Here is a 57,671-nt window from a genome sequence, read left to right on the forward strand (position 1 = left end):
TACCGCGCGATTGTTTACGACGGAAACTCTGTTGCCCCTGTTTTTCCGGTTTATGACAGCGCAATTATTGTAACTTCGTTTGCAAAAAATTTAAGTCTTCCGGGTGAAAGAATCGGCTACATTTGTGTAAATCCTGCCTGCCCTGACAAAGATGAAGTTGTCGCCGCTTGTATTTTTACAACAAGAATTTTGGGCTATGTAAACGCTCCGGCTTTTTTTCAGCGTGTGGTTGCAAAAACTTGGAATGTAAAGGTTGACTATTCTCTTTACAAAAAACGCCGCGATATGCTTATGGATGTGCTGGACGAAGCTGGAGTTGAGCATATTGTTCCAGAAGGCGCGTTTTATATGTGGTGCAAGGCTCCAGAATCTTTTGGTGCGGATGATATGGCTTTCTGTGATTACTTAAAGAAATACAATATTCTTTCTGCTCCGGGAAGCGGCTTTGGCGGAAAGGGCTGGATTCGGCTTGCATACTGTGTGAGCGAAAAATCAATTGAAAATTCAAGAAAGCCTTTTGTAAAGGCAATGAAAGATTTGGAGGAAGAAAAATGAAAATTTTAATGGTTACGGCGGAAACAGTTCCTTTTGCAAAGACAGGCGGACTTGCGGACATGGTGAGCGCACTTGCCATTCAGCTTACAAAAATGGGGTATGATGTAAAAATTGTTATGCCGCGCTACTATAAAATCGACAGAAGCAAGCTTGTAAAGCTTGAAGGTCCTATGGCGATTGCCGCTGGAACAGTTGAAACTTGGTCGGCAGTTTACACAACAACAATGCCGGGCTGCGAAAAACTTCCTGTTTATTTTATTGACCACGAGCAGTGCTTTGGAAGAGACGGAGTTTATGGTGTTCCTTCTGAAACTGATTTCCACGACAACCCTTATAGATTTGCTGTTCTTTGCCACGGAGCGTTTCAGCTTTGCCGCAAGCTTGGCTGGTTTCCTGATATAATTCATTGCCACGACTGGTCAACTTGTCTTGCTCCGGTTCTTTTAAAGCATGTTTGCCGTTACTGCGGATTTGAAAAAACTGCGAGCGTTCTTACAATTCACAATCAGGGCTACCAAGGCCAGTATTCAAAAAATTCGTTTCCAGCTCTTGGAATTGACTGGGGGCTTTATTATGGCGCGGGCTTTGAGCATGACGGCGGAATAAATTTCTTGCAGGCTGGAGTTTCTTCTTCAGACATGATAACGACAGTTTCCCCGACTTATGCGCATGAAATTCAGACTGCGGAAGGCGGATTCGGAATGGACGGACTTTTGCGCGCAAGGGCTGATGTTATAAAAGGAATCTTGAACGGCGCAGATTTGCGTCAGTGGAATCCAGAAATCGACAAAAAAATTCCTGCGACTTATTCAGCAAGAAACATGGCAGGAAAAGCAAAGTGCAAGGAAGAGCTTCAGAAAAGAATGGGACTGGAAGTAAATCCTGACATTCCTGTAATTGGAATTGTTACACGCCTTGTAGATCAAAAGGGCATTGCTGAAATTTTTGCTCCGACTTACGGCTCGATTTACCAAATTTGCACGGACATGAAAGTTCAGTTTGCAATTCTTGGCAGCGGTGAAAGCTGGTGCGAAAATGAAATTTGCGCTTTGCAGTCAAAACTTCCGAACCTTAGAGCCTATATTGGATATGACGATGCTTTGAGCCACCTTATTGAAGCCGGAAGCGATTTCTTCCTTATGCCATCAAAGTATGAGCCGTGCGGCTTGAATCAGATTTATTCAATGCTTTATGGAACTTTGCCAATTGTAAGAAAAACTGGCGGACTTGCGGACACTGTTGACAACTACAATCAGCAAACTGGCGAAGGCACAGGATTTGTATTTGAACAGCTTACTCCGCGTGCTATTTATGATACTGTTGGCTGGGCTGTCTGGGCGTACTACAACAAAAAAGACCACATCAAAAAAATGCAGCAAGCCGGAATGAAAAAAACATTTGGCTGGGACGAGGCTGCGGAAAAATATGTTCAGGTTTATAAAGAGGCTTTGGGACGAGGCTGCGGAATAAGACAGTAAATTCTTTGAGCCAGCCAATTGAATTTTTCTCTTGAACTGGCTCTAATTGCTAAACGCCGCGCAATATGATAATCTAAAGCTCACTTTTTTAACTTGAGGAATCAAATGGCAGAAGAAGAATTTGACAGCAACAAGACTTTTTTGGCGTCAGTGGAACGCTCAAAGCAGATAGAAGCAGATATTCAAGTGAATCCGCAGAAATACAGGGTTCTTACTGGCGACCGTCCGACTGGAAATCTTCACATCGGGCATTATTTTGGCTCTTTGCAGAACAGAGTGCGCCTTGCAAAACTTGGCGTGCCTACAATGATTCTTATTGCGGACTATCAGGTTCTTACTGACCATGATGCGTTTGATAAAATCAGCCAGAACACAAAGCAGCTTGTAATCGATTATCTTGCCGCCGGAATTGAGCCTGGTGAAAATGTTATAATTTATCCGCATAGCTACATTCCGGAATGCAACCAGCTTATGCTGCCGTTTATGACTTTGGTGAGCAATGCAGAGCTTTCAAGAAATCCGACTGTAAAAGAAGAAATTGCGAGCGCGGGACTTACAAATGTGAATGCTGGAATGTACACATATCCGATTCATCAGGCGTGCGACATCCTTTTCTGCAAGGGAAATGTTGTTCCTGTTGGAAAAGACCAGCTTCCGCATATTGAGCTTACACGGAATATTGCAAAGGCTTTCAACCGCAAATTCTGCAAGAACCGCGAACCTGTTTTTCCTTTGCCGCAAGCATTGCTTTCAAAAACTCCGAGCATCCTTGGTCTGGACGGAAGCCAGAAAATGAGCAAAAGCCGTGGAAACGCAATTTTCCTCTGCAGCACAGAAGACGAAACTGCTTCGCTTATAAAGAAAGCAAAAACTGATTCTGAGCGCGTTATAACTTATGATCCTGAAAATCGCCCGGAAGTCGCAAATCTTCTTATGCTGATTTCTCTTTGCACAAAAGAAGAACCGGCGGCAATTGCTGAACGGATTGGAGAAAAGGGAAGCGGCGAGCTTAAAAAAGTGCTTGCAGAAGCCTTGAATGAAGAGCTTCGTCCTTTGAGACAAAAACGGGCAGAACTTGAAAAAAATCCTGACTACATAAGGAAGGTTCTTCTTGACGGCGTGGAAAAAGCGCGCGCGATTGCAATAAAAACTTTGGATGAAGTTCGCGAAGCCATGAACATGAAAATTTAACTTTGGTTGCAAAAAAATCCTGCTGCAAAAACGGCAGGATTTATTTTGTAGATTAAAAAAATCTTGTACAAGTTAACTATAAAAATACTAAAAATTTGACGTATTATATTGCATTTTGTATCATATAGAATAGAGGCAAAATAATGAATCTGGAAGTAAAAGAACTTTCCATGTCTGATGGAAATGTAAATTTTGTTTATCATTGGATTCCAGCGGAAACTGAAGCTGTTGTGGTTTTAAGCCACGGAATGGCTGAGCACGCTGCCCGTTATTCTTACTTTGCGGAATTTCTTGCAAAAAATAAAATCGCGCTGATTGCTGAAGATCACAGAGGACACGGAAAAACCGGTCTAAAAGCTCAGTCTGACGGAACTGGAACGCTTGGTTTCCTTTCTGATAAAGACGGGTTCAACCGGGTAACAGAGGATATTCACGAAGAAATTTTGTATGCAAAAAAACTTTTCCCCGGAAAAAAGGTTTTTCTTTTGGGACATAGCTTTGGTTCGTTTATTGCCCAAAATGTAATTGAAAAATATGGAACTGAAATTGACAAGGCTGTTCTTTGCGGAACTGCTGGCCCTAGGCCTTTGACTGTTGCCTTTGCAAATTTTATTGGCGGAATTATAAAGTTTTTTGAAGGTGCAAAAAAGCAAAGCCGCTTTATGAATTTCTTAACGTTCGGACTTTCAAATTCAAAAATAAAAAATCGCCGCACGGAATTTGACTGGCTTTCAAGGGACAAAGATGAAGTTGACCTTTATATAAAAGATGAACTTTGCGGATTTGATGCTACAAATGGATTTTTGTGCGACATATATTCAGGGTTGCGCCAAATTCACAAAAAATGCAATATTTTTAAAATCCCAAAAGAACTGCCGGTTTTTCTTGTTGCTGGAACTGCAGATCCTGTTGGTTCTTACGGAAAGACTGTAAAAAAACTTTTTGACTGCTATAAAAAATCCGGCATGAAAAATGTTTCAATTCGGCTTTACGAAGATGCGCGCCATGAGCTTTTTAACGAAATAAACCGTGAAGAAGTTATGGACGACATTCTGCGGTTTTTGCAAAGTTAGTTTTTCTGCTCGGCTTCCTGCTGAATGTGAAGTCTTCTGGTTCTTTTTGCGCGTTTTGTTTTTACTTGAATTCCTGCGTCCTGCAAAAGTTTTCGCACTGCAAAATCGAGTTCCGTTCTCTGCGGATTTATCGGAAGCACAAAATTCCTGCAGATTGCCCAGGTTCTTTTGTAAAGTTCCGACGCTGAATATTCGCTTTGAACTTCAAGCTTCCAGTCAGTAAGCTGCTCAACAAAATCCTTTAAGAGAAAATAAAGCCGCTCGCCAAGCCTTGAGTCGTGGTTTTGCTTTACGAACTCATCTAATTTTTTTAAATTCTCAAGATATGACTTTGCGAATTTCTTATTTTCAAGAATTAAATTTGAAGCTGCCGGCTGAAGATATTCGTACAAATCTGTTTCCAAAGCGGCATTTACAATTTCAAATGAATGCCCGCCGTTTATTATTTTTAAGAATTCTTCCGTGAGCCTTGAAGGAGAAACTGGCGACAAAAGTGGGGCAGATGTTCTGATTTTCTTTTTTAACTTGTGCGGAAGCTTGCAGCCTGTTGTTGCTCCGTATTTTACAGCTCTTAGCATTCTTACAGGATCTTCTATAAAAATTCTATCAATTGGAATTACAGGTCTTACGATTCTTTTTTTTATGTCTTCAACTCCGCCTACATAGTCAATAATCTGCTGCTTTATAGGATCGTAGTAAAGCGCGTTCAATGTGAAATCCCGGCGCAGCACATCTTCGTCCATAGAGCCGAATGCGTTTCCGATTGAGCCGTCTATAATTGAACGGAATGTGCTGACTTCAAAAATTTTTGTTCCAAAGAAAATATGCACAAGCCTGAACCGCTTTCCGATAATGCGTGAATTCCTGAAAATTTTTTTTATGCGGCTTGGAGTAGCGTCTGTTACAATATCAAAATCCTTTGGCGTTCTGCCTCCAATAAGATCTCTTACAGCTCCTCCGACAATATAAGAGTCAAAACCGTTTTTCTTTAAGCAATCGATGATAAAAATAGCGTCCGGATCTATTGATTCCCGTTTTATGCAATGCTCTTCTTTTGTATAAACAACGGCTTTTTTTACTGGATTTCCTTTTTCATCTGTAGAATATCTAACTAACACAGTGCGACTATTTTAATGTTCAAATGTTTTGAAGTCAATTACCTGAAAATTATTCATTTAAAGCGGAAATATTTTTATTTGTTTACCGTTATTTTGTCTATTATTATGCTGACTTCTTCAATTAAAATTCCTGTGTATTTTTCGATGTTTTCGATTATGTATTGCTGAAGGCTGTGAATTTCACCTGTGAGCTGGCGGCCGAACGGAACATCGATTGTGATTATGAGCCTGTATCCGCGGCTGTCTGTTTTTATTGAAAGTTTTTTTATCCTGATTTCCTGCGAGAATTCGTTTATGCAGTGCATTGCCATCTGGCTGAGCGCGGCTTCTGAAATTTCAATTCTGCCTTTTTTGCTGAACTCTGGAGTTACAATTGATTTTTCCATCACCGAAGTTTCTTTCTTTAAAAATTTGAGTTTGCTTTTGTTTGCAATGTCTCTAAGTGAATTATGGAAAATTTGCGAATAGCTTTTTTTTACTTCAATAGCCGGAACTGGAATTACGTGCTTGCCTTCGATTTGCCTTGAGCGGATTGCCTTTTCAATTTCTTCGCGGTTTGCAATGTCTTCAATTTTGATTATTTTTGACGGCAGTGGAATCTGAAGCCTTGTGGCGATTTTTCCTGCCATTTTTTCACTTGTTCCGATTATGAGAAGTTTTTTGATTTTATTTTTTTGCAGAGCCTTTGCAACATCATCTCGGTGCTGCTTGTCATCAAAAAGCGCAATTCTTACAGCTCCCATGTATGTTTTTTCGTGCTTGGCAGTTTTTCCCGCAAGAATTTTATCGTCCTTTATGAGAAGTCCGTCGTCAATAATTGCTTCGATTCCGTATTTTTGCGCAAGAAGTTTTGCACGGAAACTTTTTCCTGTTCCGCTTTCACCGACAAGCGCGAAAACTGTAAGACCTGTATGCATCATTTTTGAAATAAAATTCATATATTAAATTATAAATTCAGCAGTGGGAATTTTCAAGAAATTTTCTATAAATTTTTTAAATAAAGGCGGAATCTCTGCCTGAATTTCATTTGGAAGCAAAAGAGGATTGCCTTTTGGAAATTCAAGTTTCCTGGCATGAAGAAAAAATCCGCAGCTAGAAAATTCTCCGTCTGGAATTTTTGCTCCGCCATAAAGTTTGTCTCCCAAAAGCGGAAAGCCACGGCTTGCGCAGTGAATTCTAATCTGATGTTTTTTTCCAGTTTCTATTTGGATTTTTGCAAGTGAAATTTCTTTTCCGCAGAATGTTCCTTGCGCAATTTTTTTTACTTTTGTACAGGCTGGTTTTTCTTCAATCGTGTCGCAAATTGCAAGCTCATTTTCCGGGAGAATGTTTTCAACAATTGCAAGATAAGTTTTTTTTATGCTGTGATTTTTTATGTTTTCAGAAAACCATTTTGCGCCTTGCAGACTTTGGGAAAATGCGACAAGTCCTGTTGTGAATTTGTCAATTCTATGAAGCGGTCCCGGCCTGAATGAAAGGGAAGCGGTTTGCGTGTTTTGCGCGACAAAATCAGCGAGGCAGAAACTTGAGTTTTTTGAAGGCTGAACTTCAATTCCGCTTTGCTTGTTTATTATCCATAAGTGCTCATTTTTGAATGCAGTCTGAACTGAAAAAAAATCATGAGCTTTTGTCGTTTCATTTTTTTCAGTTTTATTTTCATTTTCTTTTAGTAAAAAATCTGCTATGAAAATTTTATCTTTGCTTTTGATTCTGTCTTCTGGAGATGATTTTTTGTTGTTCAGCTTTATCAACGTTTTTCTTATGAGCTTGAAAATATTTTCTGGCTGAATTCCTTTTGACTCAAATATGCGTTTTGCAGCCTTGTCCAGCCGTCTTCCGTCATCGTCCTCCTTTGCTTCAAATTCTATAAATTCCATGCTCCGATTATAGAATAATTTATGCTTATATGCTATAATTCTGCACATGAATTTAAAGGAACAGCTCCATTTGTTTTTTTCTCAGCCTGCTTTTTTGGCGTGCTTATTCAGCTGGCTGTCTGCTCAACTTGTAAAAACTCTTATAAAGCTTTTCTCTGGAAAAGTTCATAGTTTAAAAGAATTGTTCGAACTGCTTTTGTGGCGTACAGGAAGTATGCCGTCTAGCCATTCCGCGCTTGTAGCTACGCTTTGCACTACAATTGGCTTTCGCTCCGGCGTTAATAGCGATGTTTTTATTCTTTCGCTTGGTTTTTATTTGGTTACAATCCGCGATGCTGTTGGAGTACGCCGCGCAAATGGACTTCAGGCTGCAATGCTCAATAAAATAGGCCGTCTTCTTGCTGCAAAAAATATAATTGAAGAAGTCAAGCCAATAAAGGAAGTTCAGGGACATACTCCGGCGGAAGTTATTATTGGTTCGTTGCTTGGCTTTTTTATTGGACTTGCATTCAGTGTTTAAAATGAAGCCTAGCAAAGTAAAAATTTCATTTTCGATTGCGGCGGTTTGTTCCGCTTTTATTTTTCTCTTTGTCTTTAGGAGCATTCCTGTTTTTAGAATTTGGGACAGCTATAAAGTTGTTTATGCAGACAAATCTATTCCAGAGGAAAAAGTTCTTTCATATCTTGAAAACGCAGGCTGCCAGAATATCATAAGTCTTGGCAGGCAGCAGATTCCATTAGTTTCAGACTTTACGCCTGTTCTTCCAGATTCTTGCAATGAATATTTGACAAGCCGGCTTGGATATTTTTTTGACTATTCAAAATCTTTTTTGCTTTATTATGTTCCGAATGGCTCGGGTCAGCAAATTTTAAAAGCCTTGGAAAATCTTTCGCAGGAAACAGGGCTTCAAGCTGGAATAGACGGAATTCAGCAGTATCCGTTTGCAGTTCCTGTTGTTTGCATTATTGTTTTTCTTGCGTTTGCTTATTTGTCTAAAAATAAATTTCCGTTTTTTTTCTCTGCTTGCTTTAGTTTGATTTTGTCCTTTTCAAAGCCGTTTTATCCTGTTGCGGCGGCGGTTGTTCTGTATATGCTTTCATGCTATTTGGCTCAGCGGATTTGGGGAAGAAAAAAAGCTTTTTCGGTGCTTAAAAAAAATCCGTATTTTATAATTCCGCTTGCAGTTTCATTTTTGATTGCCTTGCTTTCTGGATGGCAGGAAGGCTTTCTTATGATTTTGTGCGGACTGGCTTCTTGCTCATCTCTTTTTCTTTTTGGAACTTTTGAATCTTTTATGGATTCAAGAAATTCTTTTAAAACTATAAAGATTTTTTCTGCGCCTCAGCTTCCGCTTATGTATCCTGCAACGGCTTTTCATACGCTTCTTTGCCTTGCGCCTTTGCTTGTTTTGCTTTTTTGTTTTATTTTCTCTTCCAATTTCAGTTTTACTTCTGGAAAAAATGTTTCGCTTCCTGTTCCTGTGGAATCTTCTTCGGAAAGTTCAATTCCGTCGTTAAAAGATTTTTACAGCTGGGCTTGGAATGTGGAGTCGTTTCCGTACAAAAACTTAAACAAAAATTCCGGCTTTGAAAATGTGCAAGAGGGAAGCGTTGTTTCTGTTCCTCGTTTTGAAGAAAAAAACGGCAGGATTTTTCAGGCGGATTCAATTGTGATGAAATTCAATTCGGATTTTAAAAACCGCATTGATAAAAAAATTGAATCTCTTGGCTACAATGCAATTGAAAAACTGATGTTGAAGCAAGGAGAAAATACGAGCGTTGCATACAGCTCAAAGGAAAATATTTCCAGACGGCCTGATGGATTCAGCGCGAGTTTGATTTTATCATGCCTTTTTGTGCCGGTTTTTCTTTTGCTTTTGTACGTAATAAAATCGAACCGGCGCAGAAGTTTGTAAGCTGATTTTTTGAAAAAAAGTTTGCTGGCTGTTTTTCGGTCAGCTTTGGGAAAAAAGATAAATGAAGACTGTTAATAATTTTGTTTTGCCTGGACATCCGATGTTTCAGGATTCTGTGAGAGCTTTTTTGCCGAGGAAAGTTGTAATTCCATTTAGGCAGTCGTGCGAGGCGGAGTATTCCTGCGGATTTCAGCCTGGCGATATTGTGAGGGAAGGTCAGATAATCGCTTCTCCAAAAAATTTTGCGGATGGTGCGAACATTCATTCTTCCGTTCCAGGAAAAATACTTTCGATTTTTAAATGTACGCTTCCTAATGGAACTTTGGGAAATGCGGCGGAAATCTCTACAGACGGTGCGTTTTCGTATCTTGGAAAAAAGCTTCCTTCTGTTGACTGGAATTTTTTGAACACAGAAACTTTGCTTGAAGAATTTAAGGTGAAGGGAATTGTAAACACATTCAGAAAAAAAACGGAATCACTTTGCGCCCAGATAACTCGTGGAAATCTTGTAAAAGAGCGTTTTGTAATCGTCAGAATGTTTGATGAAGATCCAAGCCGATTTACAGACAGTTTCATTGCAAAGAAATTTACTTCGGAAGTTGTTCAGGGTGCGTTGATTTGCTGCAAAGCTTTTAGCGCAAAAGGAATTGTTTTTGCTTTGCCTAAGAAATCTGACATTGAAATTTCCACAGAGTTTTTTGGCAATGTTCCTTTTTTGTTTGTAAATGCTGATACAGAAAAGTATCCTTGCGGCTTTATGCAGAATTTGATTAGAACAATTCGCAATGCTTCCAAAAATTCAGAATTTTCAAAAGTAAACAGCAAGTGCCTTTTTTTAGATCCTGAAACTGCACTTTCAGTTTTTGAAGCAGTTGTAAAAGGAATTCCTGTTATTGAGCGTTACGTCCATGTGCATGGAAGCTGCTTGAAATCCGTTGGAATGTTCAAGGCAAGAATCGGAGCCTCTATAAAAAGTCTTGTTGAGCAATGTGGCGGATTTAAAATTTCTCCTTCAAAAATTGTTGTAAACGGAATGATTACAGGAATGGTGGCTTCAACTTTGGATATTCCGATTACAAAATCTATAAAGTCTTTGGAATTTGTTCCTGCCACGGAGCTTTGCATTCAAGATGAAAAAAACTGCATAAGATGCGGAAAATGCAGAAATGTATGCCCTGAAGGGCTTTCGCCGGATTTGCTTTACAAGCATCTTGTTGAAAATTATCATCTTCCAAAAGAAATTTGCGCTACAAGTTTGCTTTGTTCCCATTGCTCAGTCTGCAACAGCGTTTGTCCTTCGCGCCTACCTTTGAGCCAGACAATAGCTTTATTATAAGGAAAAAAAATGACAAATATAGAGTTGAAAAAACATTGTACAAAAATAACATTGAATCCGTTTGCAAGCGCATCTTATTCACTTGGAACAATTTCATTTGTGATGATTGCGCTTCTTCTTGTGCAAGTCGCTATGCTGGCATTTTCAAAAAGCTTTGAATCTCTTGTTGTGCTTTTGTTTGCTTTGTTTGCTTCGGTTTGCGCGGAAGCTGCTTTTTATTTTTCTAAGCGGACTGAAAAACATACTTGGAGAATTTCTGTAATACAAGGCTTGATTGCAGGACTTTTGATTCCTTCGGTTTATCCAGTATATGCGGTTTTTGCCGTTGTGTTTTTTACATTGCTTCTCGGAAAATTTGTATTTGGAAACTTTGCTTCGTCCTGGGCTAATCTTGTTGCGCTTTGCATTGTTATTTTGTATTTTCTGAATCCTTCTGCGTTTCCTCCATTTGCTGTTTCTGCGCAGGATCTTCAGGCAAGAAATGCGGCGCTTTCCCTGATTCAAAATGGAACAGTTCCTTTGCTTGAACTGGATTCTTCAATCACAGAATTTTTGAATAGCTACGTATTTAAGTTTTTTGGAATTTCAATTCCAGACGGATATGTAAGCTTGTTTTGGGACAATGGTTCTGTGATTCCGGCTTTTAGATTCAACTTTATAACTTTAGTTTCTTCCATTATATTGATTTCGTTTGACATGGTGGATTGCATTTTTCCTGCGGTTTTCCTTTTTGTCTATTCATTTTTGGTGAGATTTTTGCTTCCGTTTTTTATAGGCGGAATTCCATTTCAAGGCGACATCTTGCTTGCTCTTCTTACAAGCGGAACTTTGTTTTGCACGCTTTACCTTTTGCAATGGTACGGAACTTTGCCAATGACTTTGTGGGGAAAAATTCTTTACGGAACTTTTGCCGGGCTGATTGGCTTTCTTATAATCGGAAGCGGAACTTCTTCTGCAGGCTATGTTTTTTTGATTCTTGTTATAAATTTGCTTTCTCCTGTGATTCAATTTTTTGAAGATAAAAAACTGTACGAAAATGTCTCCAAAAAACTTGTTCCGCGCCTAAAGGAAATCAGCGAGGTTTAAAATGCTTGAAGATGAAATTGAAACTGTAGACAATGAAAAAAAACTTTTTTATAAAACGCTTCTTATAAAATGCGGAATTTTCTGCGGAATCCTTGCAGGCTTTTTTGCAATTTTGGTTGTGTTCACTTTGCTTGGAAGAAATTCCTGGAAGAACGGACTGAAAAAAGAAACTGCTCAAGTTCTAAAAGATAACGGCATTGAAAATATTCAGCTTGGAAACTGGGTGAAAATAAAAACTGCGCTTACAGTTTCGGCTTCTGTGTATGAAGCGTTTTCTGAAAATAATAAAAATGAAATGTATGCTGTGATTATCCGTGTTCCAACTTTGTACGGACCAGTTCCTGCTGTTTTCATTTATTCAAATAAAAACGGAGCGCAGTTTATTGGTTTTTCACACATTGCAGGAAAAACAAATTCTCATATAAAAGCGAATTCGGAAAATTCTCAAATTGAATACTGGAAAAATAAAATACCAGCGATTATAAATACAAAATTTTCCCGCTGAATTTGACTGCTTTTTTGGAAGGTTAAAATGAAAAAAAACGAGCTTTATATTTATATACCGCTTTCATTTGCGCTTCTTCTTCCTGTTCCTGGAAGATTTGCTTATGGACTGATTATGATTTTTCTGCTTTATCTTATGTCTGTTTGCGGAATTCTTTTTAAGAAGTTTGCCGTTAAATTTTTTAATGCCGAGCTTCACAATGTGATTGTAACAATTATGCTTGTTTCTCTTTGCATTCTTGTCCGCCAGCTTGTGATAATTTTTTCGCCTCTGACTGCATTTGTTTTAGGAATTGCTTTTTTTATGCCGGCTTTTACTTCTTTTATTCTTGGAAACTTATATTCTTCTTCTGATTTGCCGGTTCTTTTTGAATTGAAAAATGTCCTTGTAAAGTGCAGTTTCTTTTGTGTTTTTGCGCTTGTGTTTTTCTTTATAAGAGATGTCTTTGGATACGGAACAATTTCTTTTCCTTCAGCAAACGGAATTTTTGAAATTCTGATTTTCAGTGCGGAAAATAAAATTTTGCCTTTTTCATTTTTAGCTTCAATTCCTGGAGCAGTTGTCCTTTTGCTTTTATTCAACACATTGTTTTTCAAAATAATTTCGGCTTTTGAAATCATAGAAACTTCACAGGTGGACTAAAATGTTTTCAGTATTTTTCTATTATATTTCTTATGCGTCTGTAGTTTTAGTTTATGGAATTGGAATGGAGCGGGCAGTGTTCCTTTCTGGAAATAAAAATCCGCTTTGGCTAAAAGCTATAAAAATGCTTATAACGGCAAGTTCTGTTTCCGCCTTGTCTTATCTTTTTGTAAATTCACTTTTAGTTCCCGCTGAACTTTCAGAACTTTATCCGTTTGCGGTTCTCTTGATTTTTATTCCTGTGTCAGTTTTTATAGAAGCGATTGTCAGGATAACCACAAAAATCAGCGCAGTTGAATTTTCTATTTCTCTTCTGTTTATTTTTGTCGGTCTTACAGAAAGCGCATCTCTTGCTGAATGCGTTTTTATAACTTGCATTTGTGTGCTTTCATTTTTTATTTTTATACCTTTTGTTTATTCTCTTTGCAGAAAATTTGATCTTTACGGCGGAAGAACTGAAAGCTCAAGAAATAATTTTATTCTTGCAAGCATTGCGATTATCATGCTGATTCTTTTGTGCTGGAATGTTTCATGGTTGAATAAAGGAGTTTTTCAATGGTAGCGGCGATTCTTTTTGGACTTCTTTTTATAATTGTTGTTTCTTTTGTCTGCGTTTTTATTTTTTATATTTTGTCTCCTTCGCTAAAAAAACAGGAAATTCCTTTTGAGAATTCTTTGATTTCCGAAACAGAGCTTTTGGAAAAATCTAGCTTTGAAGAATTTCCAGCGGCTACAGAAAATAAAGCTATTGTGTTATGTTCGCCTGAAAAAAAGTGCGGAGAAAAAAGAATTGATTATAATGGTCCTAAAAACTGCGCTTTGTTCTTTTCTGCTTTTGACACAGAATACAATTGCAAGTTTATTTGCGCAGGATTTGGAGACTGCATAAAATCTTGTCCGCGCGGCGCATTGTCTATAAAAAACAAGACAGCTGTTGTAAGCAGTCTTTGCAACGGCTGTGGAAAGTGCATTGATTCTTGTCCGCATAAAATTATAAAGCTGATTCCTGCCACAACTAAAAAAGCTGCATTTTGCAATTCACCTTTTTCTGAAAAAACGGAATGCTCGGAATTTCTTGCTGAAAAAGAAATCTTGCCTTTGGATAAGAGAGGCTTTAAATTCTGGAAAAAGTGCTATACAATATTCTGCAAAAGGTAAGCTGCTTTAATGAAGAGTAAATTCTGTCTTGTTTTAAATGCCGATTTAGAAAGTTCTGATGAAACTGTTTCGCTTGAAAAAAACTATCAGAATGTTTTTAAACCGTTGCTTTCATTTTTATATTCTCATAAAGACTTCTTTCTTACTATTGGATTTTCAGGACCGCAGCTTGCACATTATGAAAAAAAACACCCGGAATCAATAGAGCTTCTTCATGAACTTTCCTCTAAAAGGCAGATTGAAATAATCGGCGGCGGATATTATTCTCCGATTTTTCCTTTGCTTTTGCCAATGGACAGAAGCGGCCAGATTGAAAAAATGAATTCGCTTGTCCGTTCAACAATCGGAAAACGTCCGTGCGGAATGACTTTGTTTGGAAGCATTTGGGATTCTTGCCTTGTTTCAACTTTTCAGTCATGCGGAATGGAATATATTTTTCTGGACAGTTCTCTTGTTCCAAAAAAACATTTAAAGTGCTGTCCTCTGATTGCAAGCGAGCAGGGAAGAAGCATAAAAATTTTCCCGTCCTATAAAAATTTATTTCCGCTTGAAAATGAATCTTGCCAAGAATGGACTTCAAGGATAAAAACTTTTGCTTCAAAAATTAAGCCTGAACAATTTTCTTTTTCGGATGATCAGTTTTTTGAGCCTGTGCTATCTCTTTGTTTTTCGTTCGAGCAGTTCGGCGCTTTTATGAAATCTCAATGCTTTGATTCTATTTCTGAAAATGCAGAAGATGTTTCTTTTACAACTCCATATTTGTATTTGAAAAAATCAAAATTCTTTTCTCCGGCTTATATTCCTGCTGGAATGGACAGCGAAATTTCCAAGTGGAGCTTGATTCCGTTTGAACAGGTAGAAAACAAAACTGGATTTCCGCCAACAATACATGACTACTTGAATTTGTATTCGCAGAACAAACGGCTTTATGAGCGCATGGTTTATATCAGCATGCTGGTTTCGCAGTGCAAGGGCGGAGACAAAGTTAGAAAAACTGCATCGTCAGAAATGCTTTGGAAAGCGCAGGATGGAACAAATTATTTGTCGCCGGCATTTGGAGTGCCTTCACCTGCTGAAAAAAGACAAAAGGCTTTTCGCGCTTTGAATGAGGCTGAACGTTTGATTCGCGAAGCTGCAAAAATTTTCAGAGAGTCGCTTACTTCTTTTGATTGCAACGGAGACGGACTTAACGAATATATTTGCCAGATGGAAAAATACAATGCGGTTGTTTCTTTGTACGGCGGACAAATTTCTGAGCTTAATTTTATAAAGAGTGGAGCTAATTATGCCGCAAGTCTTTCCCGGATTGAAAAATTTGATTCTGGAACAGATTTTTATTGCCGCGGATTTTTCTCTGACCATTTGATTGAGCCTGAAAAATTTGAAAAATATTTGGCAGAGGAATCAATCGAGAATTGTATTTTTTCCAATTCGCAGTTTTCAGAAAAAAAACTTGAATCCAAACGGAAAGAAATTCAGCTTGAAGGAAACGGCCTTTTTTCTTCCATGAAGCTTCCTGTAAAACTTAGAAAGAATTTTATTTTTTCTTCAAGCGGAATTACAGTTCAGTATATTTTAAAAAATGAAAGTCCGATTGAATTGAACGCAGTTTTTGCAGTTGAACTTAATTTTGCCCAGACCCGCTTTGACAAGAAATTTGAAATGGAAAGCCAGTATTCCACTGAAGCTATATTGAATGAAACTCGTCTTCTTTTGCCTGATTCTTTTTATGCCGATGAGGGAGTTTCAATTATTCAAGTAAAAGATTCCGCAGACAAGCGCATTTTTGTGATTGAGCCGAATGAAGATTCCGGGCTTAGCTGCGCAATGATTGCATTTAAACGCCCTGTTGACGGTCTTGAGCCAAAAGTAACTTCTTCTACTTATAAAGTTGCACTTTTCTGGAATATAAATCTTTCTGCCGGAATGGAAAAAGAAAAGACAATCAACTTGAGTGTTATGCCTCTAAAAAAATGATAATAGCTTGAAATCAAGTTATTGTCATCTTCCTGCAAGTTTTTTCTTTAGACTTTTGTAGAACCAAGCGCGCAATTTTTCTGCTGTCCTATAAAGCGTGTACCAGTTTTTCTTTAGAACAACATCAAAGCTTCCAGGTCTGTGAATGAGTTTTCCGCCGAATCCAGTTTTAAAAAGAAACAAGCCGTGCATTGGATGGTTTTTATTTTCTTCTGGAGGACAGCCGTAAAAATCATAAATGGGGCATCCGAATTTTTTTGCATCGCAGATTGCATTCCATTGAAGCAAGTAAGCCGGCATAAAATTTCGCTTTATATTTCCTGATGCGCCGTAAAGATAAACTGCTTCTTTTTTACAGAACAAGGTTATTATTCCTGCAAGAACATCTGACTCATGCGTTGCAAGATAAAGTTTTACAACCGGAGCGTTAGGATTTTCTGCGCTTGAGTTTAACAAATCAAGATAGTAATTTTTTTGATGAAACTGAACTCCATCGCGTTCGCTTGTCTGCATGAAGAGCTTAAAAAATTCTTCAAATGCTTTTGAAAAATCAGCCTCTTTTGCAGAATAAGATTTTACTTCAACGCCTTTTTTTGCCGCAAGCCTTATGTTGTATCTCCATTTGCTTTTCATTTCAGAAAGAATTTTTTCTTCAGATTCCAAAAGTGAAAGCAAAACTGTGTCCGGCGGCTGTATGTCTGTGGCTGTCTTTTCTATGCGGAAATTTTCTTTATTATCTTTATGCTGCCTGAAAAATTTTTTTTCATTTGCGACAAAATTGTTTCTTTCTTCAAGATTTTCAAAGTCCAGCGCAGGGTCAAACCTTATGCAGATTGTATTCTGCGGCAGAAACTTAAAGATTTTTTTTGAAATGGATTCAAGTTCATTAAAAAAATTCTGCCTAAGATTTTCTTCGTTGCTAGAAAATTCTGGAGACATTGGAATATAGGCTATGCTGAATTTTTTTATTTTCAAGCTGAACGAGCGCACAAGAACTGAAAGGCATTTTTCATTTTCCTTGCATTCTTTAAAGGAGTCAACTTTGGAAATATTTTCTCCATCAAAGATAAAGAAATATGTTTTCCAGCCATGTCTGCCTTTAAAGTTTGCCCAAAATTCAGTTTGTAAAAAATGTTGCTCCTGATTCTGCATTTTGCTTTTTTCCGGTTTTTAGTGGACGCTTCCGTTTTTTGTTTTTACAGTTGAAATTTGTTTTTCTGCTGCGGTCAGAGTTTTTTCGCCGATCTGCACTTTGTTATCTGAAACTTTTATTTCAACTGCAAAAAAGTCTTCCGCCTGAATTTGCTCTGGCTTTGAATTTTCTGGCGAACCTTCAAGAACAACTTTTGTTCCAGGAATTGCCCAAGGAGCTTCGAGCGGCTCTACGCAGTCTTTTCCGTTTTCATCTTTGTAGTCGGCCGCAAGCAACATTCCACGGCTTTCAACTCCGCGCATTTTTCTTGGCGCGAGGTTTGAAGCAAGAATTATATGTTTTCCAAGAAGCTCTTCTGGCTTTAGGAAATCACGCAGTCCGCTTTGAATGATGCGTTCTGTTCCGCTTCCATCGTCAAGAGTTTCAATGTAAAGCTTGTCGCTTTCAGGATTGTTTTCAACTTTTGTGATTTTTGCAACTTTCAGCTCGATTTTTTCGTTGAACCATTCAGCCTGCTTTTCAAAAGGGAGAACTTCAATCTGTTTCTTTTCTTTCTTCTGTTTTTTTTCAGCTGGCTTTGCGTTGCGGTCTTTTTGTGTTCCTGAAAATTTCTGCCTGAACGCTTCCATTGTTTTCTGGTCGAGCGGAGTAAAGAAAACTTCCGTAGGTGAAACTTCGCTTAAACCTTCTGTGTTTCCAAGGTCAGACCAGTCAAGACCTTCCGGCTTTTGCTCATCGTTAAATCGTGGCTCGCTGATTTTCTTTCCGAAGTAAGACATGATTTTTTCTGCGAACTGCGGCATATACGGATGCGCCATAATCATAAGGTCTTTTATCATGTAGCAAAGATTGTGAATGAGTTTTGCAGCACGCTCTGGATCTGTCTCTCTTGTTTTCCACGGCTCTGTGTCTTGGAACGCTTTGTTTCCGATGTCGGAAATTGCAAACACTTCATGGAATGCGTCTTTTAAGTTCGCCCATTCAAGATATTCTGTTGCTTTTGCCTCATGCTCTTTTACCTGCGCCCAAAGCTCTTCATCAACTGGAGCGTCTGGAATTTTTGAGTCATAATATTTCTGAACAAAAAGAAGTGTGCGGTTTACAAGGTTTCCGAGGTTTCCGATTAGCTCTCCGTTGTAACGCTCGCGGAATTCTTTCCAAGTGAACTGGTAGTCTTGTTTTTCCGGGCGGTTGTAGAAAATGTAGAATCTCCAAGCGTCAGCCTTGATTCCGCTTTCCTTTGCGTCTGTTCCGAATACGCCTACACCGCGGCTTTTTGAAAATTTTCCGTCTTCGTAGTTAAGGTATTCTGTTGAAGACATATGGAACAATTTTGTAAAGTTGTGTCCGCTTCCAATCTGCGAGCATGGGAAAATTACCGTATGGAACGGAATGTTGTCTTTTCCAATGAACTGGAACAAGTCAACAGGCGGCTTATTTTTTGCTTCTTCACTTTCTTCTGGAAGCCACCAGCTTTTCCAGTCAAACGAAGGCTTGGATTTTTCAATAAGTTCGTCGGCAAGCTGCTTGGTTATTGAAATATATCCGATTGGAGCGTTGAACCAAACATAGAAAACTTTGTTCTCATATCCAGCCTTTGGAACAGGAATTCCCCATTTTAAATCGCGTGTGATTGCTCTTTCGTTAAGACCGTCTCTTATCCAGGCTTTTGTTATGTTTATTGCATTGTCTGACCATCTGCCTTCTTTGCTAGTCTTGTTCATCCAAGAGTCAAGATTTTTGCTGATTGAAGGAAGGTCTATGTAAAGATGCCGTGTTTCCCTTATTTCTGGAGTAGAACCGCAAGTTGCGCATCTTGGAGATTTTAGCTCAACTGGGTCTAAGAGAGATCCGCATTTATCGCACTGGTCGCCTCTTGCATCTTCGAATCCGCATTTTGGACAAACTCCGTGAACATAGCGGTCTGCAAGGAACATCTGGCAAGAAGGGCAGAAAAGCTGCTTGTTTGTGTGCTCTTTTATGAATCCGTTTTTATCCAGATCCTTGAACATTGCCTGTGTTATTTCTGTGCATTCTTCATTTGAAGTCCGCCCGAATTTGTCAAACGCAATGTCGAACCATTTGTAAATTTCGTCATGTTGCTTGTAGTAGTAGTCGCAAAGTTCGCGTGGAGTTTTCTTTTCTTCTACAGCGCGTGTTTCTGTGGCAGTTCCGTATTCATCAGTTCCGCAGACATAAAGAGTTTCATATCCACGGCTTCTGCAGAACCTTGCAAAAACATCGGCGGAAAGCATTTGTATTAAATTTCCAAGGTGAGGAATATTGTTTACATAAGGAAGGGCTGAAGTTACAAGTCTTCTATTTAAATTTTTAATATTTTCCATAATATTGCAATTATAACAAAATGAGCCTTTGTCCACAAGAGATTTTTGAATAAAGGAAGCGTTTGGAATGTTCTTGTGAAAAATTGATGAAAAAATCCGCATCACGGATATGGACAAGTCCGTATGGCGGATTTTATTGCGTCCGTGCCACGGATATGTACGTGTCCGCTATGCGGATGTGTAAATGTCCGTGGCACGGACTGAAATGTTTTTTATCTTTTAAAAGCTTTTATCAAATTTAAAATAGAAGAAACTTGTTCAATGGACAGATTTTCAAAGAAAGAGATAAGTTCTTTTTTCTCGTTTTCTGTATTTTTTGTTTTTTCGAAATATTCTGAGAAAAAATTTTCAGAATCAAAAAAATCAGCTGGTGTAATTTTAAAATACTCGCATATTGCAAAAAATCCTTGAAGAGACGGAAGTCTTTTTCCATTTTCAATTAGGTTTACATAATTTACATTTTGCCCTAGCGCAATGCTCATTTCTCGCGCGGAAATTTTATTTTTGTTTCGTAAATAGCGTATTCTGTCTGAAAATTCACTGCTATATTTGCTTGCTGATTCTTTTTCCGTATTCATTGTACATACTTTAAGATGTTGTTTTTAAAAACTTGCAATCTGTAGGATAAAGTTGTATACTTGTACAATCTTAAAGATTGTAAATATTTAGAGGTATTTATATTTTGACTCGATACGCCATTCTTTGCGGTTCAGCCCCTGACGGATTCACACAGAAAAAAATAAACGAAATGCACGATTTTCTCACAAGCGATGCCGGCGGTTTCTGGGCTGAAAAAGATATTGTGATTTTCCCGAACGGTGTTACAGAAGCGATGCTTTCTTTTGTGCTTGAACGGCTTAAAGCGGAAAAAACTGAACAAATTCTTCTATATATATGCACTTTGTCGCCGGTTGCGGATGATAATAAGTCGGTGTGGCTTGGCGGCGAGGAAGTGAGCAGAAGAGTGATCGAGGCATTCTGCGTGGACGGACATGGTCAGGTGATTTATGACTGTGGCAGGGAATTTGAGAGGGAAGAAGAGATGGAAGGTGTTGCTGAAAGTTCTATTTTTGAAACGAATCTTCAAGATTTTAGAGGTTCTTTATAAGAATGTCCAATACTTCTCGTATAGCCAAAAACACTCTTGCTCTCTATTTCCGTCAAATTCTCATAATGCTAGTGTCGTTGTACACGGTGCGTGTAGTTCTGAACACGCTCGGCGCGGAAGATTACGGAATTTACAATGTTGTTGCCGGTGTAGTCTCAATGTTCGTTTTTTTAAGTGGGGCGATGGCGACTGCAAGCCAGAGGTTCTTTTCGTTTGAAATTGGAAAAGGAGATGAATCTGGGCTTGCGCATATATTTTCTGTCACTCTCACAATTTACGCTTTTCTTTCAATTGTGATCATCATTTTTGCGGAAACTCTTGGGTTGTGGTTCGTATGCAAGAAGCTTGTGATTCCTCCAGAAAGAATGACTGCTGCAAAATGGATTTATCAATGTGCGGTCATCTCATTTCTGTTTACTCTTATGACTACGCCGTACATGAGTTCAATAATTGCTCACGAGAATATGAATGTTTATGCGTATGTGAGCATTGTCGAAGTAGTGCTGAAGCTTGCAGTTGTATTTGTCTTGAAAACTGTTTCTTCTGACAAATTGATTCTTTACGGAATACTTCTTTTGTTTGTGGCACTAATAAACACTGGACTTTACCGGTTTTACTGTAAAAGACACTATAAGGAATGTAAGTTCAGGTTATTTTGGGATAAAAGAAAATTTTCTGAGATGTTCAGCTATGTGGGGTGGAATCTTTTTGGAAGCTCAGTCGGCGTGTTCAAAAACCAGATTGTGAATATTCTTCTGAATCAGTTTTTCGGTACTGTTGTGAATGCGGCTAGAGCTATAGCTTCTCAAGTAAGCGCGGCGGTAACAAGTTTCAGCCAGAATTTTTCTACTGCAATACGTCCTCAGATTATTAAGACTTATGCGTCAGGGCAGGATGAAGAGTGTTTTTCTCTGGCTTTTCGAGGCTGCAAGATGACCTTCTTTCTAATGTATGTTTTTTCACTTCCTCTTATTCTTGAAATGCCGTTTGTCTTAAAATCATGGCTAAAGAATGTTCCAGAAAATGCTGTACTTTTTGCACGCCTTGTTCTTATTGATGCATTGGTTGATTCTGTAAGTTATCCCATTATGACACTTGCACAAGCGACTGGAAAAATAAAACTTTATCAAAGTGTTGTGGGTGGAATTCTGCTTCTAAATCTTCCTGCGAGCTATGTGTGCTTGAAAATCGGACTTCCTGCATATAGCGTGCTTGTGGCTGGAATCTGCATTACATTTGCTGCCTTTGTTGTGCGGCTTTTTATTGTAAAACTTTTGACTGACTTTTCTCTCCGACGTTTTTTTATAAATGTCTGCCTGCCGATTTTTTTAGTTGCGTCTTTGTCCGCAGTTGTTCCTGTTATTGCACGTTTTTTTGTTAAAGGCGAAGTTTTGAATTTTATTTGTGTTGTCTTGTTGTCTGTCGCCTTTACAACAGTGTTCGTCTTTTTTGTTGGAATGAATAAAACAGAACGTGTTTCTGTCGTGAGCATGATTCGAAGGAGGATTTTTAATGCCTAATCTTTCATTCATAAAATGTTCTGGCTGTGGTGCTTGCGGACAGATATGTCCTAAGTCCGCAATATTGATGAAACCGAATGATGAGGGATTTTTATATCCTCAAGTTGATTCAGCGATATGTGTTGAATGTAAAGTTTGCGAAAAAACTTGCCCGGTTCTGAATGTAAAAGCTTCAACTGACTTTTCAGAAAGAAAATCGTATGCCGCAATCTGCGATGATGAGAAAACACGTCTTGAAAGTTCGTCCGGCGGAATATTTACGGTTCTTGCAGAAAAGATAATAAACGAAGGCGGTGTTGTATTCGGTGCGGAATTTGACGCTGATTTTTCTGTAAAGCACGGATGGACTGATTCCATTTGCGAGCTTGAAAGATTCCGCGGGTCCAAATATCTGCAGAGCAGAACAGAAGACACTTTTATGGAATGTAAAAAATTTCTTGAGGTCGGAAGAAAAGTTCTTTACAACGGAACGCCGTGCCAGATTGCCGGGCTTAAGGCTTTTCTAAAAAAAGATTATGAGAATCTTTTTACTGTTGATGTGATCTGCCACGGAGTTCCAAGCCCAGCATTATGGCAGAAATATATAAAATTCAGCGAAAAAAAATCCGCTTCGCGGATTGTGAAAACAACTTTCAGGCGGAAGAATGACGGCTGGAAGTTGTTTTCACTGGCATTCACTTTCGCGAATGGCAGTGAATACAGCGTGAACCAATCTAAAGGAATGTGGATGCTTTCATTCAATAAAAATGTAATGATGCGACATTCCTGCTATGACTGTGTTTTTAAGGGGGCAAAAATTCTTTCAGATATTACAATCGGAGATTTTTGGGGAATCCAAAACTATATTCCAGAAAAAGATGATGACAAAGGATATTCAATCTGTTTTTTAAACACTATAAATGGCGAAAAGTTTTTCGAATCTGTAAAAACTTCACTTTCCGTTGATGAAATTAAAAATTACGACTGCAAAAGATTTAATACACAGCTTTTATATTCTATTGCACTTCCAAAAAATCGTAAAAAATTTATTTCGCTCTGCATAAATAAAGGTTTTGATGTTGCATATAAGAAATATGTCGAACTGAAGATTCCTATCAGAGTTTACTATGCCTGCCGGCGTTTTGGAGGAAAAATCTTACGAAAATTAGGACTTAGAAAATGAAAATTGGAATAATGACTTGTTGGCAACCAGATGACAATTATGGTACTCAGATTCAAGGATTTGCGCTTCAAAAATATCTTGAGAAAATTGGTAATGATGTTTTTTTGATTCAATATCATAGATTTGATGATGTTTTAATAATAAAACGACCTTTTTGGAAAATTCTTAAAGTTTTAAATCCTTACTTGTTGTTGCATTTTATTAAGAACCAGTTGGATTCTAAAAATCAGAAAAAGGAAACTTTATCACATAACCGTAATGCTCCTGAATTCAGAAAAAAATATCTTCATTTGTCAAAAGATTATTATACATTTGATGAATTAAGCAAACAGCCTCCAGAAGCGGATGCTTATATTGTAGGAAGTGATCAAGTTTGGAATATTCACTATTTACAGAAAAATAATCTGAATGCACATTTTTTAAATTTTGGAAAATATGAGACAAAACGAATTTCTTATGCCGCAAGTTTCGGTTTTTCAGAAGGTAAATTGAATGAAAAATTTGCGGTGGCAGTAAAGCCTTTGCTTTCTCACTTTGATGCTATAAGTGTACGTGAGAAAAATGGTCTTGAAATCTTAAAGAAAATCGGCATTGAAAATGCTGTCCATGTATGTGATCCAACTTTTCTTATTTCGCCTGATGAATATCTTGAATTCTTTAAAGATGAGAACGTTGAATTGCCAGAAAATGATTATGTATTTGTATATGAACTTTCAGCAGCGTCATCTTTGAGTATTAAAAAGATAAAAAACTGGGCGTATAAACAGGGGCTTGATGTTATATATGTAACAGGACACGGAAAGTGTAGTTCTGAGAAGAGAATATTTCCAGCAGTACCGCAATGGATGAAATTGATTGCAAACGCAAGATATGTAATTACTAATTCTTTTCATGGAACTGTGTTTTCTCTCTTTTTTCATAAACCTGTTGCTGTCTTTTCTTTAAAAGGTTGTGCGAAAACTACAAATTCAAGACTTGATACTCTGAATATGATGATAGGACGGAATCTGATAATTCATAAGTCTTCTGGTTTCGAAAAGATTCTTTTGTCAAAGTTTGACTGGGATTTTTTTGAAATACAGAAGAAATCACTAAGAGAAAAAGGTATAAGTTTTCTTTCAAATGCTTTAGCAGGAAAATAAATGGCTGGAACAATTCAAACAAAATTCTCTCATTACGACTATCTAATCATTGGCTCTGGTTTGTATGGAGCGACATTTGCACATCTTGCAACCAAAGCCGGCAAGAAGTGCCTTGTTATTGACAAACGTCCGCAGCTTGGCGGAAACATCTACTGCGAGGATGTTGACGGAATCCATGTCCACAAGTATGGAGCGCATATTTTCCACACCTCAAACAAAAAAGTCTGGGATTTTGTGAACAGCTTTGTTCAGTTCAACCGCTACACAAATTTCCCGGTCGCAAATTTTCATGGAAAACTTTTCAGCCTTCCTTTCAACATGAACACGTTCTATCAGATGTGGGGCGTAACAACACCAGCACAGGCGATGGCAAAAATCGAACAACAGAAAAAGGAATGCGGAATTGCCGAGCCGAAGAATCTTGAGGAACAGGCAATCAGTCTTGTCGGGCGCGACATATACGAAACTCTTGTAAAGGAATACACCGAAAAGCAGTGGGGTCGAAAATGCACAGAACTTCCGTCTTTCATCATAAAACGGCTTCCTGTACGGTTCACTTTTGACAACAACTATTTCAACGACGCATACCAGGGAATCCCGATTGGCGGCTACAACAAGCTGACAGAAGGTTTGCTTGCTGGAATTGAGACGATATGCGGCGCAGACTATTTTGCAGACCGTGAAAAATGGGACGACATCGCGGAAAAAATCGTGTTCACAGGAAAAATCGATGAATTCTTTGGCTACAGATTCGGAAAACTGGAATACCGTACAGTCCGCTTTGAGACAGAAATTCTAGATAAGCAGAATTTCCAGGGAAACGCTGTTGTGAATTACACAAGCCACAATGAGCCATATACAAGAATCATCGAGCACAAGCATTTTGAGCCGGAAAATCCGACCTACAATCAGAATAAAACCGTAATCTCAAAGGAATACTCAACCGAGTGGCACGAGGGAGTCGAACCCTTCTACCCGGTGAATGATGAGAAAAACGCGGAAGTCTACAAAAAATACAAGGAACTGGCACAGAATCAAAACAAAGTGATTTTCGGTGGTCGTCTTGCGGAATACAGATATTACGATATGGACGATGTCATTGAAAAATGTATGAAAGACTGGGAGGAAGAAAATGAGAGATAAAATCACATTGAACAAAGACAACTGCAAAATTCTTATCTGTTGCCACAAGCCATGTGAGCTTCCTCCTAATCCAGACGGACTATTCCTTCCGGTTCAGGTTGGAGCTGCAATCAGCGATGTTGATTTGGGAATGCAACGCGATGACCAAGTGAATGGCGAACTATGCGACAACATCAGCGCAAAGAATAAAAGCTACTGTGAACTTACTGCACTTTACTGGGCATGGAAGAATATTAAGAAAATTTATCCAAATCTGGAATATATCGGTCTGAATCATTATAGAAGATATTTCAGTTTTGACAGGAAGAATTATTTTGATGATGCAGTAGTTCTTCCTGAAAACGAAGTGAAGAATTACAAGCTCGACAAGATAAAACTGGAAAAAATTCTTTCAAAATATGATGTGCTAATGGCAAAGCCGAGAATCTATCCTTATTCATTGGAAATTGACTATTCGGTATGCCATGTTTCTGAAGATTTACGCACTTTAAAAAAGATAATACATGAGAAATATCCTGAATATGACAAAGACATTTATAGTGTGATGACCTGCGGATGTAGGTTATCACCCTATAACATGACTGTCATAGGGTGGAACGATTTTGACGCATATTGCGCATGGCTGTTCAATATACTTTTTGAGGCTGAAAAGGAAATCGACATAGCAAAATATAATGCCGTTCAAGGGCGCATTTTTGGCTATATGGCTGAACGGCTCTTCAATGTGTGGGTACTACATAATTTGAAAAGAGTAAAACTGCTAAATATCTTTAAATTTGTTGATGCAAAAGTTCATTCAGGATTATGGCAATTTGCTTATCTGTTGAGAAATAAATTCTTGGGTAATATCTCCTTAATTGGAAAAACAAAATTTTCTGAAGAATATTATGCGAAGTATGTGTTAGGAAATTGAAAAATTGAGAGAATGAAAAATGGACGTTTCAATAATCATCGTAAATTACAACACAAAAGAGCTGACAAGAAACTGCCTGAAGTCAGTTTTTGAGCAGACAAAAAGCATTTCATTTGAAGTTATCATTTCGGACAACAGCAGCAAAGACGGCTCTATTGAAATGATAAAATCCGAATTTCCGCAGGTAATTTTGATAGAAAACAATGCGAATCTTGGATTTGGGGCTGCAAACAACCGCGGCCTAAAAGTGGCGAAAGGAAAATACATTTTCTATCTGAACAGCGATACGGTCTTGCTGAACAATGCTGTAAAGATTTTCTTTGACTATTGGGAAAATTCTCCTGAAAAAGAAAAAATCGGAGTGTTGGGCTGTAACTTATCGGATAATAAAGGAAACTGCGTACATTCTTGGGGAAATTTTCCGACGTATAAAAGTATTTTTAAATCACTTATTTATTGCTTTTCTGTTTCGTATGGAATGAAAAGAATTTGGAAATTCTTTTTTAGAAAAATAGGCATAATCGAGCCTTTTTACGGCAACGTTGAATATATTACTGGTGCAGATAATTTTCTTTTGAATAACTCAGATGCATTTTTTGATGAAAGATATTTTATGTATTTTGAGGAATCTGATTTGCAGCTGAAACTTAGGCATAAAGGAAAATCTAGTATTTTAATACATGGTCCTAAAATCATTCATTTTGAAGGTGCTTCTTCAAAAGATAAAAATGAAAATTCTATGAATTATGATTTTCGAAAAAAATCTGTTGTGCTTTATTGGGCATCTTGTTGTAAATATGCTGAAAAAAATCTTTTAAATGAAAAAAAATTACAAAGCTTAAAAAATTTTCTTTTATTCATATACAGTCTGAAAAAAAACAAAAAATCGAAATCTCTGTTTTTAGAGGCCTTGAAATGATTTTTTATATATTCTTTCTTGTTCTTTTAATTTTTCTCGGCGGTCGCTACAGTGTAAATAATAAATATCTTTCAAAAAATCTAAGTCTGATATTTTCTTTTGTATTTATAATTTTGTTTGCTATGCTTAGATTCGATGTAGGGTATGATTATCCGACTTATTGGCATTCAATTTTTCCAGACTTGAATAGAAATGAAGTTTACCGTTGGGAATTGTTTCCACGTTTTCTAGCACTTTTTTGTAATAAGTATAGATATCCTTGGATATTTTTTGTTATTACGAGTGTTTTTTCTTATACTCTTGTTTATTTTGGAATAAAGAAATATTCTGTTTCATATTTTGAATCAATAGTAATTTATATCTCTTTATTTTTCTTGAGCGGATTGAGTACAATCCGCCAGACTGTTGCAGTTTCTATAGTCTTTTACGCCACTAGATGCATATTTGAACATAAAATGCTTAAATATATAGTTCTATGTATATTTGCATGTTTGTGGCATAAATCTGCTTTTATAGCAATTCCAATTTATTTTGTCTATAACTATATAAATATCATATTCTCTGTAATTTTGTTATTTATTGTTTTAATTTTAAAAGTTTTCATCTTTAAAAAACTCAAAGAGTTAGGTCTTATGTTGTCTTACATTGATGCATTGGAAAATTTAAAAGGCGGCTCTCTTATGAGGTATTTTTATATTTTAATTACTGCATATTTGTTTTTTATATCTTTAATTACTGGAACTTACAACAAATCAAAACGCTTTTTTTCTATACTTATTTTGGGATTTGCATTTCCACTAATTTTCGGTGGACACATGGGATTGCGATTTGCTGAGTACTATAACATTTATCTTTGTTTTGCATATCCTGTTGTTTTTAGCAAGTTTAAAATAAAAGAACGGGCTTTAACCTTAATAATTTTCTATTTTGTCTTTATCTTTACTTTGCACATTTCCACAAGCAATCCTACGCGTTCTCCGTATATTCCTTATCAGACAGTACTTTTTATTGATAAGGAAAATTTTAAAAATTTAAAATCATTTAGATATAACTAAGAAGGAAATGGGGGTATATGAAAGTTTTATTTATTTCTAAAGATTTTTATCAGTCTCAAGCAAATGGCGGTTCTGTAGTATCAAAAAGAAATTATGATTTATTCTTAAATCTGTTTGGTAAAGATAATGTTGATTTATATGTTTTTCCAGTTCCAACTTTTTTATCAAAAGTAAAAGGGATTTTATTTAATCGTGATTATGGAATTACAAAAAAAATAGAGAATGAAATAAAAACAAAGATAAGTAGTGGAACATATAATTATGTGTTTTTCAATTCTTCGCTATTTGGGAATCTTATTGAATATTGTAGAAACTGTGGTAGCAAGACAATTGTATTTTTTCATAACATAGAAAAAAAATATTATCACGACATGTACAAATATCATAAATCAATTTTAACATGGTTCTTTTTTTTATATGTATCAAGACTTGAAAAAAAATCATGTTTATTTTCAGATTGCAAAATTGTATTGAATAAAAGAGATGCCGAAGAAATGCAAAAAGAGTATTCAGTTTTACCAGAGTTGATTTTGCCTATTAGCATGGATTCCCACGTTAAGTTAATAAAATGTAATAATTCTAAAAAAGGAAAATGCGGTTTTATTGGCTCTGATATGTTTGCAAATAAAGATGGTGTTCTATGGTTTATTCAAAACGTTCTTCCTCACATTAACAAAAAATTTGTTGTTGCTGGTTCTATGTGTGATTATCTAAAAGAGAGATTGTCGGCAAATTATGAAAATCTGGAAATGCTTGGACGTGTGAATAATGTTGACGATTTTTATAATTCTGTTGAGTTTGTTGTATCACCGATATTTCTTGGTTCTGGAATGAAAACGAAAAGTGTTGAGGCGTTGTCTTATGGAATTCCAATAGTAGGAACAAAGGAAGCTTTTGTAGGAATTGATTATAAGGATATTGGAGAACTATGCAAAGATTCTTCTGAATTTGTTGAAAAAATAAATAATTTTGATATTTCCAAATATAATGAACAGCCCTATAAGTATTTCGAAAAGAATCTATCAAACTCTGTTGTATTGGAAAGATTAAAAACTTACATTGAAGGATGTGAAAAATGAGTGTTCCGCAGGTTTCAATAATAATGCCGTGCCACAACGGAGAAGAGTATCTTCCGGATTCCATAACTTCTGTTCTGTCTCAGACTTATACAGATTGGGAGTTGCTTGTTGTGGATGATAGTTCCACTGATAATTCTGTGATTATAATAGAAGATTTCTGCAAAAAAGATTCACGGATAAAACTGTTGCACACGGAAAAATCTTCCGGTATGCCGGCAACTCCGCGTAATGTCGGAATAAATGCTGCCGCAGGACGTTTTATTGCGTTTCTTGACTGCGATGATATGTGGCTTCCGACAAAACTTGAGCATCAGCTGCCGCTCTTTGAGACAAAAAATGTCGTGGTTGTATTTTCATATTATGCAAAAATGAATGATACTGGAGAATTTCAAAATAGGCTTATTTCATCTCCATTCATTGTAACTTATGAATATTTATTAAAAGGCGACTGCATCGGCAACTTGACTGGAATGTATGACACAAGAAAATGCGGAAAAGTTTTTCAAAAGGAAATTCACCACGAAGACTATGTCATGTGGCTTTCAATACTAAAACACGGCTTTTATGCTATAAATACAAATACTTACGAGGCGTTTTATAGAATTCAAAAAAAATCAGTTTCCGCAAACAAGTTAAAAACAATGCAATGGCATTGGAATATTTTGCGCAAAGAATTGAAATTGCCGTTTAGAAAAGCAATAAAATATTTTATGCATTATGCAATCAGAGGTTTTGTGAAATTTTTGAAATAGAAATGATACTTGACCTAAATCGTTTTATTTCACCTTGAATGGAGAAATCGCTTGATTAAGCGTTTCAACAGAGGCATTGTTTTTGCTTACAGTTTCTGTAATTTTGTTTGAGGCGGCAAGCAGAGTGGTTGCTGCGTCTTTGCATTCTGTAAGATTCTGTTCTACGCTTGAGTTTAGTTTTACAAGTTCATTGCAAATTGAAGACGCATCTGTTGTAACTTGCACAATTTTTTCAGCGCCAGATTTTACGATTTTGGAACTGCTTTTCATGTCGTCAAGCGCGCTTAAAATTTCCTGGGCTTTTTGGCCTTGTTCTTCTGCGGAAGTTTTAAGGCTGTCTACAGAAGTATTGATGTTGCCGATTTTTTCGATTGTATTTTCAAAAGCTTTTTCAACGTCAATAGATGTGTCTGAAATTGTATCAATTTGAGTCTGAATAAGCTTGAGCGATTCAGAAGATGACTTTGCTTGTTTTGATGTCGTTTCTGCAAGCTTGCGGATTTCATTGGCAACAACGGCAAAACCTTTTCCGGCAACGCCTGCGTGGGCTGCTTCAATTGCGGCGTTCATGGCAAGAAGGTTTGTCTGGCTTGCGACAGATGCAATTATTTTGTTTGTATCAAGAAGATTTTTTGATTTCTCTTTAACTTCAAGAATCTGCGCAACTGAATTTTTCAACTCGTTTCTATTTTTGTCTGCAAATTCTACAAGCTCTGAAACGTCTTTTGAAGTTTCGCTTATTTTTTCATTTACGGCAAGAACATTGTTTGCCACAATTTCAATTGAGTCAGATGAATCGTCAATTATCCGGTCTTGAGTTTCAATTTCAGATTTAAGACTGTTGATTTGTTTTACAATTTCTGTAACGGACTGGTCAATCTTGTCAACTGAATGAATCTGCGTTTGGACACTTTGAGCAACATTTTCAACAGAACTGTTTGTTGTTTCAACGCTTTGTCCGATTACATCAGAAGCTTCTGAAAGATTTTCTGTAATATTGCCGATGTCATTTGCGGAATTTCTAATGCCTTTTATTAGCGAAGAAAGGTCAACGATAATGTTGTTGAATCCTTCTGCAAGTTCCGCCGCTTCTTTTGTGCTGCCATCTTTAACTTCTTTTGTAAAGTCGCCTTGCGCAATTTCATTGCAGTTTACAACCATAAGTTTAAATTCCCTTGCGCTTGATTTTGCGCTGAAAAGAAGGATAACTGCCGCAGTTGCAATTGCCGCAATGATTATAAGCAAAACTTTAAAGATTGCTGAATAGCTGTTTTTTGTAAAGTCGGAAACAGGACCATAAGCTACAATATACCATGGAGTAGAAGATGATTTGCATACTCCGTAAAAAATTCCGCCTTTTATAATTATATTTGATAAATTAAAGAAATTGGTTTTGTTAAAGCTGTGCTTTTTAAATTCAGATTCATCAAAAATCGATTTTTCCATTAAAAAAGATGTGTCGTCATTTGTAATAAACAAGCCGTCTGCGTTCACTATATATGCCTTTGCGTTTTCAGAAATTTTAATATCTGCCATTGCCGTAGAAAGGTTGTTAAGAATTATATCAATTGCGGCAACTCCGAGCAGCTTGTTGTTTTAATCTTTTACATCCTTGCTGATTGTCGTGCAGATTGAGTTTGTCATTGTATCAACATAAGGATCTGTAATTGCAAATTCTCCAGAATTTTTTACAGCATCTTGAAACCATGGACGCTCAGGAGGAAGCCAGTCAGCATCAGGATTCCAGCCAGAACTGTCAGAATAAAATCCGCCTGGCTCATAACGAGAAATCAAGGTTCCGTAGTAAAGCGCGAAATCTTCTGGCATATTTACTAATACAATAAGAAAAGAACCAATTATAAATGTTGAAGCAAAAATTAATGGCAAGATGTTTCCTAAAAACATTTTTGTAGAAAGTGAAATATGTTTGTTTTTCATACAGCCTCTTTGAAATTTATTTCAATAAACAGTTCATTCCTTATAGCCAAAAAGAGGCTGCCAAATTTTGACAGCCCCTTTGCTAAAAATCAGCTTACTTTATTTTGTTGCTCCGGGAATCGCCTTCTCGAATTCCTTGTTTCCGTGTGTGTAGCGCGGAAGGATTTTTGGGGAAACAACGTCGGATTTTATTCCGGCCGCATCCCGCTCCTTTTCAAACACCTTCACGTGGTCAAGGTTCATCTTTGAAGTGTCGGAAAGCTGGATGTCCTTGAACATTTTTCCGGCTTCGATTCCGGCCTCGCGTCCGAACACGACAACGTCAAGCAGGGAGTTTCCCATCAGACGGTTTGTTCCGTGAACGCCGCCGGAAGCCTCTCCCGCAACAAGAAGATTTGATACGTTTGTGTGGCAGGTCTTGTCAATCTCGACGCCGCCGTTCTGGTAGTGGAGCGTAGGGTAGACGAGGATCGGCTCCTTGCGGATGTCGATTCCGTACTTGATGAACATATTGTACATCGCAGGAATTGACTTGAGGATTGTTCCCTCTCCGTGGATCATCTCGATCATCGGAGTGTCGAGCCAGACAGCGTCCTGAACCTCGTTGTGGACTCCGCGTCCGTTGCGCACTTCCTTGATGATTCCGGATGCGTTCACGTCGCGTGTCTCAAGCGGATGGATGTAGACCTCGCCGTTCTTGTTGATAAGCTTAGCTCCGAGTGAGCGAACTTTCTCAGTAACGAGCTTTCCGAGAATCTGTGTCGGGTATGCGGCTCCTGTCGGGTGATACTGCAGTGAGTCCTGATACAGAAGCTTTGCGCCGGCTCTGTATGCGATCACAAGACCGTCAGCTGTCGCTCCGTAGTGGTTTGATGTCGGGAAGCCCTGGTAGTGCATACGTCCGGCTCCTCCAGTCGCGATGATCACAACCTTTGCCTTTGCGATTCTGATCTCGTTTGTCTCTACGTTCATGAGAACCGCGCCGCAGGCATTTCCCTTGTCGTCCTTGATGATTTCGATTGCGGCTGTAAAGTCAACGACCGTGATTTTGTCCGGACGGTTCAGGACCTCGTCGCGGAGCGTGCGCATGATTTCAGCTCCCGAATAGTCCTTGCAGGCGTGCATTCTCTTGCGGCTTGTTCCGCCTCCGTGTGTCGTAACCATCGTGCCGTCGGCTTCCTTGTCGAATTCAACTCCGAGGTCGTTCAGCCATTTGATTACGGAAGGAGCCTTGTTTACAAGAGTGTATACAAGCTCAGGCTTTCCGTCGAAGTGTCCGCCGCCGAACGCGTCAAGATAGTGCTGGGCAGGGGAATCGTTGGGCTTGTCCGCCGCCTGGATTCCGCCTTCAGCCATCATTGTGTTGGCGTCTCCGATGCGGAGCTTTGTGGCAAGAAGAACTTTTGCTCCTGCCTCGCTAGCCATGATTGCGGCCGATGTTCCGGCTCCGCCTCCGCCGATTACAAGAACGTCCGTCTCGTAGTCAACGTGGGCAAGGTCGATGTGCTCCGGCTCGATGCGCGGTTTCGCCTGAAGCATTGCGGCAAGCTCAATCGGCGCTTTCTGTCCCTTGTTCGGTCCGATTTTAAGCTCCTCGAACTGGCTTGCGATGCGGTCCGGATGATATTCCTTGAGAAGCTGATCCTTTTCGTCAGCAGTGAGACGCGCATGTTCGAATTTAAGGTTTTCTTCACGTTTTGCAGCTACAATTTTGGCTGCTTCGTCCAATTCGTTTCCGTACATATAATTCTCCCTGGCACCAAGGAAGGTGCGTCAGTTGTGGTTTTATTTCTCGATTTCGCGTGTGTTGTAGAGCTCTTTGATTTCCGCCAACGGCTTTTTCATCAGGTTCTGGATAAGCTCCTCGCATTTTCCCTCGTTGATTTCGTTAACGCGGTCAATGAGGTGCTGGCTCTGAGGCTGGATGTACTTTCCGTTCAGGCGGCGGGCAAGTTCCGCGACCTGAGGGTGGCTGATTCCTGCAGGGCATCTTGACGAGCAGCATCCGCACATTACGCAGTCAAACGAGAGGTCGGCGCATTTCGCGAAGTCTCCGCGCTGGGCATAGGCGATGTACTGCATTGTGTTCAGGCTCTGCGGACACGCTCTTGTACAGGCGTTGCAACCCACGCATGAATAGATTTCCGGGTAGAGCTGCATCATCACGGCCTGCTCCGGCTTCATTGTGTTCAGATCGTAAACCTGCTTCACGAGAGGGAAGAACGGAAGGGTTGCGATGTACATGTCGTTCTCGACTTTCTTTGAGCAGGCAAGGCAGGTCTGGAGCTGGTTCTCGCCCTTGATTCTGTAGATTGTGGCGCAGGCTCCGCAGAATCCGTTGCGGCATCCGCAGCCGCGTTTGAGTTGGTAGCCGGCATATTCCATTGCGTTCATGATTGTAAGTTCTGCCGGAACATCATATTTCTTTCCGAACAGATATATTGTAGCCATCTGTTTTGTCTCTGACATAATTTAATCTCCTCATGCGCCGCGGACGGCGCATCTGAAGTCTTATAAAAATTTTCGAATCTTCACAGGAAAATTCTTGAAATCAATACTCTGGAGGCAGTTCCCCAAGCTGGTCGAAGCTGAACACAGGTCCGTCCTTGCAGACGAATTTGTCGCCTATGTTGCATCTTCCGCATTTTCCGATTCCGCACTTCATGCGCATTTCCATTGTCGTGAAGACCTGGCTGTCCTTGAAGCCGAGCTTCTTCAACGCGTCGAGCGAGAGGTGAATCAGGATCGGCGGTCCGCACATGATTACTGTCATGCTAGGATCCGGGTTGCATTCCGTAACGTAAGGGGGAACGAATCCCACGTGTCCGTCCCAGTCGTCCTGAGGGCGGTCGATTGTAAGATTTATCGAGCAGTTCGGCTGCTTCATCCATACGTTCTGCATCTCATCCAGGCGCACGAGGTCCGCCTTCGAGCGGCTTCCGTAGATGACCTGAATGCGTCCGTAGTTCTCGCGGTGATCCATCATGTAGTTTACGACAGAGTGGACCGGAGCGATTCCGATACCGCCTGCGATGACGAGAATGTCCTTGCCCTTGAGCGCGCCTTCAACAGGGAATCCGTTTCCAATCGGTCCGCGAAGGCAGATTTCCTGGCCGACTTCCGCGGAGTGAAGCCATTCTGTGACGCAGCCGCACTTCTTTATCGAGAACTCCATGTGTGTCTCAAGAGTCGGGGATGAGGTTATTGAAATCATAGATTCGCCCACACCCGGAACAATCAGCATTGCGCACTGACCCGGAATGTGCTCGAACAGTTTCTTTCCGTCAAGACCGACTACACTGAAAGTCTTTACATCAGGAGTTTCCTGCTTAATGTCAATAATTTTTCCTACATAAGGAATAAAGCTTTCTTTGTTTTCCATCAGTTTCTCCTATTCCTTAGATGTCATCGCTCTCGTTGACGGCTTTGATGACCTTGACGATGTTCATGTTCACAGGGCAGCTCTCAACGCAGCGTCCGCAGCCCACGCAGCTGAACATTCCGTCATGCGCCATAGGATAGTACATGAGCTTGTGCATGAATCTCTGGCGGCTTCTTTCCTTCTGTGTGTGGCGCGGATTCTCGGCGGCCATCTGGGTGAAGTCGTTGTACATGCAGGAATCCCAGCAGCGCACCTGGCGAACGCCGCTGCTTGTGGCGAAGTCGCGCACGTCGAAGCACATGCAGGTAGGGCAGACGTAAGTGCAGGTTCCGCAGCCTACGCATGGCTCTGAAACCTTGTCCCAGATTTTCGAGTTGAAAATCTTGAGCATGTCCTTGCCCTGGAATTTTGAGAGATCCAGATGCGCGAACGGAAGAGCCTCGACTTTTGCCGATATGTCCTTCTTGCAGGCTTCAACAGCGGATGCGTCAGCGTCTTCAAGAGCCGATTTCGCGTTCTCAACAAAAGCCTTGCCCTTGTCGGTGTTAGCCTCAAAATAGTACTTTCCGTCGGCAAGCCAGCAGCTCACGTCTCCTGCAGGTTTTGCAAGCGACGCGTCAATTCCGAATGTGGAACAGAAGCAGGTTTTCGTAGGCTCGCTGCAGGCAAGAACAATTACTGTTCCGTGCTCGCGGCGGTTCTTGTAGTATGAGTCCACCGGATTCATGTTCAGGTAGACGTTGTCGATTGCGGTAAAGCCGCGCGCATCACAGGCCCGCACACCGAAAATCACGAAATCCTCGACTTCCTTGCGCGGGTCAACGACCTTGACTTCCTTTCCGCTCATTTCATAGCTTACCATGTGCTCTGTCTTCGGAAAGAAGAAATCCTTTGCGGAGCGTGTGGTCTTTAATTTTTCTGAAAGCTTTGTGCCTTTCTGCCATCTCGCGAAGTCAGCTTTTCCCGAATTGTTGTCAACAGGCAAGTACAAAGGCTGCTTTGAACCGATAAGCTCAAATAATGAATCGATTTTATCTTTTGCGATACTAAGCATTATTCATTACCTCCGTCTTTTGATCTGTCGTAAACAATCGTTGTCTCCGGGTCGTCCTCCTGGAAACGGAGCATCGCTGGCTTTGACTCCATGTCAGCTCCGGCCTGATAGTCGCCGTAAATCTCATTGATGTCTTTAATGTACTTGCGGTTAAGAAGATAAAGCGGAATGTTCTGAGGGCAGACTCTTGAGCATTCGCCGCAGTCAGTGCAGCGTCCGGCCACATGCCATGCGCGGATGATATGGAAGAGGCTTTCCTCAAAGCTTGTCTCCGCGACTTTCTGCGTCGTGTAGAGCGCGTTGTTGTCGAACACGCATTTCTCGCAGGTGCAGGCAGGGCATACGTTGCGGCAGGCGTTGCATCTTATGCAGCGGCTGAATTCATTTCTCCAGAATTCATAGCGCTCGTTCACCGGCATGGCCTCAATCCTTGCGACTTCCTCCATTCTTGCCGTGTTCGGAGCAACCTCTGCTTCCGGATCCACGCCGATATACTCATCGCATGAGACGGGCTTCTTTCCGGCGCAGTTTCCGCATACATCTCCGCCGTCAATTGAGTCCTGGCACGGAACGCCGATCGCATAGACATCGTCTCTTGTAATGCGGCTTTCCTTGAGCAGCTGTGTGAATGAATATGTGTCGGAAGGCTTCAGGAACACAAGCACGACTTCGGACGGAATAAGCTTGTCCTGCGCGTTCGGATCACGCTGCTTCGCCATCGTGTTGTTCATGCGTGTAGTGCTTTTCGCAATCTCGATGTTCCTTGTGATTCCGACCAGATATTTTGAAAGGTTCGCCTTGCAGTATTTGTTGAAGACAAAATCCTTGTCCAGTTCTTCCGCGGTTGCAAATACGGCCGGAGTGATGTCGTCATCAAAGAGACCTTTCTTCCAGCCGACAACCTTCTGTACCTTGCCTTCAGAAAGAAGTTCCTTGGCGCGGGCAATCAGTTTGTCTTGCATCTTACATCCTCCAGCTTCTTGTTTTCGCCAAGGGCTTTTATCTGCGATACGAAATCGTTCATGATTCCGGCAAAGCGGACACCTTCAGCGGCGGAACACCATTCAACGCGTGTGCGTCCCTTGTCAATTCCCAGATAGTCAAGCATCGAGAAGAGCAAAGTCATGCGGCGGCGCGCGAAATAGTTTCCTGTAGAGTAGTGACAGTCACCCGGATGGCATCCGCATAGGATTACACCGTCTGCGCCACGCTGGAATGCACGGAGAATGAAAAGAGGATTCAGCCTGCATGAGCATGGAATACGGATGATTTTAACGTTCTTCGGATATTCAAGACGGTTGTTGCCAGCCAAGTCCGCACCGGCGTAAGAGCACCAGTTGCAGCAGAAAGCAACAATTCTCGGTTCCCATTCTTTATTTTCAGCCATAGTTATTTTTTTCAGGATAAATAATTGCGCATTACTGTTTGGGCATTGCGAATTACAATACTGAGTCAACCTCCGCCAAGATTTGTTTGTTGCTGAATCCTAACAGATCCATCGCGCCGGAAGGACAGGCAACCGTACAGGCTCCGCATCCGTGGCACATAGCCTTGTTCACCTGGGAAACACGGCGTGTGATTGTAGTTCTGTTCGGTCCGCGGAAATCCTTCTCGATATAAGAGATGGCGCCGTAAGGACAGACGTTCGCGCACTGGCCGCAGCCGTTGCAGGCATTCTCGTTCGGATTCGCGGTGCAAGGGTTGTTCTTGAGCTTGTCCTTTACGAGCAGGCAGATTGCCTTTGCAGCCGCGCCTGATGACTGGGCTACAGTCTCCGGAATATCCTTAGGTCCCTGGCAGCATCCTGCAAGGAAGATACCGGCTGTAGGAGACTCGACCGGACGGAGCTTCGCGTGGGCCTCAAGGAAGAAGTCGTTGTTGTCCATGGAAGTCGTGAGCATTGTCGCAAGCGGGCGGGCAGACTTGTCGGCCTCGATTGAAGCGGCAAGAACAACCATGTCCGCCTTGATGTGAACCTGACGGTTCAGAATCAGGTCAGATCCCTGCACGTCAAGAGTTCCGTCCGAGAGCGGAGTCACTTTTCCAACCTGTCCCTTTATGTAGTGGACGCCGTACTGCTCAACCGCGCGGCGGTAGAATTCGTCAAAATTCTTTCCCGGAGTGCGCACGTCAATATAGAAGACAGTGATGTTCGTGTCAGGATAGTGGTCGCGTGTAAGAATCGCGTGCTTCGCGGTGTACATACAGCAGATTTTGGAGCAGTATTCGTGGCCTTTTGTAGAGTCCGCGGAACAGCGGCTTCCCACGCACTGGACGAATACAATGTTCTTCGGCTCCTTTCCGTCTGAAGGGCGGAGAAGATGTCCGTTTGTAGGACCGGACGCGTTGCAGAGGCGTTCAAATTCAAGTGATGAAACAACGTCCGGACTCTGGCTGTATGCGTACTCATCGAATTTCTCAAGGCTGATCGGATTGTAGCCGGTAGCCACGATGATTGCGCCGTATTTTTCAGTAAGCATTGTCTCTTCCTGATGGAAGTTGATTGCTCCTGCGGCACAGGCCTTCTCGCAGAATCCGCACACATTGTCCTTTCCGTTCTTCATTCCCTTTATATGAAGGCAGTAGTCCGCGGAGATTGCGGCCACCTTCGGAACAGCCTGGGCAAACGGAATGTCAATCGCCTTGCGGTTGTTCAGGTTCAGGTTGAATGCGTTCGGAACTTTCTTGTTCGGACATTTTTCTATACAGGCTCCGCAGCCCGTGCATTTCGTCTCGTCAACATAGCGCGGATGGCGTTTTATGTCCACCTCGAAGTTTCCGATATATCCTTTCACACCTGCAACTTCCGAGTAGGAGAGTATGCGGATGTTCGGATTTTGGCTTACTTCAGTCATTTTCGGCGTGACGATACAGGACGCGCAGTCCAAAGTAGGGAATGTCTTGTCGAGCTTCGCCATCTTTCCGCCGACTGTATAGTCCTTCTCAACAATATCAACCGGGAATCCTGCGTCCGCAATGTCGAGGGCAGCCGTGATTCCGGCGATACCGCCGCCGATTACCAATGCGCGCTTTGTCATTGGCGTCTCGCCTTCAATCAAAGGCGTGTCAAGAATTGTCTTTGCGACGGCCGCCTTGCCTAAAGCGATGGCTTTTTCCGTGGCATCGCCCATTTCCTTCATAACCCATGAGCACTGCTCACGGATGTTCGCGACTTCCACCTTGTAGGCATTGAGGCCCGCGCGCTCCGCACAGGAACGGAAGGTCTTCTCATGCATACGCGGAGAACAGGAGCACAGAACCACACCCGTAAGGTTCAGCTCGTGAATCTTGTCCTCAATCATTTTCTGACCGGCGGAAGAACACATATATGTATAATGAGTTGAATAAACTACACCGTTCACCTTGCCCAGCTCTTCAGCTACTTTCGCAACGTCAACAGTGCCTGCAATGTTTGTGCCGCAATGGCACACGAAAACACCGATTCTTTCCATGATGCTGCTCCTATTTGCGGTACTTTCTGAATGCGCTCATCAAAAGCTGCTGCGGAGTCTCTTCATCAAGCTTTTCAGGAACCTGAACAGGATCAAGATGAAGCGGACCGCGCTCACGCTCAACAACAGTGCGCACAGCGTCAATAAGCTTGGCCGGCTCAACCTGACGTGGACATCTCTCAAGGCAGGCGAAACAGCTCAGACAGGTATAAATCGACTTGCTCTTTAAAAGAGGCTCGATTTCTCCGTTCTCAACCATCTGCACGAACTGATGCGGATGATATTCCATGGAGTCGTAATTAGGGCAGGTTCCGGAACATTTTCCGCAGACCATGCATTTCTTGGGATTGACTCCGCTTGTCTCAAGAATCAGTTCTCTGTATTTCTGAATTTCTGACTCAAGCATTCACAGCCTCCTTTGCTACGGCATCTTTTACGCCGAGAGCTTCCGCAAGAAGTTCTGTAAAGTAGATAACGTCAAGGTTTGAGGAGCCTTTGTTCTTTATGAGATTGTAGCGGCAGAGAGGGCAGCTTGTGACAAGGAAGTCCGCTCCCATGTCCTCGGCATTCGCAAGAATCGAGGCCGCTCTTTTCTGAGGAATCGTCTCATCCTCAAACGCGGCATAGGCACCGCAGCACTCGTTGCGCTGGGCATAGATGACAGGAGTTCCGCCGATCGCGGTTATGAAGTCCTCAAGGATTTTCGGATTCTCAGGATCGTCAAATTCCATTACCTTTCCCGGGCGGAGAAGAAGGCAGCCGTAATAGGCTCCGATTTTCTTTCCCTTGAAAGGATTCTTGACGGATTTCTTTACGTTGTCCCAGCCGATTTCATCGCGGAGAACTTCAAGGAAGTGAAGGACTTTCGTCTCTCCGTGGTATTCAATATTGTCTTGGGCGAGATAATTGTTTACTTTTAAAATTGTATTCTCGTCATTCTGCAGGTCATTGTTCACCTGCTTGATTACATTGTAACACGCTGAGCACAGTGTTACCAATGCCTGGTTCTTATCTCTGGATGCAGCCAAAGCCCGGACAGAAGGAAGCTTTGAGGCAATTTCATTTTTGCCTGTAGGATATACACCGCCGCAGCACTGCCACTCTTCGATTTCTTCAAGTTTGAAACCAAGAGCTTCAGCGCTTAAACGGCCGTATAAGTCCAAATCCTTCGCTTTGTTTTTTAGCGTGCAGCCTGGAAAATAAGAATAAGTCAGTGTGTGTGTTTGGTTCTCACTCATTCTTTGCTCCTAAGTGCAGGATATTTTTAGCTAGCCTCAAGCAAAAACTTAAGGCTTGGTATTTTTATTTTTTCACGCCAGCCATTTCTTCTGGATGGAAAACTTCGTTAAATTTTTCAGCTGTAAGGAAGCCAAGCTGTACGCAGGCATCTTTAAGTGAAATATTTTCTTCGTAAGCTTTGTGGCTTGTTTTTGCCGCGTTTTCGTATCCGATGTATGGGTTCAAGGCTGTTACAAGCATCAGGGAATTATACAAGTTGAAGTGCATTTTTTCCTTGTTTGCTGTGATTCCAACCGCGCAGTTTTTATTGAAACTTACCATTACTTCAGCAAGAAGCCTTACAGACTGAAGAAAATTATATGCGATTACCGGCATAAATACATTCAGCTCAAAGTTTCCCTGTGAAGCAGCCATTCCAACAGCCGCGTCATTTCCCATAACCTGAACGGCAACCATAGTCATTGCTTCGCACTGTGTCGGATTTACTTTTCCCGGCATGATTGAAGAGCCCGGCTCATTTTCTGGAATATGAATTTCACCGATTCCGCATCTTGGACCGGAAGCAAGCCATCTTACATCGTTTGCAATTTTCATCAAATCGGCAGCAAGCGCTTTTAAAGCTCCGTGCGCAAATACAATTTCATCTTTTGAAGTCAACGCATGGAATTTGTTTGGCGCTGTAATGAAATCTTTTCCAGTAAGCTCTGAAACTTTCTTTGCAACAAGAGTGTCAAATCCAGCCGGCGCATTAAGTCCAGTTCCAACCGCTGTTCCTCCCAAAGCAAGCTGCTTTAAATATGGAAGGGAAGAAGAAAGCATTTCCTTGTCGCGCTCAAGGGAAGTTCTCCAGCCTGAAATTTCCTGCGAGAACTGAATCGGAACTGCGTCCTGAAGGTGAGTGCGTCCTGATTTTACAATGCCTTCATTTACTTTTTCTAGTTTCTTGAAAGTGTCAACAAGCGTGTCGATTGCTGGAAAAAGCTTGTCTTCAACTTCAACAACAGCGGCAATGTGCATTGCAGTTGGAAAAGTGTCATTTGAAGACTGGCTCATGTTTATGTCGTCATTCGGATGGCAAAGTTTTTCGCCTGCAATCTGGTTTGCTCTGTTCGCAATGACTTCATTTGTGTTCATGTTTGACTGTGTACCAGAACCTGTCTGCCATACAACAAGCGGAAAGTTTTCGTTCAACGAGCCTGAAATAACTTCATCGCAAGCCTGAGAAATTGCCTTGAGCTTTTTGTCTGTCATTTTTTCAGGTTTGAGCGCATTGTTCGCAAGAGCCGCCGCCTTTTTCAGATAACCAAAAGCCTTTGTGATTTCGCAAGGCATTGTTTCAATTCCAACGCCAATAAGGAAATTTTCGTGGCTGCGTTCAGTCTGCGCGCCCCAGAGTTTGTCAGCAGGAACTTTTACTTCTCCCATGCTGTCATGTTCAATTCTGTATTCCATTTAGAACTCCAGCTGCTTGATTACGTCTTTGAGGCAATCTGCGGAATGCTTGAGCTGTGCAATTTCGTTGTCTGTAAGAGGAGCAACAAGACGGCCTGTGATTCCATGTCCGCCAACAACTGTAAGTATGCTCAAACATACATCGTTGATTCCGTATTCGCCTGTAAGCATTGAAGAAGCGATTGTAACAGAGTCATTTGAATTTTTGATGATTTCGCAAAGACGTGCTGTTGTAGCTCCGATTCCGTAGTTTGTGCATTTTTTTGCTGAAATAATGATTCCGCCTGATTTGCGTACAAAGTCTTCAATTTCAGCGTGGTCAGGCTTTGCGTTTCCTTTTCCATTGAGGCTGTCGTAGTATGAGTCTACAGGAACAGAAGCTACGTTTACCAAAGACCACGGAACAAATGAAGAGTCTCCGTGCTCGCCGAAAACATAAGCGTGAAGGTTAGGCTGTCCAATTCCGTATACATCAGCGATTTTTGTGCGCAATCTTGCTGTGTCAAGCAAAGTTCCAGTTCCAATGATGTGGTCAGCAGGAATTCCAGATGTTTTTACAAACTGATATGTAAGAATGTCAACAGGATTTGCAACGATGATATAAATTGCGTTTGGAGCGACTTTTGCAATCTGCGGAATAATTGACTTTGTTATGTTTACATTTGTCTGCGCAAGGTCAAGACGAGACTGTCCCGGCTTGCGTGCAACCCCAGAAGTCAAGATTACAAGGTCTGAATCTTTTGCGTCTTCATAAGAGCCGTCGTGAATATTTACAGGGCTCATATATGGAGTTCCCTGGCGAATGTCCAGAGCTTCTCCCATAGCGCGGTTTTTGTCAATGTCAATCATAACGATTTCAGTTGCAATGCTTTTAAGACAAAGGGCATAAGCAATAGATGAGCCAACTTGTCCAGCACCAATAATGGTGATTTTGTTTGCCATAAATATCTCCTGTGTGCAAATGGTTTTAAAAGAGCCGCCGCATAGCCTGAAGAAAATTCCTTCTATGACAGCAACATTCAAATTATATTATAACACAAAAAAATATACCTGTTAATGAAAATAAAAACGAAAACTGCCTTTTAAGCCCGAATTTGACGATTTTTCAATTTTCTTGTGAAATTTGTAACAACTTACAGAAAATATTGTGATTTTATTCACATATAAAATTTGCTTGTTGAACATTTTTTTCTTTCAATCTAAAATACCGCTGATTATGGAAGCCTTGAAAAGATTCAGCCAAAATGCAATTGATGCTATGCGCTCTGATATTGAAGACGCAGACGGAAACGAAGTTTTTTGGGCTGGAAAAATAAATTTGGAAGGCATTGTTGTTTCTGTTCAGGCTGGTTCCCGCGGAAACGAAAATTCCGTAGTTGTAAATAAAAATGCTGCAAGAGAAGGAAATGTCATAATTCATAATCACCCAAGCGGAAACCTTTCTCCTAGCGAGGCAGACCAAAATATTGCCTACAATGCTTCTGACACTTCGCTTGGATTTTACATAGTTGACAATGAAGTTTCCCGGGTTTATGTGGTTGTGGAGCCTGTAAAGCCTAAAAAAATTGAGCTTTTGAATGAGGAAGAAACTGCATTTTTTCTTTCAAGCCAAGGTCCGTTTGCAAAATCCTATGGGAACTACGAAGAGCGTCCGTCTCAAATTTCACTTTCAAAAGAAATTGCGGCGTCATTTAATAAGGAAAAAATCGGCGTTTTTGAAGCTGGAACTGGAGTTGGAAAAAGTTTTGCGTATTTGATTCCAGCAATGCTTTGGTCGGTGAAAAACAAGGAATGCGTTGTTGTTTCCACGGGAACTATAAATCTTCAGCAGCAGCTTTTTGAAAAGGACATTCCGTTTGCTCAAAAATTAATAGGAAAAAAAATAAAGGCGGTGCTTTTAAAAGGCCGGCAAAACTACATCTGTCTTCGCAGGCTTTCAGAAGCGGAAAATGACAGAAGCCTTTTTAATGAAGAAATTGAAATTATTGACAAAATAAATGAGTGGGCAAAAACAAGCTCAACAGGAAGCAAAAGCGATCTTACATTTCTTCCATCTGAAAGCGTGTGGTCAAAAGTCAACAGCGAAAGCGATGCTTGTCTTGGCGGAAGATGTCCGTTCAGGGAAACCTGCTTTGTGATGAAAGTCCGCAATGAAGCTGCCAGCGCAAACATAATAATTGTAAACCATCATCTTTTGTTTGCGGACATTGAAAGCAGAATGAGCGGAGCAGGCTACGACAATGCAGCCGTTTTGCCTCCTTACAGGCGGATTGTTTTTGACGAAGCCCATGGAATTGAAGACAGCGCGACTAGTTTTTTCAGTGAAATCATAACGCGTTTTAAAGTGATGAAGCAGGTAAATCTTTTGTTCAGAACTTTTAGAAGCTCAAACACAGGTTTCCTTGTTCAGGCTGCCGCATTTTCTTCCGCTGATGACTGTATGGAACGTGCGCCGGTTCTTGTCAATGGAATAAAAGATTCTCTTTTGGAACTTGATCAGGTTTCAATTCTTGAGCTTGATGAAAATTTCAATGCAAGAATCCACAGTGCAAACTCTCAGAAATTCGGTGGAACTTTTAATGCGCTTTCAAAACTGAAATCTGCAATTTCTGCATTTAACAATCTTGTGCGTGAAGTATTGGAAAAAATCGATGACAAGGATTCAGAAGTTCCGGCAGTTTGGGAAGCAAAAACCGTTCTGCGCCGTCTTGAATCTTTGGCGGCCTTGTGCGGAAATTTTTTGCTTTGGGAAGAAAAAGAAGACACTGTTTTTTGGCTTCAGAAAGTGAAAATTCCTCCGAAAGTCCCCGGTGAAGATTTTGTGACTTTTGTTCAGTTTATTCAGACTCCGCTGGACATTGCGCCTTTGATGAACTCTGGAGTTTTTGAACCGATGAAAACTGTTGTCTGCACAAGCGCGACTTTGCAGATTGACAGAAATTTTGGTTACTGGACTCGCCGTGTTGGAATTTCTTTTGCAGAGCCTGAGCGAGTAGCGCAGGACAGTTTTGATTCCCCGTTCCCATACAAAGAAAATGTCTTGTTCGCAGTTCCGAATGACGCGCCATTCCCAGACAGCTCGTATTTTCAAACCTTTGTTGAAGATGCAGTTCCAAAACTTATTTTGGCTGCAGGTGGAAAAACTCTTGTTCTTTTTACTTCCTATGACAGCCTGAAATTTACATTCAATGCAAGCCGGAATATTCTTTCTGAAAACGGAATTGAAGTTTTTAAGCAGGGCGATGAAGACAGATTCAGGCTTCTTGAAAAATTCAAAAAAGACACAAACAGCGTTTTATTTGCAACCGACAGTTTTTGGGAAGGTGTTGATGTTCCTGGAAGCAGCCTTAGCCAAGTTATAATTGTGAAGCTTCCGTTTGCAGTTCCGAATGATCCAGTTTTTTCAGCAAGAAGTGAAGCGCTTGAAAAGAAGGGCGGAAATCCTTTTATGCAGCTAAGCCTTCCACAGGCTGTAATAAAATTCAGGCAGGGTTTCGGACGGCTTGTTAGGCGCGCTGATGACAAAGGCATTGTTGTTGTTTTAGACCGCCGCATAGTCGAAAAAAAATACGGCGGAATTTTTACACGGAGCGTGCCGATGACAAAAAGAATGTATTCGCCTTTGGATGCCATTCTGCACGCCGTTGAAATTTTTTTTAATTGAAACTTATTTGCGATTTCCAAAAAGCCTTAAAAGCGAAAGGAAAATGTTTATAAAGTCAAGGTAAAGTTCAAGCGCGCCATAAATCGCGATTTTCTTGAATGAATCTGAGCTGTCCGCCCTTGAAGAAATGCGCATAATTTTCTGTGAATCATAAGCTGTAAGTCCAGTAAACACAACTACAGACGCAACAGAAATCAGCCAATCGAACATTGTGCTTCCGGCTCCAAAAAGGAATAAAATTCCGTTCAGCAGAGAAGCTATAATAATTCCGATTAAAGCCATCATAAGGTAGCGTCCGGCTGTTGTAAGATCCGATTTTGTCTTAATGCCGTAAAGCGACATTCCAAAAAACATTGCCGCTGCGGAAACAAAGCAGACTGCGATTGAGCTTGTTGTGTATGTAAAGAAAATTGTAGAAATTGTAAGTCCGTTTAAAGCTGAATACAAAATGAACAAAAGCTTTGCGTTTGCTACAGAAATTTTTCTGATTGAAGAAGTAAGACCGACTACAAGACCGATCTCCGCAATGCAAAGAATGATAAGTCCCATTCCGCCTGTTGCCTTCAAAATAGAAATAATCAGACCTGATTCTGCTGCGAAAAATGAAACTGCCGCGCTTACAAGAAGAGCGATTCCCATCCATAAATAAGTTCTTGTTAGAAAAAGTTTCCTTTCAGCTTCTGTTGGAGCATAAAATGCCATTTGATTTTCCATAGATTCCTCCGAAAATTTTTGTTTTTATAAATATAATATATTACACATAAAACCGCAAACTGTATTTTTTGTAACAGCGCATTTTTAGTTTGTTGAAAAAATATCTTTTCTTTTGCAAAAATCCCCATTATAATGTTCCTAAAAGAATATGATAAGAATTTTTTCAGCTGGAATTTTAATTATTGCATTTTTTGTTTCATGCGCGGCTTCTGTTGAAGAATCTGAAGTCAAAGATGAAACTTTAAAAAGTTCCGCAGAAAATTTTGAAAGAATCTCTTTATGGTCAAATGAAATTGAAGCTGATATTTTAAAAGAAAAATTGCCAGGCATAAAAAATGTTTCTTCCAAAACTGCATTGTCGCCGGCTTCTGTTGCTCTGGCTTTTATAGATTCAAAATCAGTTTTTCCAAATTTTAAGGATTCATTTGGCCTTGACATTTCTTCAATGGACAAAGAAGCTTTAAAAATTCTTGATTCATTTTTTTATTCATTTGAAAAAAACGAGGATTGTGAAAAATATTTTGAAGCTGAAAGTTTATATTCGCTTGTGATTTTTTTGCATGATTTTTCTGAAATAAAAGCGAATGTTTTAAATCATGTCGCGGGCGAGCCTTTTTTTTCTGATGGAATTTATCAATGCCCAGTAAGAATTTTTCTTAAATCAAATGATAAAAAAAATTCAAGCGCTGACATTTATGCTTATTTAAAAAAAATAGATCAGGAATGGAAAATTTTTCAGCTTGAAATTTTCAGCTGGAACAAAAATTCATAGGAGGAACGATGTCTGAAAACAAGGAGCTTACAAAAATAGAAAGGGAGCTTGTGCTTCAATATCTTATGGATGACAATGTTCCTCTGACAGTTACGCTTGAAAAAAAGCCGGAGCAAGCTGACGCGGAAATGATTGACGCAAAAATTCCTGTGCCGGAAAAAGAAAGCCGGATTCCTGCAAGCGCAGTTTTTCCTGTTGCGATTCCTTCTGAGCAAATAAAAGTTTTGAATCAGGGAATAATTCTTTTAAAAAATCCTGCGCGCACGGTTCTTCCGTTTTTGGGAAAACTTGTAAAAGTTCAGTTTTATTTTAATCATCTTGGGCTTTATTTTATCACAACGATGAAAGAATGTTCCCAGGGACTTGCAATTGTCATTCCTTCAAGCATAAAAAGAATTCCAGAAATTTTTTCAAAAAATGATTATGACTTTAGCGGAAAAATTTCTTACAAAGCGGAAAATTCTGTTGTTGAAATTGACTGCATTCCGATGAAAGGCTACAGAATTTTTTCTACTCCAAAGTGGTCTGAAATTCCAGAGGAAAATCAGCATGAAGCAAAATCGCTTCTTGAAAAATTTGTGCAGGAAGTAAAATCCGGGCAGGCAAATCCAATCGGAAACGGTATTCAGCTTTTGAGCATTGTCCGTTATCTTTCTGAAAAAAATATTTTTCCGCAAGAACCAGTGGAGGACAGAGTAAAGCCGTTTTTTATAATTTTTGCCGATGACAAAAGAATTGTGCTAGCCTGCGCTGAAAATTCTGAAAATCTTGATTCTGAATTAAAGTACAATCTTTCGCTTTTCTTTACGCTTTCAGAAAACAAGCTTTTAAAAAGAACAGTTCAAGTTGAATGTTCTGTTGAAAAAATTTATGAAAACGAAAATTCAAAAAATATAAAATGCATTGCCCTCAAATACGAAAACTTAAAAGAAGAAGATTCCAGATTTTTATATGAAAGAATCACTGGAAAAATTTTAGGCGAATAACATTAGAATGAATTTTAAAAGCCAGACATTTTTGAATCCGGCTGATTAATTTTTTCTATTGAAAAGCGAAAATTTTCTTTTTCTATTATTGAAATTTGTTTTGTTGCCCAAAAGAACTCCAATTGGATTTAGAATTTGAATATTTTCGCAGATGATTTTTATAATTACAAGAATCGGAACTGCAAGAATCATTCCTATGAATCCCCAAAGCCAGCCCCAAAGAGAAAGGCTTACAAGAATAAGAAATGGAGAAATTCCAAGGTCAGAACCTTCCCAGCGCGGCTCGATAATATTTCCGAGAATAAAATTGACCGCAAGCACAGCTATTCCAACATAAAGAATTTTTCCAAATGAAGGATAAAACTGCAGAACCGCAAATCCAGTTGTAAGCGCCCAGGAAAGAATGGAGCCGAATGTCGGTATGAAATTCAAAATGAACGCAAGAAATCCCCAGATAATTGCAAAGTCAAGTCCAATCATAAAGCAGAACAAAAACACAAGAAGTCCTGTGAAAAATGAAATCAAAAATTTTATGGAAATGTAGCGCGTTACTTCTGCAATTGTTTTGGTTATAATGAACATTATTTTTCTATTAAGATGCTCTTCCGGGAATGCGGTTTTTACTTTTTCTTTCATTCCGCGGATTTCAATTAAAAAGAAAACTATAAACAGCGCAATTACAAGTATGACTTTTGCAGTTGAAAACATATAGCTGCTTGCCGCCAATGCAAAATTCTGAACAAACGTTCTTACGCCCAATGAATTCCAAAGATTTATAATCAGCGACGAATTTTCATCAAAAGGAATGTGGAAAGCTTCCGCAATTAAACTGTAGACAGTTGTGAATCTTGCTTCATATTTTGGATAAGCATTTAAAACTGTCCGGCAGCTTGCAACCAAAAGGTTTCCGATTATAAAAAAAGCCGCCGCCGCTAAAATCACAACTAGAATTATTCCTACAATCCACGGAACATGAAATTTTGTAAGGTTCTTTACAAATGGATAAAAAACAAACGAAAGCATCAACGCAAGCGTGAGCGGAATAAAAAATGAAGATGTGATTTTTAGAATAACAGTCGCCAAAATTATGGAAGCAAAGAGTAAAATGTAAAAAATGCCTTTTGAATAATTTTTGTCTTCCATAATTTGACTTCCTATTTTTATTTTTTGATTGTTTTGTAAACTGGAGATGCTACGTCTGTTTTTGGTCCGATTTTGTCGAATCCGCAGTAAGGAACAAGAACTTCTGGAATCGTTACAGAGCCATCTTCATTTTGATAATTTTCAAGAATTGAAAGCATTGCTCTTCCAACTGCAACAGCTGTTCCATTAAGCATATGAACGTATTTATTTTTTCCATCATCGTCATGGTATTTTACATTCAGTCTGCGTGCCTGATAATCTGTGCAGTTTGAAGTTGAAGTTACTTCGCCGTAATCTCCGTCTGGATGATTTTCGTCAGCGCGTCCTGGCATCCAAGCTTCCAAGTCCCACTTTCTGTAAGCAGGCGCGCCCAAATCTCCAGTGCAAGTATCAACAACACGGAACGGAAGTCCAAGTCCGCTGAAAATTTCTTCTTCAATCAAGCGGAGCTTTTCGTGAAGAGAATCGCTTTGCTCTGGAAGACAGTAGACAAACATTTCAACTTTATCAAACTGATGAACTCTGTAAAGGCCTTTGCTGAATTGTCCAGCAGCTCCTGCTTCGCGTCTAAAGCAATGAGAAAGTCCGCAGTACATAAGCGGAAGTTTTGACTTGTCAAGAATTTCTCCTGAATGATAGCCGCCGAGTGTTATTTCTGCAGTTGCAACAAGGCACGTTCCTTCGTCTTCAATTGCATAAACATTGCTTTCGTTTCCGCGCGGATTAAATCCAATTCCTTTTAGAACTTCTTCACGCGCAATGTCTGGAGTTATAAATGTTGTAAATCCGTGCTTGCGCAAAATATTAAGGGCATACATTATAAGCGCCTGCTCAAGAAAAACAGCTTCGTTTTTAAGGTAATAAAATTTTGCACCTGAAACTTTTGTTCCGCGCTCAAAGTCAATCAAATCCAGCGACTCGCCAAGCTCAACATGGCTTTTTGGCTTGAAGTCGAATTTTCTTGGCTGGCCAACTTTTTTTACTTCAAGATTTTCTGTGTCAACTTTTCCAACTGGAACTTCTGGATTTGCCATGTTTGGAATCTGGCGTCCGGCCTCTTCAAGTTTTACTTCGAGTTCAGAAAGTTTTGCTTCCGCAGAAGAAACTGCGTCCTTTATGATTTTTCCTTCTTCAATATATTTTGTCCTTGTTTCAGAATCAAGTTTTTGTTTCATTGCCGCAGCATTTGCATTTCTTTTTTGCTGAAGATTCTGCAGCTCCGTTGTAAGAGCAGTGCGTTCATCAAAAAGCTTTACTACTAAATCTGCATCAGCTTTTGCAGGATCCATGTTGCGGTCTATGATATTTTTCTTTACTGCTTCAAGATTGTCTTTAATAAATCTGTAGTCCAACATTTTTTGCCTCTATAAAATAAAATATAATCAGTTTACTGAATTTCGTAAACTACTTCAACATTTACAGAAATGGAAGTTTTTCCTCCTGAAACTGGAGTGGAGCTGCCTTCCATTTTTGCCGCATATAAAACTGTGTTCGATATTCCTTCTGTGATTGCCGGACGTTCTTTTATTGAAATGATTTTTCCAACTGAACATCCGCTTGTGCTTGCAAGTGTAACCGCCTTTTGTTCAGCATCACGCAACGCAAGAATTCTAGCCTGTTTTTCTGCATCTGAAGTTTCTCCTGCTGAAAAAGATATTGAATTAAACTGATTTGCGCCCGCCTTTACAGCTCCGTCAATTATCTGTCCAGTTTTTTCAATTGAAGAAATCAAAATATTTATGCTGTTTGAAACTACGTATTGTCCGAGGATCGTCCGTCCGTTTGAATACGAAGTTTCCTGCTGAATATAAAATGACGAAGTTGAAATATTTTCTTTTCCGATTCCAAGAGTTTCTAGCGAATTTCTTACAGCTTCCATTTTCTTGGCATTGTCTTCGGTTGCTGCTAGAACACTTGAATTTCTTGTTACAACAGAAAGCGAGATTACGGCTTTTTCATTGTCAAGTTTTACAGTTCCTTTTCCTGTTACTGAAATTGTTCTAGGCTCATTTTTTTCTGCGTTGAAATTACATGAAGTAAACGCAAAAAGAACAAAAACTGCTAATGCTAAAATTTTTTTCATTTTGTTTCTCCAAAATTATCTTATATTGAAATAAAATTTTTTTAAGTATGTAACCCGTTCGCTGGCTTTTTTCCAGACTGAACTTTGCGGATAACGGCGGACAATTGTTTCATAATTATCAAGCGCATTTTTTATGTTTCGTTCTGAGGAATTCGATTCGAAAATCTGCGCCTGAAGAAAAAGCCCCTCGTCAATTCTTGAGTCTGCTTTTTCAAAAAAACTTTCAAGGCAAGCAAGTGAGTCTTTATATTTTTTTGAATTGAAATTTTCCTGCGCGGCTTTTAAAAGCTCGTCAGCAGAAGAATCCGATGAATTATTTTTTTCTATTGAAGAAATTTCCTGCGAAGGTGAAACTTCATTGCCAGAAGAAATTTCACTGGAAGTTTGAACCGATGGTTTTTCAGTTTCAAAATCATTCTTGCTAGCTGCTTTTTCTTCTGGAATTTTTGGAGAATTTTCAGAAACTTCATTTTTGGGATTTGAAATTTCTGGACTTGAAATTTTTTCTTGAGTTGAATTTTTTTGCGATGGCGGAACAAGAGAAGAATAGTCAGGTGCTAAAATTCTTTCAGCTGAATAATTTCTTCCTTTTATTTCAACTTCCAAATAGTCATCGATATAAGCGCCTGTAAGCTGGTCATTTTTGTAAAAATGAAGAATTGTTTTTCCTTCTTCTCTGGAACGCAAACTGAACGAAGTATCTTTATCTCCGATTTTCCGACCGAAGTAGCGCATCAAATTTTTTTCATCTTCTTCGCCAAGATAAATCCAGCCTTTTCCAGGATAAACGATGTCCAAGTATTGGCTGTTTTTCATTGAAACTGAACGCGATGGAATTACAGGAACTTTTTCAGGTTCTGTTTTTTCTTCTTCTTGTGAAGTTGATTCTGCGGAATTTTCTTCAACATTTGTTTCTGGATTTTGGATTTCCGGCTGCGAAATTATTTCTTCTGAATTTTCTGCATTTGGAATTTCAGTTTTTGAATTTTCATTTTCTATTATAACTTCTGGCTTTTTTTCAGCAGAAAGTTCTGGTTGTTCAGTTTGAATTTCTTCTGCTGCATTTTCGCCACTTGGAATTTCAGGCGATGCAGGTTCTTCTTTTTCAGGCTCGGACTTTTCTTCTTGAATTTTTTCTTCCGGCGGAACAAGAGGAATTTCTTCTGTTTCTTCAATCGGTTCTATGATTTCCTGCTTTTCAAGAAAAACTGGTTCCGGGTCGCTTTCATAATATCCTTGAATATCTTCAATCGGCTCAAGCTTTATTTCTTCCTGAATTTTTTCTTCTGGCACCGGAGGATTTTCGTCAGCTGAATTTTTTTCTGGCTGAATTTCTTCTTTTGAAAGTTCAGGATTTTGTTCTTGAGAATTTTCTATTTCTTGCGCTTGATTTTCTTCAGCAATATTTTCTGATTCTAAAGGCAAAGTCTCTGCTGTATTTTCTTTTGGGGATGAGGCGCATGAGAAAAATAAAAATGTAAAAAACAAAGCTAAAAAAAATTTTATCACGGAGCTGCTCCTAAAATTTCATTTGCAATTTTTTCATTTGATTTTCCAAGAGCTTCAACATTTTCCTTTGAAGGAACAGAAAACCATCTGTCGAATTCGTCTTTGCTCCAAGTAGAATTTTGTTCTCTTGAAAAATAATAATCTTCAGTTAAAGAATCATCTTTTGGCGGAAAAAAATCTTCAACTGCCGAAAAAGGAATTTGCTCTGGAAAAACAAAAATTTCCTGTTTTTTTTTCTCTTGAAAAATTCCTGATACAAAAGCGAAAACTGCAAGAACAACAAGAAGAATTGTTATTCCCGCTGTAATCTTTGTGTTTTCCCGGAGAAAATTTTGCAGATTTTCCTTTACAATTTCAAAGAAATTCATTGCTGGCTGATATTTTCCTCTGGTTCAGTTTTCGCATCAGTTTTTAAAGTTCCGTCTGGATTGTGCTCTCTTCTTGGAGGACGCGGCGGAATTACAATTCCTTCTTCCGGCTGAACTTCTTCTTCCACAAAATCTGACTGGTCGTTAAACACAATGTTTCCGTTCATGGTGTCTTCGTCAAGGCGAACTTGCAGAACTTTTGTGATTCCAGATTCTTCCATTGTAACGCCAAGCATTGTTGATGCGCCCATTACAGTTTTCCTGTTGTGCGTGATTACAATGTACTGGCTTATGTTTCCAAACGCGCGCAATGTGCTTACAAAACTTGCAACGTTTTTGTCATCAAGAGCCGCGTCAATTTCGTCCAAAAGGCAAAACGGGCTAGGGCGGACTTGGTAAGTTGCAAAGAGAAGCGCGACTGCTGTCATTGTTTTTTCACCGCCAGAAAGAAGTGAAATATTTACAAGTTTTTTTCCAGGCGGCTGGGCAAGAATTTCAACACCGCTCGAAAGAACATTTGCCGGATCAACAAGCCTAAGTTCAGCCCGTCCTCCGTTCATAAGTCTGCGGAACATATTGTGGAAATTTTTTCGAATCTTATTATATGTGTCCAAAAACATTTCAGAAGATTTTGTCCGGATTTCTTCACTTACACGGACGAGATTTTCCAAAGTTTTTTGCGTGTCGTTGTAGTTTGCCTGCTGGCGTTCGTAGCGTTCTTTTTCTTCTGCAAACTGCTCAATCGCCATTAAGTTCGGAGTTCCAAGTTCCTGAATTTTTTGCTTCACCTGCGACAATTTTTCTTTTAAAGCTGGAACTGGAGTTGTTATTGTGTACATCCGCTCTTCAAATTCCATCAGGTCGCGTGAAAAATTTTCTTGGAAATTTTGCTTCACATTTCTGATTTCAGTGTCGTACTGCGCAATTCCAACGCTGAACTTTTCAAGCTGGCTTTGATATTTGTTCCGCTCTTCTTGTTTTTTCTGAAGCGCGTTTTGCTTTCCGCTTACCTGGCTGTTGCATTCTGAAATTTGCTTGTCCAAGTCATTCAGTTCTGCTGTGATTTTTTGTCCTTGAGCTTCAAGTTCCGCAATCGATTCTTCAGTTTCTTGAAGTTGCTCCTCGTTTTCTTCCCGGCGTTTGTTTTCCTCAAAAAGCTCATTCTGCTGTTCCCGGAGCGAAGTTTCTTCAGAAGCCAAAGTTTTCCGCAAAGTTGAAATCTGCTGCTCGCACGAAGTTATTTGCTGAGCCATCTGCGCCTGGTTTATTTTTAATTTTGAAAGAGTGTCTTTGTATTCATCAATTTTTTTGTTAAGCGCATTGTTTTTTGAAGAGAGTTCCGCGCTTTCATTTTTTATTGAATCGATTGTAGCAAGATTCTGCTGAATTGAAGAGTCGATTCCGCGTTTTTTTGTGATAATTCCTTCTGGCGAAAGAAAATCGTCAATGAACTGCGGTGTTGTTTTTGTATATTCTGAAATTGACTGAGAAAGCTCCTCAAGCATCCGCAAAATTTCTGTAAATGCCGCAACCGCATCAGTTCCCATCTGCGCAGAATCTTTTTCAGAATGAGAAGGAAGCGAAGAAAAATCCTTGAAAATATTTGCGCGCCCGTTCGCATAAATTTTGATTTTTTCAAGTGCTGTATCAAGAGCTTCTTTTGCTTTTTTATTTGAAGTGCTTGAATAGCCTGCGTCCTTTAATTTTGCGTCAAGTTCTGTAACAATGTCTTCGGTTATTGACGTAAGCTGTTTTTGCAGTTCCGCGCGCTCTGAATCAAGATTGTTGATTTTTCCAGAATTTGTATTTATGAGCCTTAAATTTTCTTCAATCTGACTTGAAGACTGACGGATATTTTCAGAAAAATTTTCAACATTTTTATTTATATCTGAAAGCTGCTTGTGTTTTTCGTGAAGCTCCGCATTCTGGCTGTCAATTTCTTCATTGTATTCATCAATTCGCTCTTCAATATTTTTTATGCGGTTTTCAATTTGCCCGATTTTTTCTTTCATCTGGCTTTGATGCTCGTGAAGCTGCCGCGCCATTGCTTTTTTTCCGGTTTGCTCCGCGCTGATTTTTATTACAAGCTGCTGTTTTGTGTTTACTTGCTCCTGAAGCTCTTTTACTTTGTCCGTGTTGACTTGGAGCGTATTTAAAATTTCCTCAATTTCATTTGCCGCGGAATTTCTTTTTTCTTCGGCTTCTTTTCTGTTCTGCTCGTGGCGCGCTTTGTTCTGCGTAAAATCCTTTAGCTTTAAAAGCTGAATGTCAAGCTCGCATTCAAATTTTTCATCTTGAAGTTTTCTGTATTTTGCAGTTTTTTCAGCCTGAACTTTTAAAGTCTCGTAGCTGCGTTTTGTTTCTGCAAGTCCAATATCAATTTGAGCCAGATTCGCCCTTGTTTTTTCAAGTTCACGTTCCGCATCTGCAACTTCTGCCTTTGAACGGCTGATTCCTGCTGCTTCCTCAAAAAGGTAGCGTCTGTCTTCCGGCTTGCTTGAAAGAATCTGATCGATTTTTCCCTGCTCCATGACAGAATAGGCGGCTTTTCCGACTCCAGTGTCCATAAAAAGCTTGCGGATTGAAGAAGCTCCAACTTGATTTGAATTTATAAAATATTCGTTTTCGCCGTTGCGATAAAGCCTGCGTTTTATTGCAATTTCAGAATCTTCAAGCGGAAGAAGCCCGTTTTCATTTGCAATTGTCAGTGTAACTTCCGCCATTGAAAGAGCCGAACGAGTTTCTGTTCCGTTGAAAATTACGTCTTCCATTGATTCGGCGCGAAGATTTTTTGAGCGGTTTTCTGCGAGAACCCATTTTATTGCATCAACAACGTTGCTTTTTCCGCAGCCATTCGGACCAAGCAGGGCAGTAATTCCGTCGGCAAAATTTATATGAGTTCGGTCGGCAAATGACTTAAAACCGAATATTTCAAGACTTTTTAAAAACACAGGAATTTCCTCAATTTAAAATGTTTTTCTATTATAGCGAAACGGCCTTTGAGCCTCAAGTATTAAAGGAATTTGGATCGACAACGTTACCTTTATAAAGCATTTTTGGAAAAACTTTTATTTTCAGTTTTTTTTCAAGGCGGGCATAGTTTTCCATTTCCCAGGCATCTCCAATAACGCAGTTTATTCCAGTTGCTCCGGCTCTTGCGGTTCTTCCTGCGCGGTGAATAAAAAAGTCTTCTTTTTCCGGCAAATCCATTTGAACAACATGGGTTATGCCTTCTATGTCAAGTCCTCTGGAAGCGAGGTCTGTTGTAATAAGAATTTTCGCTTTTCCGCTTCTGAATCTGTCGATTGCGGATTTTCTGTCAACCTTGTTTGTTTTTCCGCATAAAGTTTCACAGTCGATTTTTTTGAATCTTAGTTTTGAAGCGATGTTTTCAATCTGGTCGGATTTTGAAGTGAAAACAAGAAGTTTTTTTGGCTTTTCTGCATTTATGAAGCTTCTTAGAGTGTCAATTTTGTCTCTTCGTTCTGAAAAGATTGCCCAATGCGAAATTTGCTTTCTAAGAACATTTTCCATCGGCAGCGCAACAAAAAGAATTGCGTTTTCCTTTTCATCATTTAAAATTCCGTTTCTTGCTTTTTGAAGGATTTCACGCGTATATTTGCTTACAGTGGCGGAATTTCCTATAAGCTGAACTGATTTCGGAAGTCGCTCCATAAGATCTTTTGTGCTGTCTCTGAGTTCCGGGCTTAAA

Annotated in this window: 53 protein-coding genes (2 of these 53 cut by a window edge); 26 read left to right on the forward strand and 27 right to left on the reverse strand. The window is 39.8% G+C overall.

What is annotated here, in order from left to right; genetic code table 11:
- The 4 genes from Q0N70_RS04580 to Q0N70_RS04595 form a co-directional block, all read left to right on the forward strand.
- On the forward strand, window positions 1-555 hold the 3' portion of the coding sequence (locus tag Q0N70_RS04580) for a pyridoxal phosphate-dependent aminotransferase (RefSeq protein WP_294014306.1). The gene continues 651 nt to the left of window position 1, outside the view; 555 of the gene's 1,206 nt are visible here — the last part of the coding sequence; its start codon lies beyond the left edge, outside the window; it ends in the stop codon at window positions 553-555.
- The gene (locus tag Q0N70_RS04585; protein WP_294014307.1) at window positions 552-2,033 is read left to right on the forward strand and encodes a glycogen synthase; all 1,482 of its coding nucleotides are present in this window, start codon (window positions 552-554) and stop codon (window positions 2,031-2,033) included. The genes Q0N70_RS04580 and Q0N70_RS04585 overlap by 4 nt, the downstream gene beginning before the upstream one ends.
- A gap of 105 nt (window positions 2,034-2,138) precedes the next feature.
- Complete coding sequence (gene trpS / locus Q0N70_RS04590) at window positions 2,139-3,224, forward strand: tryptophan--tRNA ligase (protein WP_294014309.1); 1,086 nt, start codon at window positions 2,139-2,141, stop codon at window positions 3,222-3,224.
- 143 nt (window positions 3,225-3,367) lie between these two features.
- Window positions 3,368-4,297 (forward strand): alpha/beta fold hydrolase, encoded by a 930-nt coding sequence (locus Q0N70_RS04595; RefSeq protein ID WP_294014311.1) that lies wholly within the window; start codon window positions 3,368-3,370, stop codon window positions 4,295-4,297.
- Here the strand turns inward: Q0N70_RS04595 and pcnB are convergent.
- The 3 genes from pcnB to Q0N70_RS04610 all read right to left on the reverse strand — a co-directional run bounded on the left by pcnB (window position 4,294) and on the right by Q0N70_RS04610 (window position 7,292).
- Complete coding sequence (gene pcnB / locus Q0N70_RS04600; protein WP_294014313.1) at window positions 4,294-5,415, reverse strand: polynucleotide adenylyltransferase PcnB; 1,122 nt, start codon at window positions 5,413-5,415, stop codon at window positions 4,294-4,296. The genes Q0N70_RS04595 and pcnB overlap by 4 nt on opposite strands.
- Before the next feature lie 74 nt (window positions 5,416-5,489).
- A complete protein-coding gene (locus tag Q0N70_RS04605; RefSeq protein ID WP_294014315.1) occupies window positions 5,490-6,353 on the reverse strand; it encodes a hypothetical protein in 864 nt (287 codons plus the stop codon).
- 3 nt (window positions 6,354-6,356) lie between these two features.
- The gene (locus Q0N70_RS04610; RefSeq protein ID WP_294014318.1) at window positions 6,357-7,292 is read right to left on the reverse strand and encodes an RluA family pseudouridine synthase; all 936 of its coding nucleotides are present in this window, start codon (window positions 7,290-7,292) and stop codon (window positions 6,357-6,359) included.
- Between the two features lie 46 nt (window positions 7,293-7,338).
- Here Q0N70_RS04610 and Q0N70_RS04615 point away from each other — a divergent pair, with 46 nt between their 5' ends.
- The 9 genes from Q0N70_RS04615 to Q0N70_RS04655 all read left to right on the forward strand — a co-directional run bounded on the left by Q0N70_RS04615 (window position 7,339) and on the right by Q0N70_RS04655 (window position 15,912).
- On the forward strand, window positions 7,339-7,812 hold the full coding sequence (locus tag Q0N70_RS04615; RefSeq protein WP_276749859.1) for a divergent PAP2 family protein: 474 nt from the start codon (window positions 7,339-7,341) through the stop codon (window positions 7,810-7,812).
- A gap of 1 nt (window position 7,813) precedes the next feature.
- Window positions 7,814-9,208: a hypothetical protein gene (locus Q0N70_RS04620; RefSeq protein ID WP_294014322.1), complete on the forward strand. Its 1,395-nt coding sequence runs from the start codon at window positions 7,814-7,816 to the stop codon at window positions 9,206-9,208.
- A 61-nt stretch (window positions 9,209-9,269) separates the two neighbouring features.
- Window positions 9,270-10,544, forward strand: coding sequence for a hypothetical protein (locus Q0N70_RS04625; RefSeq protein ID WP_294014324.1), 1,275 nt, complete (start codon window positions 9,270-9,272; stop codon window positions 10,542-10,544).
- 9 nt (window positions 10,545-10,553) lie between these two features.
- Window positions 10,554-11,630: an RnfABCDGE type electron transport complex subunit D gene (locus Q0N70_RS04630; RefSeq protein ID WP_294014326.1), complete on the forward strand. Its 1,077-nt coding sequence runs from the start codon at window positions 10,554-10,556 to the stop codon at window positions 11,628-11,630.
- Between the two features lies 1 nt (window position 11,631).
- Window positions 11,632-12,135, forward strand: coding sequence for a hypothetical protein (locus Q0N70_RS04635; RefSeq protein ID WP_294014327.1), 504 nt, complete (start codon window positions 11,632-11,634; stop codon window positions 12,133-12,135).
- 27 nt (window positions 12,136-12,162) lie between these two features.
- A complete protein-coding gene (locus Q0N70_RS04640; RefSeq protein ID WP_294014329.1) occupies window positions 12,163-12,777 on the forward strand; it encodes a hypothetical protein in 615 nt (204 codons plus the stop codon).
- Between the two features lies 1 nt (window position 12,778).
- Window positions 12,779-13,339: a hypothetical protein gene (locus Q0N70_RS04645; protein WP_294014331.1), complete on the forward strand. Its 561-nt coding sequence runs from the start codon at window positions 12,779-12,781 to the stop codon at window positions 13,337-13,339.
- On the forward strand, window positions 13,333-13,935 hold the full coding sequence (locus tag Q0N70_RS04650) for a 4Fe-4S binding protein (RefSeq protein ID WP_294014333.1): 603 nt from the start codon (window positions 13,333-13,335) through the stop codon (window positions 13,933-13,935). The genes Q0N70_RS04645 and Q0N70_RS04650 overlap by 7 nt, the downstream gene beginning before the upstream one ends.
- 9 nt (window positions 13,936-13,944) lie before the next feature.
- The gene (locus tag Q0N70_RS04655; protein WP_294014335.1) at window positions 13,945-15,912 is read left to right on the forward strand and encodes an alpha-amylase/4-alpha-glucanotransferase domain-containing protein; all 1,968 of its coding nucleotides are present in this window, start codon (window positions 13,945-13,947) and stop codon (window positions 15,910-15,912) included.
- A gap of 24 nt (window positions 15,913-15,936) precedes the next feature.
- On the opposite strand, the gene Q0N70_RS04660 is transcribed toward Q0N70_RS04655, so the two are convergent.
- From Q0N70_RS04660 to Q0N70_RS04670, 3 genes are all read right to left on the reverse strand, one after another.
- Window positions 15,937-17,064, reverse strand: coding sequence for a peptidoglycan bridge formation glycyltransferase FemA/FemB family protein (locus tag Q0N70_RS04660; protein WP_294014337.1), 1,128 nt, complete (start codon window positions 17,062-17,064; stop codon window positions 15,937-15,939).
- 18 nt (window positions 17,065-17,082) lie between these two features.
- Window positions 17,083-19,410, reverse strand: coding sequence for a methionine--tRNA ligase (gene metG, locus Q0N70_RS04665; protein ID WP_294014339.1), 2,328 nt, complete (start codon window positions 19,408-19,410; stop codon window positions 17,083-17,085).
- A gap of 212 nt (window positions 19,411-19,622) precedes the next feature.
- Complete coding sequence (locus tag Q0N70_RS04670; RefSeq protein WP_287053185.1) at window positions 19,623-19,988, reverse strand: helix-turn-helix transcriptional regulator; 366 nt, start codon at window positions 19,986-19,988, stop codon at window positions 19,623-19,625.
- Window positions 19,989-20,092: 104 nt separating this feature from the next.
- On the opposite strand from Q0N70_RS04670, the gene Q0N70_RS04675 reads away from it, so the two are divergent.
- The 10 genes from Q0N70_RS04675 to Q0N70_RS04720 are packed head-to-tail and all read left to right on the forward strand — an operon-like array spanning window position 20,093 to window position 30,203.
- Window positions 20,093-20,518, forward strand: a complete 426-nt coding sequence (locus Q0N70_RS04675; protein WP_294014341.1) for a hypothetical protein — start codon at window positions 20,093-20,095, stop codon at window positions 20,516-20,518.
- A gap of 2 nt (window positions 20,519-20,520) precedes the next feature.
- Window positions 20,521-22,038 carry an oligosaccharide flippase family protein gene (locus Q0N70_RS04680; protein WP_294014343.1) on the forward strand — a complete coding sequence of 506 codons (1,518 nt, stop codon included), beginning with the start codon at window positions 20,521-20,523 and terminating at the stop codon, window positions 22,036-22,038.
- Entirely contained in the window at window positions 22,031-23,200 is a 1,170-nt protein-coding gene (locus tag Q0N70_RS04685; RefSeq protein WP_294014345.1) for a Coenzyme F420 hydrogenase/dehydrogenase, beta subunit C-terminal domain, read from the forward strand. Before Q0N70_RS04680 ends, Q0N70_RS04685 begins: the two co-directional genes overlap by 8 nt.
- Window positions 23,197-24,342 carry a polysaccharide pyruvyl transferase family protein gene (locus Q0N70_RS04690; protein WP_294014347.1) on the forward strand — a complete coding sequence of 382 codons (1,146 nt, stop codon included), beginning with the start codon at window positions 23,197-23,199 and terminating at the stop codon, window positions 24,340-24,342. Before Q0N70_RS04685 ends, Q0N70_RS04690 begins: the two co-directional genes overlap by 4 nt.
- A complete protein-coding gene (gene glf, locus Q0N70_RS04695) occupies window positions 24,343-25,485 on the forward strand; it encodes a UDP-galactopyranose mutase (protein ID WP_294014349.1) in 1,143 nt (380 codons plus the stop codon).
- A complete protein-coding gene (locus tag Q0N70_RS04700; protein ID WP_294014350.1) occupies window positions 25,475-26,398 on the forward strand; it encodes a DUF4422 domain-containing protein in 924 nt (307 codons plus the stop codon). The genes glf and Q0N70_RS04700 overlap by 11 nt, the downstream gene beginning before the upstream one ends.
- 19 nt (window positions 26,399-26,417) lie before the next feature.
- Entirely contained in the window at window positions 26,418-27,317 is a 900-nt protein-coding gene (locus Q0N70_RS04705; protein ID WP_287053173.1) for a glycosyltransferase family 2 protein, read from the forward strand.
- Window positions 27,314-28,372: an EpsG family protein gene (locus tag Q0N70_RS04710; protein WP_287053172.1), complete on the forward strand. Its 1,059-nt coding sequence runs from the start codon at window positions 27,314-27,316 to the stop codon at window positions 28,370-28,372. The genes Q0N70_RS04705 and Q0N70_RS04710 overlap by 4 nt, the downstream gene beginning before the upstream one ends.
- A gap of 17 nt (window positions 28,373-28,389) precedes the next feature.
- Complete coding sequence (locus tag Q0N70_RS04715; protein WP_294014352.1) at window positions 28,390-29,451, forward strand: glycosyltransferase; 1,062 nt, start codon at window positions 28,390-28,392, stop codon at window positions 29,449-29,451.
- Window positions 29,448-30,203 carry a glycosyltransferase family 2 protein gene (locus Q0N70_RS04720; RefSeq protein ID WP_287053167.1) on the forward strand — a complete coding sequence of 252 codons (756 nt, stop codon included), beginning with the start codon at window positions 29,448-29,450 and terminating at the stop codon, window positions 30,201-30,203. Before Q0N70_RS04715 ends, Q0N70_RS04720 begins: the two co-directional genes overlap by 4 nt.
- 24 nt (window positions 30,204-30,227) lie before the next feature.
- Here Q0N70_RS04720 and Q0N70_RS04725 read toward each other — a convergent pair whose 3' ends face one another.
- From Q0N70_RS04725 to Q0N70_RS04785, 13 genes are all read right to left on the reverse strand, one after another.
- Window positions 30,228-31,739, reverse strand: a complete 1,512-nt coding sequence (locus Q0N70_RS04725) for a methyl-accepting chemotaxis protein (RefSeq protein ID WP_294014355.1) — start codon at window positions 31,737-31,739, stop codon at window positions 30,228-30,230.
- Window positions 31,740-31,799: 60 nt separating this feature from the next.
- Complete coding sequence (locus Q0N70_RS04730; RefSeq protein ID WP_294014357.1) at window positions 31,800-32,141, reverse strand: hypothetical protein; 342 nt, start codon at window positions 32,139-32,141, stop codon at window positions 31,800-31,802.
- 99 nt (window positions 32,142-32,240) lie between these two features.
- Window positions 32,241-33,884 carry an FAD-dependent oxidoreductase gene (locus Q0N70_RS04735; protein ID WP_294014359.1) on the reverse strand — a complete coding sequence of 548 codons (1,644 nt, stop codon included), beginning with the start codon at window positions 33,882-33,884 and terminating at the stop codon, window positions 32,241-32,243.
- 42 nt (window positions 33,885-33,926) lie between these two features.
- Window positions 33,927-34,610 carry a 4Fe-4S dicluster domain-containing protein gene (locus Q0N70_RS04740; protein ID WP_287053162.1) on the reverse strand — a complete coding sequence of 228 codons (684 nt, stop codon included), beginning with the start codon at window positions 34,608-34,610 and terminating at the stop codon, window positions 33,927-33,929.
- An 82-nt stretch (window positions 34,611-34,692) separates the two neighbouring features.
- Window positions 34,693-35,523 (reverse strand): FAD/NAD(P)-binding protein, encoded by an 831-nt coding sequence (locus Q0N70_RS04745; protein ID WP_013701515.1) that lies wholly within the window; start codon window positions 35,521-35,523, stop codon window positions 34,693-34,695.
- Window positions 35,524-35,539: 16 nt separating this feature from the next.
- Window positions 35,540-36,577: a 4Fe-4S dicluster domain-containing protein gene (locus Q0N70_RS04750; RefSeq protein ID WP_294014362.1), complete on the reverse strand. Its 1,038-nt coding sequence runs from the start codon at window positions 36,575-36,577 to the stop codon at window positions 35,540-35,542.
- Window positions 36,577-37,539 (reverse strand): 4Fe-4S dicluster domain-containing protein, encoded by a 963-nt coding sequence (locus Q0N70_RS04755; protein WP_294014364.1) that lies wholly within the window; start codon window positions 37,537-37,539, stop codon window positions 36,577-36,579. The genes Q0N70_RS04750 and Q0N70_RS04755 overlap by 1 nt, the downstream gene beginning before the upstream one ends.
- The gene (locus tag Q0N70_RS04760) at window positions 37,524-37,964 is read right to left on the reverse strand and encodes a hydrogenase iron-sulfur subunit (RefSeq protein WP_013701512.1); all 441 of its coding nucleotides are present in this window, start codon (window positions 37,962-37,964) and stop codon (window positions 37,524-37,526) included. The genes Q0N70_RS04755 and Q0N70_RS04760 overlap by 16 nt, the downstream gene beginning before the upstream one ends.
- A gap of 52 nt (window positions 37,965-38,016) precedes the next feature.
- Window positions 38,017-40,029, reverse strand: a complete 2,013-nt coding sequence (locus Q0N70_RS04765; protein ID WP_294014366.1) for a CoB--CoM heterodisulfide reductase iron-sulfur subunit A family protein — start codon at window positions 40,027-40,029, stop codon at window positions 38,017-38,019.
- 10 nt (window positions 40,030-40,039) lie between these two features.
- The gene (locus Q0N70_RS04770) at window positions 40,040-40,435 is read right to left on the reverse strand and encodes a 4Fe-4S dicluster domain-containing protein (protein WP_288303117.1); all 396 of its coding nucleotides are present in this window, start codon (window positions 40,433-40,435) and stop codon (window positions 40,040-40,042) included.
- Window positions 40,428-41,267 (reverse strand): CoB--CoM heterodisulfide reductase iron-sulfur subunit B family protein, encoded by an 840-nt coding sequence (locus Q0N70_RS04775; protein ID WP_294014370.1) that lies wholly within the window; start codon window positions 41,265-41,267, stop codon window positions 40,428-40,430. The genes Q0N70_RS04770 and Q0N70_RS04775 overlap by 8 nt, the downstream gene beginning before the upstream one ends.
- A 64-nt stretch (window positions 41,268-41,331) precedes the next feature.
- The gene (gene fumC / locus Q0N70_RS04780) at window positions 41,332-42,720 is read right to left on the reverse strand and encodes a class II fumarate hydratase (RefSeq protein ID WP_294014373.1); all 1,389 of its coding nucleotides are present in this window, start codon (window positions 42,718-42,720) and stop codon (window positions 41,332-41,334) included.
- A complete protein-coding gene (locus Q0N70_RS04785; protein WP_273352879.1) occupies window positions 42,721-43,662 on the reverse strand; it encodes an L-lactate dehydrogenase in 942 nt (313 codons plus the stop codon).
- 274 nt (window positions 43,663-43,936) lie between these two features.
- Between Q0N70_RS04785 and Q0N70_RS04790 the strand changes: the two genes are divergently transcribed.
- A complete protein-coding gene (locus Q0N70_RS04790; protein ID WP_294014377.1) occupies window positions 43,937-46,384 on the forward strand; it encodes a helicase C-terminal domain-containing protein in 2,448 nt (815 codons plus the stop codon).
- A 3-nt stretch (window positions 46,385-46,387) separates the two neighbouring features.
- Here Q0N70_RS04790 and Q0N70_RS04795 read toward each other — a convergent pair whose 3' ends face one another.
- Window positions 46,388-47,098 carry a Bax inhibitor-1/YccA family protein gene (locus tag Q0N70_RS04795; RefSeq protein ID WP_294014379.1) on the reverse strand — a complete coding sequence of 237 codons (711 nt, stop codon included), beginning with the start codon at window positions 47,096-47,098 and terminating at the stop codon, window positions 46,388-46,390.
- Window positions 47,099-47,246: 148 nt separating this feature from the next.
- Between Q0N70_RS04795 and Q0N70_RS04800 the strand changes: the two genes are divergently transcribed.
- Window positions 47,247-47,870 (forward strand): hypothetical protein, encoded by a 624-nt coding sequence (locus Q0N70_RS04800; RefSeq protein ID WP_294014381.1) that lies wholly within the window; start codon window positions 47,247-47,249, stop codon window positions 47,868-47,870.
- A gap of 8 nt (window positions 47,871-47,878) precedes the next feature.
- The gene (locus Q0N70_RS04805) at window positions 47,879-48,856 is read left to right on the forward strand and encodes a hypothetical protein (protein WP_294014383.1); all 978 of its coding nucleotides are present in this window, start codon (window positions 47,879-47,881) and stop codon (window positions 48,854-48,856) included.
- Between the two features lie 45 nt (window positions 48,857-48,901).
- Here Q0N70_RS04805 and Q0N70_RS04810 read toward each other — a convergent pair whose 3' ends face one another.
- The 7 genes in view from Q0N70_RS04810 to Q0N70_RS04840 are tightly spaced (at most 55 nt apart) and all read right to left on the reverse strand, a layout consistent with a single transcriptional unit that may run on beyond the window.
- Window positions 48,902-49,999, reverse strand: coding sequence for an AI-2E family transporter (locus Q0N70_RS04810; RefSeq protein WP_294014385.1), 1,098 nt, complete (start codon window positions 49,997-49,999; stop codon window positions 48,902-48,904).
- A 17-nt stretch (window positions 50,000-50,016) separates the two neighbouring features.
- Window positions 50,017-51,354 carry a serine--tRNA ligase gene (serS, locus tag Q0N70_RS04815; RefSeq protein WP_294014387.1) on the reverse strand — a complete coding sequence of 446 codons (1,338 nt, stop codon included), beginning with the start codon at window positions 51,352-51,354 and terminating at the stop codon, window positions 50,017-50,019.
- 32 nt (window positions 51,355-51,386) lie between these two features.
- Entirely contained in the window at window positions 51,387-52,082 is a 696-nt protein-coding gene (locus tag Q0N70_RS04820) for an SIMPL domain-containing protein (protein WP_294014389.1), read from the reverse strand.
- Window positions 52,083-52,097: 15 nt separating this feature from the next.
- Window positions 52,098-53,591 (reverse strand): hypothetical protein, encoded by a 1,494-nt coding sequence (locus Q0N70_RS04825; RefSeq protein ID WP_294014391.1) that lies wholly within the window; start codon window positions 53,589-53,591, stop codon window positions 52,098-52,100.
- Complete coding sequence (locus tag Q0N70_RS04830; RefSeq protein ID WP_294014393.1) at window positions 53,588-53,959, reverse strand: hypothetical protein; 372 nt, start codon at window positions 53,957-53,959, stop codon at window positions 53,588-53,590. Before Q0N70_RS04830 ends, Q0N70_RS04825 begins: the two co-directional genes overlap by 4 nt.
- Window positions 53,956-56,910 carry an AAA family ATPase gene (locus tag Q0N70_RS04835; RefSeq protein WP_294014395.1) on the reverse strand — a complete coding sequence of 985 codons (2,955 nt, stop codon included), beginning with the start codon at window positions 56,908-56,910 and terminating at the stop codon, window positions 53,956-53,958. The genes Q0N70_RS04830 and Q0N70_RS04835 overlap by 4 nt, the downstream gene beginning before the upstream one ends.
- A 55-nt stretch (window positions 56,911-56,965) precedes the next feature.
- Window positions 56,966-57,671, reverse strand: the 3' portion of a protein-coding gene (locus tag Q0N70_RS04840) for a DEAD/DEAH box helicase (RefSeq protein ID WP_294014397.1). 461 nt of this gene lie beyond the right edge of the window; only the last 706 of its 1,167 coding nucleotides appear in the window; its start codon lies beyond the right edge, outside the window — the gene reads right to left on this strand; its stop codon occupies window positions 56,966-56,968.

Origin of the sequence: uncultured Treponema sp., assembly GCF_945873775.1 — a bacterium.
Lineage (GTDB): Bacteria > Spirochaetota > Spirochaetia > Treponematales > Treponemataceae > Treponema_D.

Bases quoted from the DNA above. Each gene is read 5' to 3' on its own strand.
- Q0N70_RS04585 (WP_294014307.1), top strand. From the start codon at position 552: ATGAAAATTTTAATGGTTACGGCGGAAACAGTTCCTTTTGCAAAGACA.
- Q0N70_RS04660 (WP_294014337.1), bottom strand. From the start codon at position 17,064: ATGCAGAATCAGGAGCAACATTTTTTACAAACTGAATTTTGGGCAAAC.
- serS (WP_294014387.1), bottom strand. From the start codon at position 51,354: ATGTTGGACTACAGATTTATTAAAGACAATCTTGAAGCAGTAAAGAAA.
- Q0N70_RS04705 (WP_287053173.1), top strand. From the start codon at position 26,418: ATGGACGTTTCAATAATCATCGTAAATTACAACACAAAAGAGCTGACA.
- Q0N70_RS04720 (WP_287053167.1), top strand. From the start codon at position 29,448: ATGAGTGTTCCGCAGGTTTCAATAATAATGCCGTGCCACAACGGAGAA.
- Q0N70_RS04830 (WP_294014393.1), bottom strand. From the start codon at position 53,959: ATGAATTTCTTTGAAATTGTAAAGGAAAATCTGCAAAATTTTCTCCGG.
- Q0N70_RS04795 (WP_294014379.1), bottom strand. From the start codon at position 47,098: ATGGAAAATCAAATGGCATTTTATGCTCCAACAGAAGCTGAAAGGAAA.
- Q0N70_RS04625 (WP_294014324.1), top strand. From the start codon at position 9,270: ATGAAGACTGTTAATAATTTTGTTTTGCCTGGACATCCGATGTTTCAG.
- fumC (WP_294014373.1), bottom strand. From the start codon at position 42,720: ATGGAATACAGAATTGAACATGACAGCATGGGAGAAGTAAAAGTTCCT.
- Q0N70_RS04650 (WP_294014333.1), top strand. From the start codon at position 13,333: ATGGTAGCGGCGATTCTTTTTGGACTTCTTTTTATAATTGTTGTTTCT.
- Q0N70_RS04630 (WP_294014326.1), top strand. From the start codon at position 10,554: ATGACAAATATAGAGTTGAAAAAACATTGTACAAAAATAACATTGAAT.
- Q0N70_RS04725 (WP_294014355.1), bottom strand. From the start codon at position 31,739: ATGGCAGATATTAAAATTTCTGAAAACGCAAAGGCATATATAGTGAAC.
- Q0N70_RS04740 (WP_287053162.1), bottom strand. From the start codon at position 34,610: ATGTCAGAGACAAAACAGATGGCTACAATATATCTGTTCGGAAAGAAA.
- Q0N70_RS04610 (WP_294014318.1), bottom strand. From the start codon at position 7,292: ATGGAATTTATAGAATTTGAAGCAAAGGAGGACGATGACGGAAGACGG.
- Q0N70_RS04620 (WP_294014322.1), top strand. From the start codon at position 7,814: ATGAAGCCTAGCAAAGTAAAAATTTCATTTTCGATTGCGGCGGTTTGT.
- Q0N70_RS04735 (WP_294014359.1), bottom strand. From the start codon at position 33,884: ATGTACGGAAACGAATTGGACGAAGCAGCCAAAATTGTAGCTGCAAAA.
- Q0N70_RS04745 (WP_013701515.1), bottom strand. From the start codon at position 35,523: ATGGAAAACAAAGAAAGCTTTATTCCTTATGTAGGAAAAATTATTGAC.
- Q0N70_RS04760 (WP_013701512.1), bottom strand. From the start codon at position 37,964: ATGGCTGAAAATAAAGAATGGGAACCGAGAATTGTTGCTTTCTGCTGC.
- Q0N70_RS04710 (WP_287053172.1), top strand. From the start codon at position 27,314: ATGATTTTTTATATATTCTTTCTTGTTCTTTTAATTTTTCTCGGCGGT.
- Q0N70_RS04790 (WP_294014377.1), top strand. From the start codon at position 43,937: ATGGAAGCCTTGAAAAGATTCAGCCAAAATGCAATTGATGCTATGCGC.
- Q0N70_RS04765 (WP_294014366.1), bottom strand. From the start codon at position 40,029: ATGGAAAGAATCGGTGTTTTCGTGTGCCATTGCGGCACAAACATTGCA.
- Q0N70_RS04785 (WP_273352879.1), bottom strand. From the start codon at position 43,662: ATGGCAAACAAAATCACCATTATTGGTGCTGGACAAGTTGGCTCATCT.
- Q0N70_RS04655 (WP_294014335.1), top strand. From the start codon at position 13,945: ATGAAGAGTAAATTCTGTCTTGTTTTAAATGCCGATTTAGAAAGTTCT.
- glf (WP_294014349.1), top strand. From the start codon at position 24,343: ATGGCTGGAACAATTCAAACAAAATTCTCTCATTACGACTATCTAATC.
- trpS (WP_294014309.1), top strand. From the start codon at position 2,139: ATGGCAGAAGAAGAATTTGACAGCAACAAGACTTTTTTGGCGTCAGTG.
- Q0N70_RS04685 (WP_294014345.1), top strand. From the start codon at position 22,031: ATGCCTAATCTTTCATTCATAAAATGTTCTGGCTGTGGTGCTTGCGGA.
- Q0N70_RS04775 (WP_294014370.1), bottom strand. From the start codon at position 41,267: ATGAGTGAGAACCAAACACACACACTGACTTATTCTTATTTTCCAGGC.
- Q0N70_RS04700 (WP_294014350.1), top strand. From the start codon at position 25,475: ATGAGAGATAAAATCACATTGAACAAAGACAACTGCAAAATTCTTATC.
- Q0N70_RS04605 (WP_294014315.1), bottom strand. From the start codon at position 6,353: ATGAATTTTATTTCAAAAATGATGCATACAGGTCTTACAGTTTTCGCG.
- metG (WP_294014339.1), bottom strand. From the start codon at position 19,410: ATGGAAAATATTAAAAATTTAAATAGAAGACTTGTAACTTCAGCCCTT.
- Q0N70_RS04810 (WP_294014385.1), bottom strand. From the start codon at position 49,999: ATGGAAGACAAAAATTATTCAAAAGGCATTTTTTACATTTTACTCTTT.
- Q0N70_RS04755 (WP_294014364.1), bottom strand. From the start codon at position 37,539: ATGCAAGACAAACTGATTGCCCGCGCCAAGGAACTTCTTTCTGAAGGC.
- Q0N70_RS04640 (WP_294014329.1), top strand. From the start codon at position 12,163: ATGAAAAAAAACGAGCTTTATATTTATATACCGCTTTCATTTGCGCTT.
- Q0N70_RS04670 (WP_287053185.1), bottom strand. From the start codon at position 19,988: ATGAATACGGAAAAAGAATCAGCAAGCAAATATAGCAGTGAATTTTCA.
- Q0N70_RS04690 (WP_294014347.1), top strand. From the start codon at position 23,197: ATGAAAATTGGAATAATGACTTGTTGGCAACCAGATGACAATTATGGT.
- Q0N70_RS04820 (WP_294014389.1), bottom strand. From the start codon at position 52,082: ATGAAAAAAATTTTAGCATTAGCAGTTTTTGTTCTTTTTGCGTTTACT.
- Q0N70_RS04770 (WP_288303117.1), bottom strand. From the start codon at position 40,435: ATGCTTGAGTCAGAAATTCAGAAATACAGAGAACTGATTCTTGAGACA.
- Q0N70_RS04645 (WP_294014331.1), top strand. From the start codon at position 12,779: ATGTTTTCAGTATTTTTCTATTATATTTCTTATGCGTCTGTAGTTTTA.
- Q0N70_RS04730 (WP_294014357.1), bottom strand. From the start codon at position 32,141: ATGAAAAACAAACATATTTCACTTTCTACAAAAATGTTTTTAGGAAAC.
- Q0N70_RS04595 (WP_294014311.1), top strand. From the start codon at position 3,368: ATGAATCTGGAAGTAAAAGAACTTTCCATGTCTGATGGAAATGTAAAT.
- Q0N70_RS04615 (WP_276749859.1), top strand. From the start codon at position 7,339: ATGAATTTAAAGGAACAGCTCCATTTGTTTTTTTCTCAGCCTGCTTTT.
- Q0N70_RS04805 (WP_294014383.1), top strand. From the start codon at position 47,879: ATGTCTGAAAACAAGGAGCTTACAAAAATAGAAAGGGAGCTTGTGCTT.
- Q0N70_RS04750 (WP_294014362.1), bottom strand. From the start codon at position 36,577: ATGCTTAGTATCGCAAAAGATAAAATCGATTCATTATTTGAGCTTATC.
- Q0N70_RS04715 (WP_294014352.1), top strand. From the start codon at position 28,390: ATGAAAGTTTTATTTATTTCTAAAGATTTTTATCAGTCTCAAGCAAAT.
- Q0N70_RS04635 (WP_294014327.1), top strand. From the start codon at position 11,632: ATGCTTGAAGATGAAATTGAAACTGTAGACAATGAAAAAAAACTTTTT.
- Q0N70_RS04680 (WP_294014343.1), top strand. From the start codon at position 20,521: ATGTCCAATACTTCTCGTATAGCCAAAAACACTCTTGCTCTCTATTTC.
- Q0N70_RS04800 (WP_294014381.1), top strand. From the start codon at position 47,247: ATGATAAGAATTTTTTCAGCTGGAATTTTAATTATTGCATTTTTTGTT.